We start from the raw sequence: 54,264 nt of genomic DNA on the forward strand, positions 1-54,264 counted from the left end.
ACACCAGCCGGAACACCAGCCGGAACACTGGCCGAAACACCGGCCGGAACGCGGGAGGGCCCATCAACCACCCCACGCGAACATGATCCCCACTCCGGGAGAGGCTGAGCTGACACAGCCAGGGATGACGGCTGCCCAAGATTCACGTGCACATATGGTTCCGCTCGTAGATAATCCAGAACGGGACTAGTCGGTATGCTGGGGACATGACCGCCATGACACCCGCACGCACCGAGCCGGACCTGTCGTTCCTCCTCAACCACACCGGCCACGTCCTGCGCACCCAGATGGCGGAGGCGCTCGCTGAGATCGGGCTGACGGCACGGATGCACTGCGTGCTGGTGCACGCCCTCGAACAGGAGCGGACGCAGATCCAGCTCGCCGAGATCGGCGACATGGACAAGACCACGATGGTCGTCACCGTCGACGCCCTGGAGAAGGCGGGGCTCGCCGAGCGCCGCCCGTCGAGCACGGACCGCAGAGCCCGGATCATCGCGGTCACCGAGAAGGGGGCGCAGGTCGCGAGGCAGAGCCAGGAGATCGCCGACGGCGTTCATCGGGCGGCCCTGGCCTCGCTGCCGGACGACGAGCGCGAGGTGCTGATCCGGGCCATGAATCGCCTGGTTAACGGGCATCTGGCCACTCCCGCCGAGACCCCGCAGGGGATCCGGCGGGCACGGCAGCGCGCCAAGTAGGGCCGCACGCGGTCGAGTACGGGTCTCAACGGAGGCCCCTCGGCGGCACGCGAGCGTGAACCGATCCGAGCACATTCATCCCGCCTCAGTCCGGGCTAGTAAAAGTGATATCACTTTGCTAGATTCGCGATAGACCTCGATTCGCGATGGACACAGAGGAGGAGCCATGACAGATACGGACGTCGCCGTCGACATGCCCACCCCACGGACCGGCGAGCGGCCGGCACGGGCGGCCTCAGGCTGGTCGATGCTGGTGCTGGCCCTTGTGGGCCTGCTGGCCTCAGCAGCAGCCATCGCGCTGGGAATCGTCCTGGCGGTCCAGGGCAGCGGCGGCGCGGGCGTGGCCCTGATCCTCGCCGGAACGCTGCTCCTCCTGGCGGCCGCCACCGTCCTCACCGGACTCACCGCGGTCGCGCCCGGGGAGGCCCGCGTGATCCAGTTGCTCGGGCGCTACAAGGGCACGGTCCGCGACCCCGGCCTGCGGTTCGTCGTCCCGTTCACCCAGAAGCGGCGCGTCTCGACCCGGATCCGCAATCACGAAACCGACATCACCAAGGTCAACGACGCCGACGGCAACCCGATCGAGATGGCCGCGGTGGTGGTGTGGCAGGTCGAGGACACGGCGAAGGCGGTCTTCGAAGTCGACGACTTCGTGGAGTTCGTCGCCTTCCAGACGGAGACCGCGGTGCGCCACATCGCGGGCAGCTACCCCTACGACGCGCACGACGACATGCTCTCCCTACGGCAGAACGCCGACGAGATCACCGGCCGGCTGTCGGCCGAGATCCAGGCGCGGGTGGCGTCGGCCGGAGTCAAGGTCATCGAGTCGCGCATCACCCGCCTCGCGTACGCCCCCGAGATCGCACAGGCGATGTTGCGCCGGCAGCAGGCCGGAGCGGTCGTCGCGGCCCGCCAGCGGATCGTGGACGGCGCCGTCGGCATGGTCGAGGCCGCCCTGTCCCGCCTCGACGAGCACAACGTGATCGAACTGGACGAGGAGCGCAAGGCCACGATGGTCAGCAACCTGCTGGTCGTCCTGTGCGGTGATCGCGACGTGCAGCCCGTGGTCAACACCGGCTCCCTCTACCAGTAACCGTGGCGACCGAACGCAAGAGCATCCTGCTCCGGCTGGATCCCGCGGTGCACGACGCGCTGGCCCGGTGGGCCGGCGACGAACTGCGCAGCACCAACGCACAGATCGAGTTCCTGCTCCGCCGCGCGCTGTCCGAGGCGGGACGACTCCCCGGCGGCGCGGGACGCATCCCCCGGCGCGGGCGGCCCCCCAAGACATCCGCCCAGGCGGAGACCATGTCCGCAGAAGGCACGACGGCGTCCGAGACCGGAGCGCCGCCCGACGACGACTGAGAGAAGGCAGTCCCGTGGACACTCCCGGTTCCCTGGCCGCGCAGCTCTACCTCCTCAACTACGACGCACGCAAGGAGCGGGTGGTGACGCCCATGCGGTTCCCCTACCTGCTCCGTGCGGCGGCGCTCACCGATCTGCTCCTCAGCGGGCGGATCGCCGACGACAAGGGCAAGGTGCGGGTCGTACGTGAGGACGGACTCGCCGATCCGGTCCTGGACGGCCTGCTGCGCCAGATCGCCGAGTCGCGGCCCCGGTCGTGGCAGCACTGGATCAGCAAGGATCACCATGCGACGGTCCGGGCGGTCCGCGACGAACTGGAGACCGAGCGGTGGGTCCGAGTCGAACTGAACCGGCCGTTTCTGATCTTCAGCAGGAGCTTCGTCCGGGTGCGGGACACGCGTGTGGTCAAGCGGCTCGCGGCACGGGTCTCCGCCGCTCTGACCGATCCGCTGTCCCGCGTGGACGAGCGGGACGCCGCCCTCGTCGCGCTGGCGGCCGCGGGCGAGGTCGGCACGGTGCTCCCCCGAGCGAAGCGACGTGCGTACAAGCAGCGCATCACCCAGCTCACCGACCGGGGTGGTCCGGCGACGCCGGCGCTGCGCAAGGTCATCCGGCAGCTCCACGCGACGACCGCCGCCGTCGCCGGGGGTGGCGGCTGAACACGTCAAGGGGCACGTCCATGGGGGTACGTGCGCGAGAGCGAGGGGTTTCTGGTCTTTCATCCCTTTGCCGACGGGTCACTAAATTTGTCCTGGACCCGCAAGCAGGATGACCGGCCTCGGGGGAGGTCATCATGAGCGTCAACGGCCAGAAGGTCGCGGTCATCACCGGCGCCTCGCAGGGCATCGGAGCCGGCCTGGTCACCGCCTACCGCCACCTCGGTTTCGCCGTCGTCGCGACCTCGCGCACCATCCCCCCCTCTGACGACGCCTCCGTCGTCACCGTCCCGGGCGACCTCACCGATCCCACGACCGCGCAGCGCGTCATCGACGCCGGCGTCGAGCTGTTCGGCCGCATCGACACCCTGGTCAACAACGCCGGGGTGTTCGTGAGCAGGCCCTTCACCGACTACACCGAGGCGGACTTCGCCTTGTTCACCGGCGTGAACCTCGCCGGGTTCTTCCACATCACCCGGCGCGCCATTCCGCACATGCTCACCCAGGGCGCCGGCCACGTCGTCACCATCACCACCAGCCTGGTCGACCACGCGGAATCGAAGTTGCCGTCCGCTCTGGCCTCGCTGACCAAGGGCGGCCTGCAGTCCGTCACGAAGTCTCTGGCCATCGAGTACGCCGCCCGCGGCATCCGCGTCAACGCCGTATCACCTGGCCACATCAAGACGCCCCTGACCCCCGCGGAGTCGTACGGCATGCTCGCCGCCCTGCTCCCGGTCGGCCGAATGGGAGAGGTGGGCGACATCGTCGACGCGGTGATCTATTTGGAGACCGCCCCGTTCGTCACCGGCGAGATCCTGCACGTCGACGGCGGCATGAGCGCCGGTCACTGAACCGCCGCTCCACTTCAGGGGAATTGAGAGTCATCATGCGTACATGGCTGATGACGGAACCTTGACGTGGACCAGTAAGAGCTTCGGTTTTGGATTCATGACAGGGTGCGGATGTTTCCCCGTCGCCATGATCCTCTGCATGATCTTGAGCCTGGTCACCCCGCTGGGGAGTACGTGGCTGTTCGTCGTCCTGGCACTCATGATGGTCATCGGTGCCGTGATCGGCGTCGTGGGCGAACGGACGGAGGTGCACACGGCCGAGTTCACCCGCAGACAGGTTCGCCTCGTGAGCAAGACCGTCACCCGCACCGTGGACGTCGCCGACCTGTCCTCGTTGACGGTGGAGCACTCCGGCGACGTCGATGACGGCTACGACGAGACGACATTAGGAGTGATCTGGCCGGGCGGGACCGAGAAGGTCCGCGGCGTTCATGATCCGGCACTGGCCTCGTCCCTCACCGAACTGCTCGGACCCGGAGTCGCGGTCGAGGAGAAGTGGGAGGAACTGCGCCCGTCGCTCGGCACCGCCTGATCAGGAACCGGTTCAGCGGGAGCGGTCGGTTCGCCGGCGTCAGGCGCCCTTACGCCGGTCGGCGTCGGCGATCATGTCGAGGGACAGACGCCAGAGCCGTACGGCGGCGCCGGGGTCGACGGCGTACGACGCGAACCCGCGACGCAGTCCAGGGGCGTGCGGGGCCGCTTCCTCGCAGTCCTCGAAGTACCGCCCGGTCACGCCTTCGACGAGAGGCGAGGCGGCAAGGAGGGTCGAGGTGGCCGCCCCCTGGGAGATGTCCTTGACCGACACGCCGTCACTGGATCCGGGCTCGAACGACGCGGGCGGCGTGGACATGTGCCGCGACAGTCCGGTGCCCCAGATCCGGCCGGGGTTGAGCGCGTTGACCACGATGCCGTCCTCGGCCCAGCGCCTGGCGGCTTCGACGGCGAACAGGATGTTCGCGGTCTTGGACTGGCTGTAGGCCTTCCATTCGTCGTACGGGTTCTCCTCGAAGTTGGGGTCGTCCCAGATGACGTCCCCGTTGATGTGGCCCACGGAGCTCACGACGACGACGCGAGCATGACCGGCGGCCGCGAGGGCGTCGTGCAGTCCCAGGGCGAGGGCGAAGTGACCGAGGTGGTTGGTGGCGAACTGCATCTCCCATCCCTCGGCGGTGCGCCGCTCGGGGACGGCCATGACGCCGGCGTTGGCGACCAGGATGTCGAGCGGGCCCCGCCATGAGGCGACGAAGGCGTCGATCGAGTCGCGGACCGACAGGTCGAGGTACGCGGCGCGCACGCGGGCGTCGCCCGTGGACGCCACGATGTCGGCGGCGGCCTTCTCGCCTGCGGCGACGTCGCGGACCGCCAGGGTGACATCGGCGCCGGCCTTGGCGAGCGCCCGCGCGGTCTCCACTCCGATTCCCGACGACGCTCCGGTCACGACTGCCTGCTTACCGAACAGATCGACGCCCTCGACGGTCTCCTCGGCCGTCGTTGCGGGCCCGAACGGGGTCGTGACGCGTGGTGTGTTCATGCTGACGTCCTTCTCATACGATTAATCGGAGCCGGGTCCGGTTAGCTCAACATAACCGGACCCGGCTCCGGTTGCAACGCGGGGTGGACCCGCGGAAAGGGATCAATGGACACGACGGACCCCAGACAGCCCCGCGCCGACGCCCGGGCCAACCGGGAACGGCTCCTCGACGTCGCGACCCGAGCGTTCGCACGCGAAGGCCCCGGCGCCTCGCTGAAGGCCATCGCGAAGGAGGCCGGCGTGGGGATCGGCACGCTGTACCGGCACTTCCCCACCCGCGAGGCCCTCATCGAGTCCGCGCACGCGAGTGAGCTCGCGCGCGTCTGCGATTCCGCGAATGAGTTGCACGGCACGCTCCCCGCGGACGAGGCGTTGCGCGCCTGGCTGGGACGGTGGGTGGACTACCTGACCGCCAAGCACGGCCTCGCGCAGGCGTTGCGCTCCACGACGGCGACCGACACGATCGCCTTCCCCGGCGCCAGGGCCCGCGCGCTCGCCGCCGTGAACCTGCTCCTCGATGCCGGGGTGCGGGACGGAGTGCTCCGGCAGGGCGTCGAGCCGCTCGACGTGCTGGTGGCGGCCAACGGCGCCGCCATGGCGGCCCTGGACCCCGACCAGGTCGGACGTCTCCTCGACTACCTGATGGACGCGTTCCGCGCCCGTGGATAGGCGGCGGCACATCTCCGACGTGTCCACCGAACGGTGGACAACCCGTTCCACCGGTCGTTGGTGCCGCGGAAGCCGTACCGACACGACGCTTGAGGCATGACGACAGCGGTGAGAGTGCGCGGCCTGACCAAGAGGTACGGCGACGTGCAGGCGGTCGGGGGCATCGACCTCGACATCAACGCGGGCGAGGTGTTCGCGATCCTCGGCCCCAACGGGGCGGGCAAGTCCACCACGGTGGAGATCATGGAGGGGTACCGGACCAGGGACGCCGGGGAGGTCAGCGTCCTGGGGATCGACCCGGGCAGGCCGACGCGGGAGTGGCGTTCCCGGATCGGCGTGGTGTTGCAGACGGCGGACGACGTGGCCGAGGCGACCGTGCGGGAGACCGTGCGGCAGTTCGCGGGCTACTACCCCAACGCCAAGGACCCGGACGAGGTGATCGAGCAGGTCGGCCTGACCGACAAGGCCGGCACGCGGATCCGCCGGCTCTCCGGCGGCCAGCGGCGCCGGGTGGACGTGGCGCTGGGGGTGATCGGCGGTCCCGACCTGCTCTTCTTGGACGAGCCGACCACCGGTTTCGACCCGGAGGCGCGCAGGCAGTTCTGGCGGCTGATCGAGAGCATGGCCCACCAGGGGACCACGATCGTGCTGACCACGCACTACCTGGACGAGGCTGAGGCGCTGGCCGACCGGGTGGCCGTGGTCTCCGGCGGCCGCATCGTGGCAGAGGGCGACCCCGCGACCCTGGGAGGCCGGGCGACCGCCAAGGCCAGGGTGGGCTGGGCGGAGGAGGGCGGGCACCGGTCGCATGAGACCGACACCCCGACCAGGACCGTGCTCGAACTGGCCGGCCGTTTCGACGGCGAGGTTCCCGAGCTGACCGTGACCCGCCCCTCGCTGGAGGACGTCTACCTCCAGCTCATCGAGACCCCGTCCTGACCGGCTCCCGCCCTCCCTCCCCGAGGTGATCACCCCATGACCCAGACCGTCACCCGAGCCCCCGCACCGCCTCTCGACCGGCCCCCCTCAGCGATTCGGCTGGGGCTGTCGCGGGCGGCGTTCGAGACCAGGCTGTTCTTCCGCGAGCGGGACGCCGTCATCTTCACCTTCTCGTTCCCGATCGTCCTGCTGCTGATCTTCGGTTCGATCTTCGCCGACGAGCTGGAGGGGACGGGCCTCAACGTCTCCCAGCTCTACGTCGCCGGCCTGCTCGGTTCGGCCGCGATGACGGGGTTCCAGAACCTCGGCATCGGCATCGCGATGGACCGCGACGACGGCACGCTCAAGCGACTGCTGGGCACCCCGCTGCCGCGCAGTTCGTACTTCGTCGGCAGGGCGCTCAACACGCTGTTCGTCTCCTTCTGCCAGGTGGTGATCCTGCTCGTCATCGGCGTGGCCCTGTTCGGCCTGGAGTTGCCGTCCGAGCCGTCCACCTGGGTGACCTTCGTCTGGGTGTTCGTGCTCGGCGTGCTCGGCTCGTCGCTGCTCGGCATCGCCGTCAGCAGCCTGCCGCGGTCGGGCAGGAGCGCGAGCGCGGTGATCACCATGCCGTTCGTGGTGCTGCAGTTCATCTCCGGGGTGTACATCCCCGTGACCCAGCTCCCGTCATGGCTGGTGAACATCGCCTCGGTGTTCCCGCTCAAGTGGATGTGCCAGGGATTCCGCTCGGTCTTCCTCGGTGACGCCGGCGCCACGCTCGAGCTCGCCCGGTCCTACGAGCTCGACCGGGTCGCGCTGGTGCTGGGCGCCTGGGTGGTCGGAGGGCTGCTGTTGTGCCTGACGACGTTCCGCTGGAAGAGCCGCCGCGACGGGTGACCCGGGCATTCGCCGCATGACCGGAACGGGACGAGAGGGGCGCGGGGAAGGTGACAGAGTGATCGTCGTGAGATTTCGCGACATTCCCCCACCGGCTCAGCACGCCTTCATGCGCCTGAACGGATGGGAGTTGCTCTATCTCGTCGCCTTCCTGACCGCCCTCTTCTTCGTGCTCTCCGACGACGCGCTCGGTACGGCCCAGCGGACGGCCGGAACCGTTCTGCTCGTCGCATGCCTCGCGGCGTACGTGCGCCTCGGACGGCGGGCCGTCGGCGTGGGGTACCGGTCGTGGGAGGGCAGGACCTACGTCGTCCTGCTGATCGTGCTGTTCACCCCGGTGGCCATCATGTCGCCGTACACGAGGTTCGTCCTTTTCGCCTTGTGTTCGCAGTGTTACATGATGATCCCGAAGAACCAGGCGCGGATCGCAGTGATCATCTTCAATGTGGCCCCGGGACTGAAGTTCCTCTTCGTCCCGCCCTCGCGGGACGAGCTGACGGCGTTCCTGGGGGTGACGCTCATCGTCCTCGCCTTCGCGCTGACCTTCGGCCCCTGGATCGTCGACATCATCGGCCAGAGCCGGGAGCGGGCCTCGCTCATCCGGGAACTGGAGGCCAGGCGCGCCGAGGTGGACAGGCTGTCGGCGGAGCGCGGGGCCCTGGCCGAGCGCGAACGGCTGGCGGGGGAGATCCACGACACCCTCGCCCAAGGGTTCACCAGCATCATCATGCTGCTGCAGCAGCCCGACTCCCGGCGGATCGAGCTGGCCGTACAGACCGCGCGTGAGAACCTGGCCGAGGCGCGCGCGCTGATCACCGAGCTGGGCCCGGCGCCGCTGTCGAGCGCCACCCTCGCCGAGGCGCTCGCGCGGATCACCGCACAGTTCGGTGAGGAGCTTTCCGTGTCCGTCGCCTTCGAGGTCCGGGGCGAGTCCAGGGCGACCCCCACCAAGGTCGACGTCGTCCTGCTGCGCGCGGCGCAGGAGGCACTGGCCAACGTGCGCAAGCACGCCCGGGCCGGCGCCGTCACGGTGACGCTCGAATACACACCGGAGACGGCCGTGCTGACCCTCCGCGACGACGGCGTCGGCCTGGATCCCTCCACCGCCGAGGGATACGGCCTGCGCGGCATGCGCGCCCGGGTCGAGCAGGTGGGCGGTGCCCTCACACTGACCAGTCCGCCGGAGGGGGGCACGGTCCTTTCCGCCGTCGTCCCCACGGACCGGCTCGAGCAGGGAGCGTGACGGTGCTACGACTGATGATCGTCGACGACCATCCCGTGGTCCGCGAGGGCCTGCGGGGAATGCTGGAGGCCGACCCCGGGGTCACCGTCGTGGGGGAGGCGTCGTCGGGGGACGAGGCGGTGGTGCGCGCCGCGGAGCTGCGCCCCGACGTGATCCTGATGGACCTGCGCATGCCGAACGGGGACGGGGTGAGCGCGACCGCGGGCATCCTCGCCGCCCGGCCGGAGAGCAGGGTGATCGTGCTGACCACCTACGAGACCGACCAGGACATCGTCCGGGCGGTCGAGGCCGGAGCCACCGGATACCTGCTGAAGGACACCTCCCGAGGCGACCTGCTGGCCGCGATCTTCTCCGCGGCGCGCGGCGAGACCGTGCTGTCGCCGGCCGTGGCGACCCGGCTGGTCACCCGGATGAGGGCGCCCGCGGCCGAGTCGCTGTCGCCGCGCGAGGCCGAGGTGCTCTCGCTGGTGGCCGAGGGGCTGACCAACGCGGAGATCGGAAAGACGCTGTTCATCAGCGAAGCCACGGTCAAGACCCATCTGCTGCGGGCGTTCGGCAAGCTCGGCGTGTCCGACCGCACCGCCGCCGTCACCGCGGCCCTCGACCGGGGGTTCATCAGCCGGCAGAACCGGTCTTCGTGACTCCGGGATACGAACACGGCACCGGCCGCCGGGGCCGTCCGTCCGTCACCACGTGCCGGCGTCACCCGGGAAGTCGATCCGCATGACCACCCGCCGGGTGGTGGGGCGGCCGACCTCCTTGAACCCGGCCTCCTCGAAGACCTGGCGGGCGCCCACGTGCATTTCACCCCAGGTGATGACCTTTCCCGGCGGAGCGGTCATCGGATAGGCCTCGATCGCCCTGGCCCCCCGCTCGCGGGCGAAGTCGATCGCGGCCCGGGCGAGAGGATAGGTGAGGCCGCGGCCGCGGTGTCCCTTCCTGACCACGAAGCAGGTCACCGCCCAGACTCCGTCGTCGTCCTTGTCCTCGTCCCTGCCGGTCCACGGAACGCGACTGGTGCGCAACTTGGGGTACGCCGTGCGGGGCTCGACCGCGACCCACCCGGCGGGTTCGTCGCCGACGTAGGCCACGAGCCCGCTGGTGGCCGGCGCGTCCGGGTCGCCGCAGGCGGTCTGCGCCCGGAGCATCGCGGTCCGCTCCTCCTGCGTGGAGTCGCGCCATATCCAGCCGGCGACCTTGAACCGCTGGCACTGGCATCGGCCCGCGTCCGTGGTGCCGAAGATCGCGGCGATGTCCTCCCACGACGCCTCGTTGGCGGGGACGACGGTCAGCCGCTCGGCCGGGATCGGTGACGGCTCGTCGGCTGTGATGTCCAGGTCGGTCATGGTCCGCATGTTAGGTTCCGTTCCGGATGTTCTGCTTCCGGAATGCGAGGGATGCCGTGAACTCCGACACGAGCCCCACGGCACGGGCGCTCCTGGCCCTGGAGCTGGTCCAGGGCAGCCCGGGCATCACCGCGGACCGGCTGGCCGACAAGCTCGGCGTCTCGGAGCGGGCCACCCGGAGGTACGTGGGCATCCTCCGTGAGGCCGGCATCCCGATCGAGTCCGTCCGCGGGCCCTACGGCGGTTACCGCGTGGGTCGTGGGCTACGGCTTCCTCCCCTGATGTTCAGTGCCGTCGAGGCCCTCGGCCTGGTCATGGCCGTGCTCGACGGCCACCACGACCCGCGCGATCCCACCGATCCCGTGGGCAGCGCCCTCGGCAAGCTCGTGCGGGCGCTCCCCGAGCCGGTGGCCGCCCAGGCCGAGGCCGTACGCCGGGCCACGGCGCCCGCGCCCGACCGCGCCGCGGCCCGGCCGGATCCCGAGACCACGACCACCCTCGTGCAGGCCTGCTCGAACCGGCGACGGGTCCGCCTCGGCTACCGCTCAGAGGCAGGGTCGGAGTGGTCCGGCGAGGTCGACCCGTGGGCGGTCGTGGTCCGTCACGGCCGGTGGTACCTGCTGTGCTGGTCCCACACCGCCGACGCCCGCCGGGCCTACCGGATCGATCGGGTCCGCGAGGTGGAGGTGCTCGACGAGGCCTTCAGCCCGCCCGCCGACCTCGATCCGATCGCCACGCTGGAGGAGCACCTCGCCGTCGGGTGGGAGTACGAGGCCGAGGTCGTCATCGACGCACCCGTCGACGTCCTCACGCGGTGCCTCCCCCGCGCCCTCGGACGGCTGGAGCCGCTCGATGCCGTGAGCACCCGCCTGGTCGGCAGCACCGGCAACCCGTGGTGGTACGCCCAGCAACTCGCGGCGATCCCGGCGTCCTACCGGATCGTGGGAGGTCCCGAGCTCCGAGAGACGGCACGCGTCGTCGCGCAGCGGCTGATGACGGCGAGCGAGAACGCGAGCTCCTGACCTCGTACGCGTCTACAGGCTCAGCTGGACCATACGGAGCAATATGGAGGTTGTCGGACCGTCAGCATGGAAGAACATGTGCATGATCACGAAAAGCGAAAGCGCAGGTCATGGATGACAACGCCGAATCCGTGCATGATCACGGCAGGAGCCCGGAACAGGCGGCCGTGCGAGCTCTCCTTGACGCCGACCGCGAGCGGACCCTGGCGCGGATCGAATCGCTGACCCGCGACTGGGAGGCCATCGTCCAGTCGTCCCAACTGGTGGCCACCGACGACGAGCACGACCCGGAGGGGTCGACCACCGCCTTCGAGCGCGCCCATGTCCAGTCCCTGCTCGACCAGGGAAAAAGCCACCTCGCCGCGCTGGACGCGGCTCTGGATCGGCTCCGCGAAGGAACGTACGGAGTGTGCGAGGGATGTGGACGCCCCATCGCCGCCGAACGCCTGAAGGTCCGCCCGGCGGCGACGACCTGCATCGACTGCGCCGCCACCCGGCGCTGACGACGGCGCGCCTTCGACTCCCCACCATTCATTCACCTGGAGCCCTGATGCATGACTTCCCGCCCCCGGGCAAGGACGGCGACGCCCTTCTGTTCAGCGAGGTCACCTACGCTGGTACGGCGAGACCGGATGGACATGAGAGCCCCAATCGCTACGACCTGGGCTTGTTCTTCACTCGGGGTCCTCGGCGAAGGCCGACATCTCGGCGGCCGACCAGTCCAGCCTGCCGCTGCGCAGATCGTCCACCACCGACCGAAGCCACTCCAGTTCAGCCGTCATGACGACGCGCAGATACTCGGCTTCGAGCATGGCGATACGGGGGAGGCCCTGCCCGGCCTCGGCGCTGAGCTCGGCGTCCAGCGTGGCCGACGCCTCCTCGAGCGTTCTCACGCGCCGCTCGAGGGCGTCGCCTATCTCCGGCGGCGTGAGCATCAGCAGGTGGGACAGCGCCGCGGGGAACTCGGGGAACTCCTCCTTGGGCGTCGCCAGCATGTCAACCAGCCATTCGCGGGCCACGGTGCGTCCCGTTTCGGTGATCCCGTACACCGTCCTCTCCGGATACGCCTGATCTCGCTCCGTCTCCCGCACCTTGACCAGGCCGGTCGCGGTGAGGCGGTCGATCGTCCGGTAGAGGCTCGTCCGCTGGCCCACGTTGACCACCTTGTCCTTGCCCCATTGCTTGATCAGCCGCTGGATGCCGTACGGATGCAGCGGTTTGTACTGCAACAGGGCCAGGACGGTCAGTGCGAGCGGTGAACTACGAGGAGTGGTCATGGCTCGATACTAGCGTCAGTGCCACTAGTTGACTAACCAATAGTGTCAGTGACACTATCTAGGTGTCGGCTAACAGTGACTGCGAAGGGTGCAGGCGATGACCACTCACGAACAGCTTCAGACAGCGGAACCGGCCACGAATTTCGTCACCTCCGCTGACGGCACCCGCATCGCGTATCTCTCCGTCGGGCACGGCCCGGGCATCGTGCTGCTGCACGGCTCCATGGAGACGGCCGGAGATCACCTGGCCATGGCCGCGGCGTTGGCCGACTCGTTCACCGTCCACCTGCCCGACCGTCGCGGTCGCGGGCAGAGCGGGCCGTACGGCGACGACTACAGCGTGCGGAAGGAAGTGGACGACCTCGAGGCGGTGCTGAACGAGACGGGCGCCCACTTCGTCTTCGGCGTGAGCGCGAGCGGCGTCGCCGTGCTCGAGGCGGCACGCGTTCTGCCGGCGATCCACAAGGTCGTCGTCTACGAGCCGGCGCTGCTGCTGGAGGACGTGCCCCAGTTGACCGGATGGGTCGACCGCTTCGATCGGGAGATGGCCGACGGCAGGGTGGAGGCCGCGCTGGTGACGAGCATGCTCGGACTTCGGCTCGGTCCTCCGATCATGAACGTCACGCCGCGCAGGTTCCTGACCTGGGTGACCGGCCTGCTGCTGAAGAGCGAGGCCAAGAACGCGAAGCCGGGTGAGGCGACCATGCGGACGCTCGCCCCGACTCTGCACTACGAAGGCGTGCTGCTCGCCGAGATGGCCGACGATGCGGACAGGTTCGCCGACATCCGGGCCGAGGTGCTCCTGCTCGGCGGAAGCAAGGGGCTGCCCTTCCTCAAGCCCGCGCTGTCCCGCCTGGAGAAGATCATTCCTCACGTCGAACGGGTCGAGTTCCCCGGGCTCACGCACGAAGCGCCGGGAGATGTCAGCAAGCGGAACACCGGGGGCCGTCCGGAGGTCGTGGCGGCCGAGCTGAGGCGCTTCTTCACCTCGGCGGCCAAGGGCTGAGGGGTGGGCTGAGGGGTGGCGGCCCGGCCGCGTGATCTCCCGAGTGCGCGAACGCCCCGTTTCTCCACTGAGAAACGGGGCGTCCTGCCTGGTTGAGCCGGTCAGCGCACCTTGGGGAAGGCGCCGCGCAGGCTGGATCCGTTGACGATGAAAGCGGTCGGAGCAAGGACGAGGGCACCTGCGATCTGCATCGCGACGAACCACGGCGGGAGGGCGCCGGGGATCAAGTCGATGGCGATGATCGCGATCGGCGCGACGACCGAGATTATGCGCACGCGCAGAAAGGCCGATCGTGATCCCCGTGCGGCGAGGCCGGTCAGCCAGTAGGTCACCACGGCGCTCGCGAGCATTCCGCCTGTTCGGCCCCACATGAACGAAGTCAGCTCTCTCCCGGCGACCGAGAGAACGACGTCCACGATGAGGACGGCGAAGCTGAGCGCGCCGTATACCGCGACGAGGGTCTTCACCGTGCCGAAGCCTCGTTCGGTGCGCGAGTGGGTGGCCGCGGTCGTGGCGTGGACGGTGGTTTCCATGGCTCTTGCTCCCTCGTACGTCTGATGTGATCTCGACGTTAGAAAGCGCACAGATCGCGCGGTATGGGCCTGGACGTACGAGCGGGTGGGGCTGGACCCACTTCGAAGTCTTTACGGGGGACATCGAGCTCTGCCCGGTGCACAGTGGAACCCGCCAAGACATATCGCCCAGATCAATGCATTGCGTGCGCCTGGTCCGGGTCGTGAAGTGAGAAGGAAGAGTCATGCGAAAACTGGCGTCGTGGGCGGCGAGCGCGTGGGTCGGGTTCGGGCGGGCCTGCGTTGTGACGGCCGTCAGCATGCTGGTCCCGGCCGTGTGGGCCGCCGCCGTGGCACTGTGGATCTGGTGGGGCGCGAACCCGTGGTCGTGGATCGCGCCGTTCGTCTGGGCGTGCATCGGCACGTTCGCCCTGTCCCGCCCGGTGTGCCGGATGGTCCGCTCCCTCGTCGCGAAGTGGACGGGCACCGTCATCCCCGCCGGATATCGGCAGGCCGAGCCGGTGACACAGCTGTCCACCGGGTACTGGTGGAACGGCTTCAGCTACGAGCGCACCCGCCGCGACGCCCTCATGGACCAGAGAATGCGGATCCGGTGGAAGGATCCCGCCGTCTGGCGTGATCTGCGGTTCGCGGTGATCGCACCGATCACCATGGGCGTGACCGCGGCCATCCCGCCGGCGGGCGTCGCGGCGGCGGTTCTCGCACTCACTCAGCCGGCGTTCTCCGTGCGCCTTGTCGGGCTGCTCGGCCTGGTCGTGGCCGTCGCCGGCGCGCCGTACGCCTGGAGGGTCGTCGAGCCGGTGGCCGTCCGGTTCCTGCGCGCCTCGGCCGAGATGGCGCTGGCGGACCGGGTGGACGAGCTGACGGCCCAGCGCGCGGACACGACGGTCGCGCAGGCCGCCGAGATCCGCCGGATCGAGCGGGACCTGCACGACGGCGCGCAGGCACGGCTGGTCGCGCTGGGGCTCTCGTTGGCCACGGTGGAGAAGCTGATGGAGTCCGACCCCGACCAGGCCAAGGCGCTGCTGCGGGACGCGCGAGCGGGCGCCGCCACGTCACTGACCGAGCTCCGCGACCTGGTCAGGGGAATCAACCCGCCGGTGCTGACCGAGCGAGGGCTCGTCGACGCCGTACGCGCTCTCGCCCTGGACAGCCCGCTCGAAGCCGCTGTCAGCGCCGACGTTCAGCTACGCCTGGACCCGCCGATCGAGTCCGCCGTGTACTTCGGAGTCGCCGAACTGATGACCAATGCGGTCAAGCACGCCCACGCGGCCCGGGCGCGGATCTCCATCGCCCAGGACAGGGATGGCACCGGCATCGTCGTCGACGTCGAAGACGACGGCCGGGGCGGGGCCGGCGTGCGAGACGGCGGTGGACTCGCGGGGCTACGCCGTCGCCTGGCGGTCTTCGACGGCACCGTGGAGATCACCAGTCCGGTGGGCGGCCCGACGCAGGTGAGGATGGTGATCCCGTGCGCATCGTTGTAGCCGAAGACCTCTACCTCCTGCGTGACGGGATGGTCCGCCTCATCGAGGCGTACGGGCACCAGGTGGTGGCGACGGCGACCACCGGGCCGGAGACGCTCGACGCGTTGCTGACATGGCGGCCGGATGTGTCCGTCGTCGACGTCCGCATGCCGCCGACCCAGTCGGACGAGGGCCTGCGAGCGGCGCTGGCCGCCCGCGGACAGGTGCCCGGAATGCCGATCCTGATCCTTTCTCAGCACGTCGAACAGCTGTATGCCCGTGAGCTCCTGGCCGACGGCGCCGGCGGGATCGGCTATTTCCTCAAAGAGAGCGTGTTCGACGCCGACCAGTTCATCGACGCCCTGGAACGCGTCGCCGCCGGCGGGACCGCCATGGACCCCGCCGTCATCGCCAAACTGCTGTCCAGCGGGTCCTCGAACCGCCGACTCGGACGGCTCACAGAACGCGAACACTCCGTGCTCGGCCTCATGGCCGAGGGAATGTCCAATCAGGCCATCGGCCGGCGCCTCTTCCTCAGTGAAAGCGCCGTCAGCAAGTACACGACCTCGATGTTCGGCAAGCTCGGCATCACCGACGACGACGACAGCAATCGTCGCGTCCTCGCCGTCCTCGCCTATCTGAACGAGCCCTGACGTGCTCGCACTGGTTTCCTTGAAAGTAGTTGCATAGACACTAGTGCGTGTGGCACTATTCAGTCATGACACTTCTTGAGCACGCCACCGCCGAGACCGTTCGCATCCACGCCGACCACACCGTGACCAAGCACCTGGGGAACTGGACGACCGCGCGCACCTTCCAGGTACGCGCCCGTCGCGGCTCGGCCGTCGTCGACCTGCGCTCGCCGAAGATCGCCGAAGGTGACATCGAGCTGAACGTGGACATCGACCACGCCATGGTCAAGCTGCTCCTGCCCGCCGACGCCACCGTCGACCAGTGGGGCGTCCAGTGGACCGGCACCGGCAAGGTCAAGGACGGCGAGGCGCCCACCGCACAGGGCGGCCGGCGGGTGCGGATCACCGGACGGGTGAGCGGCGGAGAGATCCGGATCCAGCGTGGCGGCATGGCGACGCTGTCCGCCATGTTCTCCCGGGCCTACCTGGAGGATCTCAAGCGGGCTCACCGCGATGGCGCCATGCCGACCGTGGACGACCCCACCCGCGACGCCTGATCACTCAGCGGCGGAACCGCAGTCCGTAGCGTCGTCCTGCGAGGACGGGGCTGAACAGGACGCTGGAAGGTTCACGCCACGGCTCCAAGCTGCTCCTGCGGCCGCCGAACGGGCGGCCCAGCAGGAGAAGTGGACGAGCACACCATGAGCATGAACACACGTCCGGTCGGCGGCCAGGGTCTGGTGACGTCGGTCGAGGGCCTCGGCACGATGGGCATGACCGCGATGTACGGCACGCCGGACGTCGCGGAGGCGGTCGCCACCGTGCACCGGGCCATCGAGCTCGGCGTGACAATGTTCGACACCGCGGACATGTACGGCCCGTTCAGCGGCGAGGAACTGCTCGGGCGGGCGGTGCCGGCCCACCGCGGCCAGGTCATCGTGGCCACCAAGGGAGGTGGCGTGACCCTCGACGAGACGGGGAAGATCGTCGGCGGTCCCAACGGCCGCCCCGACTATCTGCGTCGTTCCGTCGAAGGATCACTCCGCCGTCTGGGCACGGACCACATCGATCTGTACTACCTGCACAGGGTCGACCCGAATGTGCCGATCGAGGAGTCCTTCGGCGCCCTGGGAGAGCTGGTCGCCGAAGGAAAGGTGGGTTATCTGGGGATCAGTGAGGCGTCGGCGGAGAGCATCCGCGCAGCGCACGCCACCGCGCCGCTCTCCGCGGTGCAGACGGAGTACTCGCTGTTCACCCGCACGGTGGAATCCAACGGTGTCCTGGACGTCGCTCGAGAGCTGGGCATCGGGTTCGTGGCCTACTCGCCCCTGGGACGCGGGATCCTCACCGGTGGTCTGCGATCGGTGGAGGAGTTGCCGGAACACGACTTCCGCCGTACGGCCCCGCGGTTCTCGGGAGAGAACCTGCGGCACAACCTGCAGCTGGTCGACAGGGTCCGGACGATCGCCGACAATCGAGGTATCGCGCCTGGTCGATTGGCGCTGGCGTGGGTGCTGGCGCAGGGCGTGACCGCGATCCCCGGCACCAAGCGCCGGGTCTACCTGGAAGACAACGTCGCCGCGGCAGACCTCGTGCTGGACGCCGAGACGCTTGCGGCGCTCGACGAAGCGGTGCCCGCCGGTGCCGTGGCGGGCGAGCGCTACACGCCGATCGCGATGAGCGCAGTCCAGGAGTGAGTGCACGGTGAAGCACGGCGACGTTGGCGGATTCCTCAGGGCGCGTCGTGAAGCGCTGCGGCCGGCGGACGTCGGGCTCGTGCCCGGCGGCCGCAGGCGGACGCCCGGCCTGCGCCGCTCGGAGGTCGCGCTGCTGGCCGAGGTGTCCGTCGACTACTACGAACGGCTTGAGCAGTCCCGCAACGCCAGGCCCTCCGAGGCGCTGGTGGCGAGCCTGGCGCGGGCGTTGCGACTGTCGGTGGACGAGCGCGACTATCTCTATGAGCTGGCGGGCTATCCACCGCCCCGGACGGGCGCGACCGGCGGCTACGTCGACCCGGCGATGATGTTCCTGCTCGACGCGCTGACCACGGTGCCCGCGCACATCGTCGACGACCTGACCACGGTGCTCGCGCAGAACCGGCTCAGCCGTGCGCTCGTGGGTCCATGGGCGCACGGCGACGATCGCCTGGGAAACGTGACCTGGCGCTGGTTCACCGACCCGGCGTCGCGTGCCCTCAATGTGCCCGCGGAACACGAGGCGATCGGACGGGGCTACGTGGCGGACCTGCGCGCAGCCAGCGCTCACCGTGTTCAGGACGCCGTCAGCGGTCGGCTCATCGCCGACCTCGTCGACGCCAGCGAGGAGTTCTCCCGCTACTGGGACGACATGGAGGTCATCCCTCTACGGTCCACGCGCAAGAAGTTGATCCACCCGCATGCCGGGCAGTTGGACGTGCAGTGCGATTTCGTGCTCAGCTCCACCACCGGACACCGCTTGGTGATCTTCCGGCCGCAACCCGGCTCGGCCACCGCGGAGAATTTCGAGTTTCTGGACGTCCTGGGCCACCAGTCCTTCGAAGCCTGATCGCAGTCGCCGTTGACCGCACCGCGGAGCGAATGAAAATCAAGCCCAGGCCGGGAAACGCCCACCCCGACCTGGGCTTTCGTTCGTCGCCGTTGCGACTTCACTTTTGCCTGGTGATACGAAGCCGACGGCTGGTCACAATTCGCTCATTAGACACGTAAAACGTATTTCACCCCAAGGCCAGGTAGATCATAATTGTGGACCGGTTCACACGTAGATCTCCATCCGGAGCCGGTCTCGACCGCCAGCCTTGTGTCGGGCCAGGCACCGGAACCCCGTCTCGCGCACAACTTGGCCGAGAACGACGAGGAACAACCGCAGCGGACACGTCGGCTGCGGCGATCATGAAGGACAGTGCATGAGTGGTCTGATGGCTGAGGCTCTGCCCGGCTCTGACTCCGCGGAGGCCGCGGGTGGGCGATTGAGAGGTCGGGGACGGGGCGCTCGGGTGCGTGCCCTGGCGGTGAGTTTGGCGCTATTCGTGAGCGCTCCCGTTGTGGCGCTGACTACGGCGGTGCCTGCAGCGGCCGTCGGCGACACCTCGCGCGTGTACGCGTGGGGGGACAATTATGTTGGGCAGTTGGGCATCGGATCGGCGGCCAACTCGCCGTCTCCGGTCGCTGTGCAGCACGCTTTCGGCCAGGTGACCCAGATCGCCGCCGGCGACGACCACAGCCTGGCGGTACGCACGGATGGCACCGTGTGGGCGTGGGGCGACAACACGAACGGCGAATTGGGCGACGGGGGGTTCGCGGCGCCTAGCTCAGTGCCCGTGCAGGTGTCTGGCCTGACGGGCATCGTGCAGGTTGCGGCGGGCAACGCCCTCAGCCTGGCATTGCGCTCGGACGGCACCGTGTGGGCGTGGGGCAACAACGGCCATGGGCAGCTCGGTGACGGCACCACCACCACCCGCCGTACCCCCGTGAAGGTGGCCGGGTTGACCGGGGTTACCCAGATCGCCGCCGCCGGCTTCCACAGCCTGGCGTTGCGCTCGGACGGCACCGTGAGGGCATGGGGCTGGAACTTCGCCGGGCAACTCGGTGACGGCACCACCACCCAACGCCGTACCCCAGGCGCGGTCAGCGGCCTGACCAAAGTTACCCAGGTTGCGGCCGGCTATGGCCACAGTCTCGCACTGCGCTCGGATGGCACAGCGTGGGCCTGGGGAAACAACGAGGTCGGGGAGCTCGGTGACGGCACCACCACCACCCGCCGTACCCCCGTGAAGGTGGCCGGGTTAACCGGGGTTACCCAGATTGACGCCGGCGATTCCCACAGCCTGGCGTTGCGCTCGGACGGCACCGTGCGGGCCTGGGGCAACAACGCCTCCGGGCAACTCGGTGACGGCACCATCACCAATCGCCACACCCCGGTCACCGCGTCAGGACTGACTAATGTCGCCCAGGTCAGCGCGGGCAACTACGACAGTTTCGCACTCCGCTCCGACGGCACCGTGCGGGCCTGGGGCTACAACGACTTCAGGCAGCTCGGTGACGGCACCACCACCCAACGGCACAGGCCGGTCGCCGTGCGTGGGCTCAGTTCGGCGACGCAGATCTCGGCCGGGTTCTGGCACACGCTGGCGAAGGTGGGGCCGCCGAAGGTGACGGCCAAGGCGGCGATCAGCGGCTCTCGTATCGTCGGAGACAAGCTGACCTGCAAGGCCGCCTTCCTCGCCGCCTCCTCCGTGCGGTACAGCTGGTCACGGGACGCCGCCCCGATCTCGGGCGCGACCGCGTCCACCTACACACCGGTGACGGCCGACGCCGGCCACAAGGTCACCTGCACCGTTTTCGGCAACAACACCTATGGCACCACCAGCACCTCAACGAGCACCAACCCGTACGCGCGGTTCACCACGGGCACCCCGCCGGTCGCGCAAACCGGTAAGTACTTCATTTACCGATTCACGGCGACCGGGTACTCCGCGGCGAAGGTCACTCTGGTCTCCGGGACGCTCCCTTCGGGCATGAAGCTGGCCCCCGGCGGCACGCTGTCCGGAACCCCCACCAAGGACGGCACCTACACCTTCACCCTGCAGGCAACAGGCGGCACCGCCCCCACCGCCCGAGGCACCAAGACCATCGTCGTCCACGCCCCGGCGAAGTTCACCTCCGTCACCACACCGGTGGCGTACGCGGGCAAGTACTACATCTTCCGATTCCCGACGACCGGGTCACCAGCACCGACGGTCACCCGCGCCTCCGGGACGCTTCCCCCGGGCCTGAAACTGGCCACCGGCGGCACCCTGTCCGGAACACCCACACGCAAGGGCACCTACAAGTTCACCCTGAAGGCGACCAACGGCGTCGGCACCCCCGCCACGGCCGTAAAGAGCGTCACCGTCCGTTGATCAGCATGATCCCAGGGAATCGGCACACCACCGATTCCCCGGGACACTTCCCGATCAAGAAGCCGGGCTCGGCACGACGCGGACGAGCACGGTAATAGCCGCAGGAAACGGGATAGCCAGTGTCTGATATCCATCCATCGCCTTTTGCTGATCCGCAGCGGCTTGGAGACGAGTCGGACGCCGCCCCCGTGGATGCGGGCATGCCGCCTTCTGGCCGGATGCGGCGCTGGCCCCTGGCTGCGGTCGTCGTCATCGGTCTCACCGTTGCGGCCTGTCTGGTGATTCCCGTTTGGTTGCGAGGGCCGGCACCTTCATTCCGGCAGATCGGCCGGCCGTTCATTGGCCGCAGCGGCCTCATCGATGCCGTTGCGGTCGGACAACTGGACGGCAGGACGATCGCGGTCTCAGGCGGAGGAGTCAACGACGAGGGCCCGCTGCAGGTCTGGGATCTGACCGTGGGTAAGCCGCTCGGCCCTCCGCTCGGCGCGCACGACGCCACGGTCCTCTCGGTGGCGTTGGGGGAGCTGAACGGCAGGACGATCGCGGCCTCCAGTACGGGTGACGGCCTCGTGCGGATCTGGGATCTGGCCACAGGCGAAAGGCTCGGTGACCCGCTCATCGGTACCGGCGTGCCGGTGGCGGTCGGTCAGCTGAACGGCAAGACCATCGCGGTCTCCCCACGTGACGGAAACGTGGAGCTGTGGGATCTGGCCGCCGCCAAGCGAATCGGCAACCCTCTCATCGGCCACACCGGTCAGGTCTACTCAGTGGCGATCGGGCAACTGAGCGGCAAGACCATCGCGGTCTCGGGCGGTCACGACGGGACGGTCCGAATGTGGGATCTGGCCGCAGGCAAGGAGCTCGGCGACCCCTTGGTCGGCCACAAGGGTTACGTCTTCTCGGTGGCGATCGGGCAGTTGGACGGTAGGACCATCGCGGTCTCCGGCGGAAAAGACGGCACGGTCCGAGTGTGGGATCTGACCACAGGCGAACAGCTCGGCAGCCCGCTCACCGGCCACACCGGCGACGTCTTCTCGGTGGCGATCGGGCAGTTGGACGGCAGGACCATCGCGGTCTCCGGCGGAAAGGACAGCACGGTCCGAGTGTGGGATCTGACCACAGGCGAACAGCTCGGCGACCCAATCACCGGCCACACCGACCTGGTCCACTCGGTCGCGGTCGGGCAACTGAACGGCAGGACCATCGCGGTCTCCGGCGGTTGGGATGACACCGTCCGGGTGTGGGACCTGGGCGCGCGGTAGCGCACATCTCCCCGCCTCAGGCCCATCGCGACTCGCACGGCAAACGTCACCGCGGTCGGTAGTTCACCCGTTGCATGTTCGGAGGGGGACGGAGTGGATTGGTCCCGTCAGATGCTGCTGTTCGGCTGCGACATGGACGTGCGTGCCACCGCCGGAATCGTGGGTCGAGCCTTGGGCATGCGGCTGGAGGAACTGCGAAATGATCAGCTGGGTGTCGCCTTCGATGCCGAGGACCCGGCTGGGGGCTTCATCTTCGTCAGCGAAAATACGCGACGTTTTGATGAATCGGATGAAGAGCACCACCGCGTGGACGCATCAAGGCCGGAAGAGCCGACCAGGGTGTACGTCCACGCGACAAGCCGAGCGGACGCCATCGTCGCCGCGCTGACCGACGCCGGACTTCGTCTCCACGACCGAGCTCCGTGGCCTCCGGCCGATGAGCAGTTGGCGGACGCGGCGTGGAAGCGCCTTCTTCTTGACCTACGGGACCGGGGTTGGGAGGTCACGTTGACCGGACCCGCCGCTCCGCTCCAGCTTGAAGGCAGGCTCCCTTCTGGACAGTCGTTCTTCTATCACTGCCGGTATGACACCTGTTCGCTCGGTATCGGTGGCGAGGACCCCGTCAGCCGGCCCGATTGGGAGGGCGAACAGGTAGTCGATGGCGGTGAGTACGCGGCGAGCTACATCGAGCCCGACAACGCGGTTCGGATCCTCCTGGCCCTTCACGCCGACTGGAAACTCGACTTCGGCAACAGTCGCCGGTGATCGCGCAGCGACCTGAACTGTCACTTTCGGGATCGCAGGGATCAGGCCTTGTCCGGGCGCGGCGAAAGCAGGCTCCCGCCGTCTCGTGCGGCTTCTACGGAGGCGCCTTTCGCGGGCCGTTCTTCGTGCTGCGCCACGATCCGCCGGCGCAGCCTCCTGTCGTGACGGGTGTGACCGGACAGTTCCTCGACATGGACATCGAGGAGGCGGTGACGCTCGCCAAGAAGGCGGCCGACGGTGCGAACGTCGTCGTCCTCGGCGCGAACGTCGCCCGGCAGTGCCTCGAGGCCGGGCTTCTCGACGAGATCATCGTGCATGTCGCTCCGGTCCTCGTCGGGTGGGGCGTTCGCCTCTTCGACAACGCCGGCGGCGCTCCGATCAGACTCGACGTGATCTCCTCTCACCAGGAGGGCGAGACCACGGTGCTGCACTACGCGGTGCGCCGGACACCAGAGGACCGGCGGTAAAGGATTCCGTCGGGTCGCCGAACGGGGAGAACAGACCGGTCAGGAATCGAGAAGCGCAAGTCACAGGCTCGCACATAGCGTCATCGCCATGACTTCCATCGAATCCGTCACCATCGAGGCGGCCGACCTCGCCGCCGCCGGCCAGTTCTACACCGCCGCCTTCGGTCTGGACACACAGGTGCGCCTGCGGGCCTCGGAGACGCCGACGACCGGCTTCCGCGCGTTCACCATGTCGCTGACGGTGTCCCAGCCGGCCAACGTCAACGCCCTCATCGACGCCGCCCTCGACGCCGGCGCCTCGTCCCTGAAGCCCGTCACGAAGTCGCTCTGGGGCTACGGTGGCGTCGTACAGGCTCCGGACGGGACGATCTGGAAGGTCGCGACCTCGGCGAAGAAGGACACCGGTCCGGCCACCCGCCAGTTCGACGACATCGTGCTCCTGCTGGGAGTCGCGGACGTGGCCGTGAGCAAGAAGTTCTACGTCGACCACGGCCTCACCGTGGCGAAGAGCTTCGGCCGCAAATACGTCGAGTTCGCCACCGGGTCGAGTCCCGTCAAGCTGGCGCTCTACGGGCGCAAGGCCCTCGCCAAGGACGCCGGTGTCACCCCCGACGGCACCGGATCGCACCGACTCGTGATCGCTAGTGATGCCGCGCCCTTCACCGACCCGGACGGTTTCGCGTGGGAGACCGCATCGGAGACGGCATCGCTTTGAGCCGGGGCACGACCCGGGTGGCACGACCACGCCACCGTCTTGCGCGCCCGCCCCGGCCTCTGCCCGACCGCAGGCTCGGCATCGCAGCGGCTCCTTCGGCAGGCACTCGCGGACATCGATGAAAAGAGTTCCTCTCATGTGTCACCCCTCGTTGAGCCATGCACTCGCCACGGCGCATCACCTGCGCGATCTTGCGCTGCTGCGGCGCGTCCGTGACCGGATCGACCGGGAGTATGTGCAGCCGCTGGACGTCGAGGCGCTCGCCCGTGGCGTGAACATGTCGGCCGGGCACCTGAGCCGGCAGTTCAAGCTCGCGTACGGCGAGTCGCCGTACACCTATCTGATGACGCGGCGCATCGAGCGGGCGATGGCGCTGCTGCGCCGCGGTGACCTCAGCGTCACCGAGGTCTGCTTCGCGGTCGGCTGCTCGTCACTGGGCACGTTCAGCTCCCGCTTCACCGAACTGGTCGGCATGCCGCCCAGCGTCTACCGGGACCAGGAGGCGCACACGACGGACGGGATGCCCGCCTGCGTGGCGAAACAGGTGACCAGGCCGGTCAGGAATCGACAAGCGCGGGTCGCGGAGCCGCAACCGGCCTGACCGCTCTTGCGGGCGTGCCGCCCAGTCGTCAGATGAGGTGACCCTCGTGCGCCCAGGTATGGGATCAGCGTGCAAGCCCCGTGAGTAGTGCATGCCATGTGGCCCGCGCTTCACATAAAGAGGCGCGATGGGTCTCCAGGCTCAGAGACCGGCCTTCGTGCGTGCGAGTGAGAAATGCCTGCCCGCCTGAACTGCACAGCTCATAGATAACGTCCTGGCAGTCGCAGGTCCACGCAATCACGCGTCGCCGGGAATCACCCGGCGGCCGAATCCAGGCCAGCCGTTTGTAGTCGAGCTGTACCGGAGCGACATGCGGTGCCAGGCAGGAAGTCACGCGCGCGGTGGCCCTGACTGGATGGGCAGCAGTGCCCAGACGGTGCGCCCTCCCTCGTCGCCGTAGACGCCCCAGGATGCGGTGAGTTCGGAGACCAGGCGCAGACCCCGCCCGTTCATCTCCTCATCAGCGGCTTTCTGCACCTGCGGGCACGAGGGGCCGCCTTCGTCGAGCACTGCGAGCAGCAAGAGCTCGTCTCCTGCTTCCACCGTCACTTGGAACCGGCCGCCGGCCTCCCCACTGGATGAGTGCCGGATGGCGTTGGTGGCCAACTCGGACGCGACGAGTTCAGCGATGTCTGTGGAGACGCCCTCTCCCAGGAATCCATTTACAAAGCGGCGCACCTCACGGACCTGATTCCGTTTTCCGGGGAAGGTGCCGCGCCATCGCTGGGTACCTTCCGCGCATTTGGGGGGTCGGAGCATGTCGGCGTCCCTCACGTTCGTGCAGGTTGAAGCCCTGACATTCACCATCGATACTTAAAGTACTGGCATGGTATTCTAACTACAAGCCACTTCGAGTACTTGCGCCGCACAATAAGTACTGATCTCGTAGTGACGTTGGCGACACCAGACCCGCCGGGCCGAGGAGGAGCATATGTTCGGACTAGTTGTCCGATTTACCTGCAAAAACGAAGAAAGCGCAGCAGCTTTCGATCGGCTCGTCAGTGAAACGATCGCCAAGATCCGCACGGACGAGCCCGGCACGATCGTCTACGCCTCCCACCTCGTCGACGGCCAACCGCTCCAGCGGATCTTCTACGAGCTGTATCAGGACCGCGCCGCTTTCGACGCCCACGAACAGACCGACCACACCAAGCACTTCCTGGCGGCCCGTGGTGAACTGCTCATCTCCACCGATGTTGACTGGCTGCAACATCAGGACGGGAAAGGCACCACGCCGTGAGCACCGAATACCAGCGAGCTCTTGGACGGCGCATCGCCCAAGAGCGCAAACGGCGCGGCCTGTCCCAGGTCGAGCTTGCCCGCCTCATCAACCGCTCCGTGGCTTGGGTTTCCCAGGTGGAACGCGGAGTACGCAAAGTCGACCGTATGTCGGTGTTGGAGAAGGTCGCCGAATCACTCGAGATCCCGCTGTCGGAGCTCGCCGCAGAGGCGCCGGTCTTCGTCGCCGCAACTGAAGAGGTTCCTGGCACGGCGGGGCTGCGGCTGATCCTGTCCAGGGCGCACTCTTTGCAGGCGATGTTTCACCACGTCCCAGTCCCGCCCGTAGAGGAGATCAGGCCACAGGTGGACCAGGCGTGGCATCTGACGCACGAAAGCCGATACATCGAACTGGCCGACCTGCTGCGCGGTTTGGTCCCCACCTTAGAGAGCGCCGTGCGCTCGGCAGCAGCCGACCGGCAGCCGGAACTGTTCGAGCTGCTAGCCACCACCTATCAAGCTTGCTCGGCCGCCCTCGCCAAGCTGGGTGAGCCTGATGCGGCCTGGATCGCGGCCGATCGGGCGATCATCGCCGCCGAGCGGGCCGGTGACCCCTTGCTGATGGCTGCCGGGACGTTCCGGCTGGGTTTCGTCTTCCTGGGAGCCCATCGCTTCGACCAGGCGGAGGAGACCGCCCGCACCGCTGCCGAGGCGCTGTGGTTCATGGCGGAAGAGAACAAGCCGGAGGCCATGTCCCTGTGGGGTGGCCTGACCCTGCAACGCGCGATCGCCGCCTCCCGGCTCAACCAGGCCGACACCGCCTACCAGCACCTCGCCAAGGCTCGTGACATCGCCGCCACACTCGGCGAGGGCCGGAACGACTACAACACCGAGTTCGGTCCTGCCAACGTCGCGCTGCACGAAGTGGCTGTGGCGGTGGAGGTGGGCGATGCCGGCCACGCGTTGCGCGTCGGTACGACCGTGGACACCTCCATGCTGTCCAGCGAACGCCGAGCCCGACTGAACATCGATCTCGCACGGGCGCACGCTCAGCGCCGTCAGATCGACGAGGCCACCGCCGTACTCCTGGAAGCCGAGGCGATCACGCCCGAGCAGATCCGCAACCACCGGATCGTCAACCAGCTCGTCTCGGCCCTGCTGGCCATGCGACATCCGCCCTCTGCGGAGTTGCGTGGACTAGCCGAACGAGTGGGCGCGTAGAAAAAATACGTGATGTACCCAGCGCTTGGCGGGTCCGCGTCCAACTAGACCTCGCTCGAAGCCTCGCAGTTCGCGGGTTCCTCGCCATGGTCAACTCCGCCTCGCCCCAACTGCTGTCACATCGATGCACTGACCATTTGCCGGCCGCGAGGACCCCAGTCGGCGCTTAGCCTGCCGTGTCGTCCCGCTGCTGACGCACACCGCTCGGCGATAACCGTGTGTGTAGTGAGTTCTTCGCTCTGCTCGTGAGGTAGGTAGAGGCTGATGCCGTGTGCTCAAGTGAGGCGAAGTTGTCGAATTCGTCCGCCGCAGACGCGTCTCAAGCCGGAGCGACTACTTTCCCGTGAGGAAAGTGCATGGTAGTTTCCTCATAGGAAAGTAGTCCTGCCGACCTGGGATGGCCCATGAACCCTCACGACGTCCAGTCCTCGCTCGACGACATCCGCCGCTTCCAGGACACGACTCGCAAGGAGATCGTCCGCCAGAGGTTCGCCCGTCCCTACGTCCTGCTCGCAGCCCTCGGACTCTTCATCGGGTTGGCCTCCATCGACCTCCAGAGCCCTTGGCGCACCGCCACCCTGTTGCTCGGATTCGGCCTGTTCGCGGGCGTGGGGATCGTGCAGGAGCACCGCGCCGTCGTCCACAGAAAGCCCGCAGGCCCGGAGTGGCTGTTCTGGGGGGGAATGTCGGCTGGGCTCATGCTGCTGTTCGGCATTTTCCGGATCGCCGCCTGGGCGTGGTTCGCTCTCCCGGCGCAGGGGTTGTCGTCGCAGGGCACGCTCGCCGCCGCGGCGACGGCTGCGACGTATGTCGCGCTGACGCCCCTGGCCCGCCGGATCCTCCAGAAGATCACGCGGCGCGACGGAGCACGCGTCTGATGGACCCCTACTTCGACGAGTTCCTCCACGTCCCGGCGCGGCTGTCGATCGTCGCCCTGCTGGCGCCGGCCGACTGGGTGGACTTCGGCTTCCTGCGGGACTCGATCGGCACCACCGATTCGGCGCTGTCCAAGCAGCTTTCCGCTCTGTCCGAGGCCGGCTACGTCACGGTGCGGAAGGACCAGCAAAGCCGGGCACGGCGTACCTCCGTACAGCTCACCCCGCAAGGCCGGCACGCGTTCCAGCGGCACGCGGCGGCGCTGGAACGGATCGTCGCGGTCGCCGGCACCTCGGGCAGGTCCACAGCGCACCCCGACGACAGTGGCCCATGAATCGCTGTTCAGAACGTCAACGCAAAAAATCTTGATGTGGGCCTGTAGTGGAGGGCCTCTCCCGTTCGTCATCCGTCTGACGAACGCGAGAGGAGAACACTCATGGACATGGTCACCGGTGCGCAGGTAGCGGTCGCCCTGCCCGTCCCGCTTCCACGCGAACGGATGTGGGACCTGATCACCGCGGTCGACCGGATCGGCGAGTGGAGCCCGGAGACCACGGGCGGCCACTGGTCTGACGATGCCCGGGTCCCGGCTCCGGGTGCCAGGTTCGTCGGCCACAACCGGTTCCCCAACGGATTTGAAAGTACGGTGACCTGCGTGGTCACTGAAGCGGAACGGCCGGGCACGTTCGCCTGGACGGTTCTGGACGACGCCGGCCTGGCCGGCTCGACCTGGCGCTATGAGCTGCATGAGGGGGACGAACCGGGGAGCACCCTCGTCTGGCACTCGTTCACCCACGGCCCCGGCGCCAGCGGCGCCCGCGAGGGTGCCGAGGCCAACCCACGGACGCTCAACAGCCGTCTGGTGACCCTGTGCCGGAACATGACAACCACCATCGCCGCGATGGCCGCCGCCGAATTCACGACAGGAGCAGCCCGATGAAGTACCTCATGCTGGTGTGCACCGACCCGAACTACACGCCCGGCCAGGACGACGGCGCCCCGGACGTGGAGGACTGGGTCGAGGAGATGGACGGCAAGGGGATCCGCCTGATGGGCAACCGCACCCGACCGGCGAGCGACGCGACCACCGTTCGCGTCCGCAACCGTGAGGTGCTGCTGACCGACGGTCCGTACGCGGAGACCAAGGACCAGATAGCCGGCTTCGACATCCTCGAGTGCGCCGACCTCGACGAGGCCATCGACGTCGCGTCCAAACACCCGATGGCATGGGCCGGGATGATCGAACTGCGTCCGTTCTGGCCGGACGACGAAGACTAACGGCCAAGACGGACGACGCTGGTGACGGCTCAGGTGAAGGACCGGATCGCCGGGATCTACGCCGACGGGTGGAGCCGGATCGTGGCCACCATGATCCGGTTCACCGGCGGCGACTGGGACCTGGCCGAGGAGTGTGCGCAGGACGCGTTCACGAAGGCACTCCAAAGGTGGCCGGAATCTGGAGTCCCGGACCAGCCACTGGCGTGGCTGACCACCACGGCCCGCCATCGCGCGATCGACCGGATGCGTCGCGCGTCCAACGAGGCGGCGAAGCTACGGGAGGTGGCCGCGATGGACCTGGAGCCGCCGCCCTACCTGAGCGACGGGGAGATCCCCGACGAGCGTTTGGAGCTCATGTTCACCTGCTGCCATCCGTCGCTGAATCTCGATGCCCAGGTGGCGTTGACGCTGCGGAGCCTGGTGGGCATGAGCACCGCCGAGATCGCGCGTGCGTTCCTGGTGCCGGAACGCACCATGGGCCAACGCATCTTCCGGGCCAAGCAGAAGGTCGCTCACGCGGGCATCCCCTTTCGGGTGCCGCCCGGGCATCTGCTGCCAGACCGGCTCCCCGCCGTACTCCACGTGGTCTATCTGCTGTTCAACGAAGGTTACGGAGATCCGCAGAAGGCCCGGCTGTGCCGGGAAGCCATCCGCCTTGCGCGGGTGGTGACGAAGTTGATGCCCGACGAGCCCGAAGCCCAGGGCCTGCTCGCGCTGATGTTGCTGCACGATGCCCGGCGGCCGGCGCGCGTGGATCCGGCCGGCGATCTGGTCACCCTGGACGAGCAGGACCGCACGTTGTGGGATCAGGCGCAGATCGCTGAGGGCGCCACGATCTGCGAACGAGCACTACGCCAGGGCCGCGCCGGGCCGTTCCAACTCCAGGCGGCCATCGCGGCGTGCCACGCGACCGCACCTGTCGCGGCCCAGACGGACTGGCCGCAAATCGTCGGACTGTACGCGCACCTCGCGCGCATCGCACCGAGCCCGATCGTGGAGCTGAACCGTGCCGTGGCGATCGGCATGGTCAGCGGTCCCGAGGCGGCGCTGCGACTGGTCGAGACGATCGCCGAGTCCGGTCAGCTCAACGACTACTACCTGTTGCACGCCACACGCGCCGACCTGCTGCGACGCGCCGGCCGTGCGGAGGATGCGGCCGATCACTACCGCTCGGCGCTCGACCTCGCGCCCTCCGAAGCGGAACGTCGTTTTCTGCGCAACCGGCTTCGGCCGCACTGACGAGGCTCATCCCGCGGTCGGCGCTGGTCTGGACGGTTGCGCCGGGGCGTCGAGCACGGTGTGCAGCAACCGGTTGAGCGTGACGTCGTCGCCGGGCGCCAGCCCGACAGCCTGGGCGTCGATTCCGGCGACCACCGGCCAGGCGAGGCCGAGCAGCGCGTGCCCCGCGTCGGTGAGCTGCATCCCCGAGCGCCGTCCACGGCCCTCCGGGCCGGTTCGGTGGAGCAGCCCTCGGTCGATCATCGCGGTGACCGCGTCGCGCGCGCTCTGCGGGCGGATCTGGAGCGCCCGAGCGAGCTCGGACTGGTTCATGCCGGGCCGGGCACCCAGGTAGGCCAGCACCCCGAACTGCACCGGCGTCAGCCCATGGCCGGCCAGGCGGTCCGTGACCATCCGCTCCACCCGCCGGCCGACGCGGATCACGGTCCAGACGAGTATGTCGTCGATGTCACCCTCGCTGGGCGCTGGTCGTCGGTCGAACGCTGAGTCCGGCACGGCACTCCTCTCACCTTGCAGAAACAGGTACCTGCATCTTACAGTTACAGGTACCTGTAACTCGGCTGTCGCCTCGTCGCCACACAAGGACTGATCGCACCGGCCGCGAGGCCGTCGTCCTCGGGCGTGGCGGACCAGGCCCGAGGCCGGCGGCCACCGGTGGCGACTCGACTCACACGCGCCGGGCCCTTGCGCAGTCGCCGCCGGCACCGGGCTCCATGCCGGCGATGCCGGAAACGAAAGACGGATTGGATCTGACCAGAATTGAGAAGACTCGCGAGGACTCTCTTGGCGACAGTCGGCATCGGTTTGTGCCTCACGGCTGGAACAGCCTGTGCCGCCGAGCAGCCGGCGCCATCGGCAGAGCTGCGGATCGACAGCGGGCCGCTGCGGGGAACCGACCAAGGCGATATGCGTGCCTACCTCGGCATCCCCTATGCGGCGCCACCCGTCGGGAACCTCCGCTGGAAACCGCCCCAGCGGCCCCAGCCATGGGCGACGACGTTGGATGCGACGAAGTACGGCGACTATTGCCCGCAGAACGCGGATCTCGGTGTGTTCGGACGGCCAGGCGGAGCCGAAGACTGCCTCAACCTCAATGTCTTCGTGAGCAAGAAGGCGTCACAAAGCAGGAAGCAGCTGCCCGTGCTCGTGTGGATTCACGGCGGATCCATGTGGGTGGGGGCGAACCGCGACTACGACGCACGCAAGCTTGCCGTGGACGGCGAGACCGTCGTGGTGACCATCAACTACCGCCTGGGTCTGCTCGGCTACTTCGCCCATCCGTCACTCGATGACGAAGGACACCCGTTCGCCAACTACGGGCTGATGGATCAGCAACTCGCCCTGGACTGGGTGCAGCGCAACATCGCAGCCTTCGGCGGCGATCCCGGCGACGTCACGATTGCCGGCGAGTCGTCAGGCGGCGCCAACGTGCTCGCTCACGTCGTGTCGCCGCAGTCGGCGGGAAAGTTCCAACACGCGATCGCCATGAGCGGCGCCGTGATCGCGACGAGGTTCCCGGCCTTCGCGGCACCGAGACCACTCGACTTCGCGGAGCAGAAAGGAACTGATTTCGCGAAGGCGGCCGGTTGTGAGAACGGCGGCGCGGAGTGCCTGCGCAACCTCCCTCTAAACAAGGTCCTCGCGCTGCAGACTCCCTACCTGCACAAGCAGGTCATCATCGACGGCGACATCATTCCCATGCACCCGAGCGAATCCCTGAAATCCGGGAAGTTCAACCGGGTCACCTTGATCAATGGAAATACCCGTGACGAGGGGTCCTTCTTCGCGGCGTTCCCCGAGAACGTGAGCGGCGCGCCACTCCCCGCCGAGGATTACCCCCGCAGGCTGGCGGCATTGATCGGAAGCCCGACCCTGACGCAAAAGGTCCTGAAGGAGTATCCGCTCGACGAGTACGGCAACCCCAGCGAGGCATTCAGCGCGGCCATGACCGACATGGCCTTCGCCTGCCCCGGACGGGCGATCAACCGATGGGTCTACGACAAAACCCCTACCTACGCCTATGAATTCGCCGACCGGACGGCACCGTCCTATCTGGAACCCACGACGTTCGCGATGGGGGCGGCTCACACGTTCGAGCTCGCATACCTCTTCCCTGGATTCCACGGCGGAGCCGGTGAACCCGTCGAACTGAATCAGCTCCAGGCCAAGCTCTCCGCGAAAATGGTGGACTACTGGTCCACGGCGGGATTCACAGGCGAACGGGAAGCAGAATGGCCGCGGTACACGCCAGAACAGGACGACTACATGTCCCTGACGCTTCCTGAGCCCCGGATGACATCGAAAAGTTTTGCCGACGTCCATAACTGTGGCTTCTGGGACAAGACCGGGATCTACTGATCAGTTCATGCCCCTGGCCAGCGGGGCGCGCCAGCCGTACCGCATGGCGAGAATGCGGAACGCGAAAGCGAGCACGGCCGAGGACAGTGTGGCGACGAACCCTCGCACGTCCAGCGCGTACAGCACGGCCATGGCGGTCGAGCCGAGCATCGCGGGCACGGCGTAAAGCTGGCGGTCGTAGAGCAGGGTCGGCCTCTCGCCGGACAGGATGTCGCGGATGACGCCGCCGCCGACCGCCGTACAGACCCCGAGGAACACGGCGTGCAGCGGCGCGAGGCCGTAATAGAGGGCCTTGGCGGTCCCGACCGCGCAGAACAGGCCGAGGCCCGCCGCGTCGAAGACCAGCACCCCGGGCATGGCCCGCTCGACCTGCGGATGCCAGAAGAAGGCGATCACGGTGGCCGCGACCGGCACGAGGAGGTATCCCGCATCCCGGAAGGCGGCGGGCTGCACGCCGATGAACAGGTCACGTATGACGCCGCCGCCGACGGAGGTGAAGAACGCGAGCACCGCCATGCCGATCACGTCGAATTTCTTGCGCGCGCCCTGCAACGCTCCGGACAGGGCGAACACGAAGATTCCGGCAAGGTCTAGCACGGGTGTCACAGCAGTGCAGTCTCCCATGAACCCCGCGAGCTGGGCCGACTGCCCCTTAGCGCCCAGATGCGGATCAACCGAGCGGAAACGCAATCGGCCTGGTCATGTTCCGCATATTCGAGCCGGTCATGGTCAGTTATGGTGACCGCATGAGCCCACCGCCGGGTCGCCGAAACTGGCGGCTCGAGGGTGCCATCGGCCGATTTTCTCGCCTGATCGAGCGTGCCCGATCTGGCGCGCCTGTCGGAGGCGTGCGTGGGCGCCCGGCCGTCCTCGTCGAAGTGATTGTTCTGCTGCTCGGGTTTCTGCTCTTCACGCGCTTTCACGCCGCAGCCGGCAAGGACGTCGTATCTGCCACGGCCAACGCTCTTGCCCTGCAGTCCGTGGAACGCGCCCTCCACCTGGACATCGAGCAGATGGCGAACGAGTGGCTCACCGAACATCCGGCCCTGATCGGACCGGCGGTGTACTACTACCGCCTGTACTACGTCGTGCTCGTCGGTGTGCTGCTGTGGGTTTTCGCCCGGCACGCCGATGTCTACATCAAGGTCCGCCGGACCCTTCTCGCGATGATCGCCCTCGTTCTGCTGGTCTTCTGGACGCTGCCCATGTCGCCCCCGCGGTTCGCCCTGCCGGGCGTCGTCGACATCGTCGCTGAACACGACATCCTGGGGAGTCATGCGTCAGGGGGGACCGGGAGCGGCCAGAATCTCTACTCGGCCATGCCCAGTCTGCACGTGGGATGGTCGGCGTGGTGCGCGTACGCCGTGTGGTCCGCCCTCCGGACCTCCCACCCGCGAGCGGCGCTGTCGGCCTGGGTCTTCCCGCTCGTCATGGCGGCAAATGTGCTCGTCACAGGGAACCACTACGTGCTCGACATCGTCGGAAGCGGCGTGTTGCTCGCCGTCTCCATCGCTGCCGCATCAGTGTGGGGCCGCCTCGCCGTACGCCGGCGGGATGCGAGATCTGGCATTCGCCCCCTCGACCGCACGCTCAGCGGTCCTGGGCGCTGAGCCCTTTCACCACGGCGTCGAGGGCGCGGGCCAGCGGCTGGGCATCGCCGCGCAGGTGGGACAGCCTCTCGGCCGGGACAGCGGGATCGTCAGGTGAATGGTGCGGCCGAGTTACTCGGTACCCGCGATAGCGCTGCGGCGCTCGATGAAGACGACGTCGCGCCAGCGGTCGTGGTGGCGGCCGATGCGTTGGCGCGTGCCGACGGTGCGGAATCCGGCCTTCTCGTGGAGGCGCAGACTCGCGGTGTTCTCGGGGAAGATCCCAGATTGGATAATCCAGATGCCTGCGCTCTCGGTGGACTGAACAAGGGCATTCAGAAGCGCGCCACCGATCCCGCGACCCCCGTGATCGGGGTGAACGTAGACAGAGTGCTCGACCACTCCGGCGTAGACGCATCGGTCGGAGACGGCACTGACAGCGACCCAGCCGAGTACCTGCCCGGTGGACACCTCGACGGCGACGTGCCGGTGACGGGGAAGCTTGGCGCGGTCGAACGCCCCCCACGTGGGGACGGTGGTCTCGAAGCTGGCATCGCCGCTGTCGAGTCCGGCTTGGTAGATGTCGAGCACCTGCCTCGCGTCATCGGCGCTCATTGGGCGGATGAGAGTCCCGGGTGGTGCGGTCGGCTTGGTCGCCTGGATGATCGCCGAGTACAGGCCTTCGGTTGCGGCCTGGGTGCGCGTGATCGTGTAGGTGGTGAACCCCGCTGCGGCCAGCAGCGCGCGATATTCGGTTTCTGTAAGGGTGCCGACCGTGCAGCCGACGTGGTGTTCGGCGTCGGCGCGGTGTACGGGGTCGAGTCCGTCGTCGGCGATGACGTCGCTGATGCCGAGTCTGCCGCCGGGTTTGAGGACGCGGAAGGCTTCGGCCAGGACACGGGGTTTGTCGGCGGACAGGTTGATCACACAGTTGGAAATGATCACGTCGACGCCGGCATCGGGAAGCGGGATGTCCTCGATGTGCCCGTATAGGAACTCGACGTTGGTCACCCCGGCTTCGGCGGCGTTCGCCCTGGCGAGGGTGATCATGTCGGGTGTGGCGTCCAGGCCGTAGGCCTTGCCGGCGGGGCCGACTCTGCGCGCCGAGAGCAGGACGTCGATACCTCCACCTGACCCGAGATCGAGGACGGTTTCCCCTGGCTGGAGGTCGGCGACGGCGACGGGGTTGCCGCATCCCAGGCTGGCGCGGACGGCTCCCTCGGGGAGTTCCCCAGTGTCGCCGTAGGCGGCGGCCCCGAATCCGCCGTCGTTGAACCGCTGTGGTTCGCAGTCGACGATCTGGAGTTGGGCGTGGGCGGCGCGGGCGAGCCGGCCGTAGCGTTCGACGATGCGTGCTCGGACCTTGTCGGCGTCTTCAGGCATGTGTCCTCCGGTCAACACGCGCAGCCTGGCGAGGGGACGGGACGGCCCATGACCACGTCGGCGGCCGTGGGGAAGGCCCCGATGCACGCCTTGTTGATCTCATACAGGCTGGACGTGCCGCGACGCTCGACCAGGACGAATCCCACCTCGGCCAACACCTTCAAATGCGCGGAAACGGTCGACTGCCCGACGTCGACCGCCTCGACGATCTCCTTGACCGACATGGGCGCCTGGCGGCGGGCCAACAGGGTGACGATCTGGATGCGCGTGGCATCGGCCAGGGCCTTGAACCAGGAGGCGTACTCCATGGCTGTGGTCCGGTCGAGTGGTCCTGTTCCCTCATTCATCGTTAATCGACGATAAACGATGAATCAGCTTCGGGGAAGGGCTCGACTGATTGCCTTCACCGACCTGATCCGTTGCCAGGCCGGTGGTGGTCTTCTTCGTGGCGATGCGTAGATGTCAGTAGGCGGGGACGAGTTGGGCGAGGAGTTCCGTGACCCGCTTGTCGATCTCGTCGCGGATCGGGCGGACCTGGTCGACCGGCTTGCCGGCGGGGTCGTCGAGTGCCCAGTCCAGGTACCGCTTGCCGGGGAAGATCGGGCAGGCGTCTCCGCATCCCATGGTGATGACGACGTCGGCGGCCTGGACCGCTTCGGTGGTCAGGGGCTCGGGGAACTAGGGACACCACGGGGTTGAGGTGCGCCCCGGAGACCGGACCGATCAACACGATGATGACCGGCAGGGCGGCGGCCGTGGCCGCGCTGTTGGCGAGCAGTTGCACACCGACGTCAGGCGACAGGTGCGCGGCCATGATTTCGGACCCGACCACGACTGCGACCAGCAGGCCCGTGCCGAGAGACTCGGCGAAAGCACGCCGGAGAAGGCTGGGAGCCTCGCCCGTGCTCATGCCGGAGTGGCGGCCAGAGCGGACGCGGGGCTGAGCAGCGCGGACATCCGGGCCAGGACGCTCGGGTTGATCCAGTAGTAGGCCCAGGTGCCCCGGCGTTCGGAGTCGATGAGTCCGGCCTGCTTGAGCACCTTCAGGTGGTGGCTGATCGTCGGTGCGGTCAGGTCGAAAGCGACGGTCAGATCGCACACGCACGCCTCGCCACCCTCATGGCAGGCGATCAACGACAGCAGGCGCAGCCGTACCGGGTCGGCGATCGCCTTGAACAGCGGAGCAAGCTCCGTCGCCTCGGCCTCGTCCAGCGGTTCACAGACCAAGGGCGCGCAGCACGCCTCGGCTGATACCTGAACGCCCACGTCCACGATCGGCAACTCTTGCTTCGGCATGTCTCTAATTTGACAGAGATCTATATACGAGTGCAAGCTGACCCCAGTGCGCTACTTAGACGCTTATCAAATCAGGAGTTGCGCGGCCCATCGAATTTCTGCCCTGATGCGCAGGACCACCGGCAAGGCCGGTCGGGTTCGCGGTGCAGTGACCTTCAACGAAGCCACCGGTGAAGTCTGCGACGGCGCCTGCCGCAGTGACGCCCGGCTCGATCGGGCCCGCACGTTCGCCATCTCGGCCACCCTCGGCTACCGCCGTTGACCTGGCCCACCCACCGACCCGCAGCCCTTCAGGAGGAACGCCATGTCCCGTGTTCAGCTCGCCCTCCGTGTCGCCGACCTGGAAGGCTCCGTGGCCTTCTACTCCAAGTTGTTCGGCGTCGAGCCGGCCAAGCGCCGGCCCGGTTACGCCAACTTCGCCATCACCGAGCCTCCGCTGAAGCTCGTGCTTCTCGAAGGAGAGGGCGACGAGCCGACCCGGATGGATCACCTCGGCGTCGAGGTCGAGGACGCCGGTCAGGTCACCGCCGCGACTGAACGGCTCAAGCAGGCCGGGCTGGCGACCTTCGAAGAGAACGACACCACCTGCTGTTACGCCGTACAGGACAAGGTGTGGGTCACCGGCCCGGGCAGCGAGCCGTGGGAGGTCTACGTGGTCAAGGCAGACGCCGACAGCCTGTCCAAGGAAACCGGCTCCGTCTGCTGCGCCACATCGGACACCACCGACCAGGTGCCCACCGCCGCGTCGTCCTGCTGCTGACAGGTAGCGTCCGGCGATCGCCCGTTCCCGCGAGTGATCGCCGGACGGCACAGCCGGCGCCCCAGAGTCGTGTTTCCTCGCCGGTTCGGCGTCCAGCACCCAGCAGACCGGCGGCACCGTCGAAAGCAAGAACGAGAACTTCACCGGCGTCGTCGCCACGACCGACACGAACGAGATCCGCAAGAAGCCGGCCGACATCGACACCCTCGTACAACAGGCCGCTGGACACCACGGCTGACGACGTCAGGCATCGATCGTCCTCGAGCGCCCCGACCGCTACCCTCGCAGCGCCGTAATCAGTGTGCTACGTCGTAGCACATGATGGCACGCGGCCGTATCCTTAAGGAGTGAGTACTCCCGAACCGGACCCCTCGCACCAGATCTCCCAGCGCGACCTCCGCAACCGATCAGCCGAGATCATGGACGGCTTGGAAAGGGGCGAGCGATACGCCGTGACGCGCAACGGCCACCACATCGGCGACCTCGTCCCCATCCGCCGGCGGCGCCGAGCCGTCTCTCGGGCGGAGTTCGCCGCTGTTTCCCGAGGGATGCCTCTGCTGGACGATCGGAAGTATCGCGAAGACATGGATCGCCACGTCAACGACGATCTCTACGACCCTTATGACCGCGCATACGGCAGGGGCGAGTTCACGCAGGACGAGGAATGACCCACCGTCACGGACTGCTCGACACCAACATCCTCATCCTGCGCGCAGCCATCGATCCCGATGAACTACCCGACGAGATGATGATCAGCGCCATCACCACCGCCGAACTGTCCGTCGGCGTGCTGGCAGCCACTGGACCACAGGAACTCGCCCAGCGGATGAAGATCCTTCAGGCCGTCGAGGCCGAGTTCGATCCCCTGCCCTTCGACGACACCGCCGCGCGCGAGTACGGCCAACTCTGGACCGCTGTCATCGCCTCAGGCCGCAAACCTCGTCCCCGAACAGCAGACCTGATGATCGCCTGCGTGGCCATCGCCAACCGGCTGCCTCTGTATACCTGCAACCCGAAGGACTTCAAGGGCCTCGACCACCTGCTCTCAGTGGTCCCTGTGACCCGCCCGCGATGAGGCATCACGTGCCAAATGCCGCCTCCGGCCAACGTCGGCAACTCGCCGGCCTCTCCTGACCTGCTGGTGTACAGGGAGTGCCTTTGTGGGCTGCTTCGTCTGGCACGCCTGTGGCACGTGCTGGTGGCAGACCCTACGTCGTGCTCGTAGTCGTCGCGCATGCAGGCGGGTGAGGCTCCCGCGTCAGGCCGGGGCGAGGACGCAGAACTCGTTACCTTCCGCGTCGGCCAGAACGGTCCACGGGACGTCGCCCTGGCCTACGTCGGCGGGCGTCGCGCCGAGGGCCTTCAGCCGGGCCACCTCCGCCGCTTGATCGTCACCGGGGTACGGCAGCAGGTCAAGATGGATGCGGTCTGGCGTGGTCTTCACGTCGGGCGTGCGGAGGAACTCCAGATACGGCCCGACACCCTTGGCGGAGCGCAGCCGCGCATGATCGTCGCTCACCTCGTGCAGGGTCCAGTCCATCGCCTCACCCCAGAACCTGGCCATGGCCCGCGGGTCAGTGCAGTCGACGACCACCGCGGCGATCGGTCCGGTGTCCCGGTAGATCTCCCGAGGCTCCAGCACGCAGAACTCGTTTCCCTCCGGGTCGGCCAGGACCGTCCATGGCACGTCACCCTGGCCCACGTCGGCAGGCGTCGCACCGAGCTCCTTCAGGCGCGCGACCAACTCCGCCTGGTGGGCCGCAGAGGTGGTGGCGAGATCGAGGTGCACACGGTTCTTCGTTGTTGTCTTGAGTTCAGGGACGGGAACGACGTCGATGCCGACGGCGACCGGGTGCGGCCAAACGAAGCCGCCGAGGGGTCCAACGTAGGTGGTCACGCCCGGTCGGAAAACACTCCAGCCGAGCGCCTCCGCCCAGAACCGGCCGACCGCCAAGCCATCAAGAGCCTTGAAGTTCACCTGAACAAGTCGAAGGGCCACGCCGCCGATTCTGACATCCTCGGTCCCGCACGTTTCCCTTTGTCCTGATCTCTCGTCTGCTGTCGACCCACCCGTGACGCCGCCCTCGTCATGTTTCCGCTCATTCGAGCCGGGGCCAGGGCCCACCCCTTAGGACTCCTCCTCGAAGAGGAAGCCATCGGGTTCCTCTACAAGGCCGGAGCAGCGGTATTCATCGACGAGTACGGATACGACGATGAAGATGGGACCGACGATCCGTCTTCGGAGAGCTGACGGCACAAAGCCCCGCCCTACGCGTGATCATTACTGGCCTATGCGTCCGTCGATCCGCTCGCGCAACAGGTCGGCGTGACCCATGTGACGGCCGTACTCCCAGATCGTTCCGACCAGCACGTCGCGCAGCGACATCTGCCCTCCGCCGCTGCCATGCTGATTCAAGAGATCGTCGCCGGTGACGTCGAGACTGGGCGCCTCGGCAACGAACCGCGTGGCGAAGTCCACCTCCGCACGCCATGCGTCCCATGCCTCCGCGACCACCCCGGGGTCGGGGACCGCGCCATCGAAATCGCCGTCACGGTCGGTGTCGGAGGTGAACAGCCGGGGCACGTCCTGTCCCGCCATCAGCACCCGGAACGTCGCACGCTCCACCTCGGCCAGGTGTCGCACGAGCCCCAGGAGCGACATCGTCGACGGCTCGACGGAACGCCGCGCCATCGCCTCCGCGTCAAGACCTGCGCATTTCATCTCCAGCGTGAGACGTGCACAGCGCAGGGCTTCGACCAGCGTCGTGCGCTCGTCGCCCAACGTGGGTCCGTTCTCACGCGGGTCGTCGTCAGACGGCTTGCCGTCCGCGGTGAACATATCGGCTCGTCGGGTCGTCGCCATGGCCGCAATCATTGGCGACGCGCATGACGGCCGGCAACTGATTAACGAACCTGCACTCATGGTCAACGGGTTCGGGTATTTCGCTGCTGTATGAGATCGAAAAGGCCACTAACCCCTGTTGACCGCCCTTAATGGCCCGCTAATGGGCCGACAATCACATCCGGACCTGCATGGATAGGAGAGGCCAACCGTTTCCGTCCCCAGAAGTTCGGTAGAGCCAGGATGCGTACGACCGCGAACCTGGATGAGCACATGGCCGCCGCGGGCTATGTCACCTCGAACCCGGCAAGCGAGATCTTCTCCAGTGCGGGCTCATCGAAGGTGACGCCGAACAGCTCACGCATCGCGTCGTCCCCGAGGCTCGTCGCCTCGTACGGGTCTGGCTCGCCATCGCCGTCCAGGTACGGAGCCTCGAAGGGGAGCGGATCGCCGACGAGTTCGGACACTCCGTCGCTGCCGGAGGCGCTGAACGAGCGCCGCAAGGTGCCGTCACCGTCCCAGATCGCGTACGCGAACCAGTCGCCGCCGCTGTGCGTTGCGACCAGGTAGGTCGTCCGGCCCGCGGCCTCGTCCAGGAAGCGCTGGTCAAGCTCGGACGGCTCGGTGAGGAATGCCTCCTCGGTGCACACAATGGTGAGGCCCGGCAGGCACGTCGCATATACCTGGCCGTCCTCGGGTGAGGACTGGAGGAGCAAGGTGCCGTCGCCGATCTCACTGATCCGCCGCCCGGGATGCAGTCGCCGGACGAGCGTGCGGGTCGCCTCCCTGTCAAGGGTCGGCGCGGCACGCAGAATGGGACGCGGGTCGCCCTCGACATACAGCAGCATCCAGGCTTTGGCACCCATTGGGGCTCCTCTCCCGTGCAACGTCCAGCCGCCGACAAACTAGCCTCACCCTGCGATGCAGCCGTCGACGGGTCCCTAGCCGTGGTCAACTCCGCCTCGGCCCAAGCTGACCCAACTGCCGTCACATCGATGCACTGACCAGTTACCGGCCACAAGGACACAAGTCGGCGCGTCTGCTCCCAATGCGCAATGCCGTGCAGGCATAAAACCAGGCCTGTCATCCTCGATCGACTTGGGAGGTCCGCATGCTTGCGCGTTGGAAGAGAAATATGGCGCAGAATCGTTGTCCGGAGCTGCCCAGCGGGCGCCATGAGCGCGGACGGCGATTCCGAAGCCGGCCATTGGTGACCGCGGCCGCCATCGCGATCGGGCTGGCGCCACTGGCAGCAGTAACCGGGCCCGCTCTGGCCGAACAGAAGCCCGTCCCGGGAGAATTCGCCTACGTCAACAACAACGGCAACAGCACCGTGTCGCGGCTCAACACCACGACCAACACCATCGTCGCCACCATCCCCCTCCCTCCCAAGGCCAATACGATCGGGTCGGAGGTCACGCCGAACGGTGCCTTCTACTACGTGGCCAACGCCGGCCTCGACAACGTCATGAAGATCGACACCGTGACCAACAGAATCGTCGCCGTCATCCAACTCCCCGACAAGGCCGCTCCCAACGGAGTGGGGATCACGCCGGACAGCCGCTTCATCTACGTCACCAACAAGGGCGGCAACTCCGTCACGAAGATCGACGTGGCCACCAACGCCATCCTCGCCACCATCCCCGTCGGGACCGCTCCCGAGTCAGTGGCGGTCACGCCGAACGGCGCCTTCGCCTACGTCTCCAACAGCGGCAGCGACAACGTCACGAAGATCAGAGTCTCCGATAACGCCATCCTCGCCACCATCCCCGTCGGGAGCGCTCCTCGGGGGGTGAAGATCACGCCGAACGGCGCCTTCGTCTACATCGCCAACAACGGCAAGGGCATGGTCGGCAACGGCACCGTTTCGAAGATCAGCACCGCGGACGACACGGTCATCACCATCCCCCTCGGGACGACCGGTCCGACCTGGTTGTCGATCACGCTGGACAGCGCCTTCACCTACGTCACCAACAACGGCAGCAACAACGTCACGAAGATCAGAGTCTCCGACAACACCGTCGACGCCACCATCCCCGTCGGGATGGGTCCCAGGGGGATGTGGATCAACACCAGCGGCACCCAGATCTACGTGGCCAATCACGACAGCGACTCGGTGTCGGTGATCAATGTCGCCAACAACGGCATCGACGCGACCATCAAGTTCCCCGACGGGGCCGGTCCCGAGGGAGTGGCGTTCGGGCGCCACCCCGTGCCCGTGAAGGTGAAGGCGACCACGACTCAGAGCTCAAGCTCCGGCGACATCGTGAGGAGTAAGAACGAGAACTTCACCGGCGTCGTCGCCACAGGGGGCAATGGGGACAAGGTCCGCAAGAAGCTGGCCGGCATCGACTCCTTCGTGCAGCAGGTGAAGCAACGCCATCTCAATAACCCTGCCCTCATCAAGCATCTGATGGGCGCCGGGCAACACGGCTGACGCCGTCAGGCACGCACCATCACCAAGCGCCCCCTGACCTCTTCGAGGGAAGGGGGCGCCCTTTTCGCATCTGCCGTGTGTGGACGACCGGTGGCCGATCCCGATCGAACTCGGCTCTTTCGGTCTCCTGAGCGCACGGGTGGAGGCCGAGAAGTGCTAATGGCACGAAAGCCCCGTTTCTTGATCAGAAACGGGCGTTTTACCAGGTGGAGCCTAGGAGATTCGAACTCCTGACATCCTGCTTGCAAATCGGCCGGATCATCTGAGGAAACGGCCGCGACCTGGGCGAGGGGCAGTCCGCGAGCGACCATGACTACCCCCTGTTGACCGCCCTTAATGGCCCGCTAATGGCCCGACGATCACGCTCACAAGCTGAGGCGGGGTGCCGTAGCGCCGGCCCCGGCCACCTGGTCCGCCCGGCAGGGCAGGGGTGCGCTCTCGCACCCTCCTCTACAGCCCACCCGCGACGTTGCGGCCCCAGAGCCACGATGCCCTGGCCAGCCGCTCCCGCGGCTCAGGGGTGGAGCTTCTTTCCTTCAGCCAGCATCGCCACGTACTTCTCGATCCGGCGCGCCCTGGTCTCGGTCTTCTTGACATCCTGGATCCGATAGAGGATCGCGTAGCGATTTTGCCGGTCCAGCTTTTCGAAGAACTCTGCCGCAGCCGGATTGGCCGCCAGCGCCGCCACCAGGTCGTCCGGCACCGAGGCCGTCCGTGCACCGTCGTAGGCGGCCTCCCAGCGTCCGCTCGCCTTGGCACGCTCAACCTCGGCTAGCCCCGCTGGCCGCATCCGGCCCTGCTCGATCAGGGCTACTGTTTTATCCCGGTTGACCTTGGACCACTTGCTGTTCGGCCTGCGCGGGGTGAACCGCTGCAGCCAGTACAGGTCGTCGTACTTGCCCTTCTGCCCGTCGATCCAGCCATAACAGAGCGCCACATCGAGGGCCTGGGCGTAGTCCAAGGCCACGATGCCGGGGCCCTTCTTCCGCAGCTTGAGCCAGACACCTGCGGAGATCGCGTGGTGCTCGCTAAGCCAGGTCTCGAATGCCTCGGCAGATTCAAACGAGACGATCTCCAAATCCTCGGCCATCCGTCGCCGTCACCCCTCCCCGTCTGCAGCCTGCTGAGAGTACCTGAGGTCGGCGGAGAGACTTTGGGCTGGAGCTTGCCATGGGGCGAGAGATCATGGCCCGCTGGCCCGCGAGCGAATCGGGCTGGCTTCTCGCCTGCCCGCATAGCCCGATCTGGGGCCATTATGCGCTGGGTCGACGTCGTGAAGGACATGGGCATGCCGGGCCTGCACTTCCCGAAGCTCTGCGAACACCTCGCGGCGACGAATTCACCGTCACTGCGCCACAAAACCGACGATTAGTCGTAATTTGCCTACACGTCACGTAAACCGCATATCGGTTCTAGGCGTGATAGATCATGGGTGGACGGCCGGTCCAGTGACGACGAGGACGAACCGCAGCGAACACCCATAGCTGCGTCGATCATGAGGGGTACATCGCATGGCTGGTCTGATGGCTGGGGCTTCGCCCGGCTCTGTTCCCGCGGAGACGGTGGGCGGGCGATGGAGAAGGCACAGGGCCCGTGGTCGGGGGCGTGCTTTAGCGGCCGGTCTTGTGCTGGCCGTGAGCGCTCCCGCAGTGTCGGTCCTCGGGCCGGCAGGCCCGGCGGCGGCCTCCAGCGGCACCTCGACCGCGTACGCGTGGGGTTATAACTTCTGGGGGCAGGTGGGCGCAGGGTCTTCGGAGGAGGACACGTCCTCCCCGGTGGCTGTGTCCGGACTGAGCCAGGTGGCGCAGGTCAGCGCCGGTGACTACCACAGCCTCGCGGTGCGCACGGATGGCACCGTGTGGGCCTGGGGCGACAACACCAACGGGCAGTTGGGCAACGGGACGACGTCGTACAGTTCGGTACCCGTGCCTGCGCAGGTGCCTGGATTGACCGGCGTCGTGCAGGTCGCTGCGGGCAACCAGCACAGCCTTGCGTTGCGCTCGGATGGCACCGTGTGGGCCTGGGGCTCCAACGGCTTCGGACAGCTCGGTGACGGCAGCAAAACCTGGAGTCGTAGTACCCCGGTGAAGGTGGCCGGGTTGACCGGGGTGACCCAGATCTCCGCCGGTTACTACCACAGTCTCGCGTTGCGCTCAGATGGCACCGTGTGGGCCTGGGGCGATAACCATTCGGGGCAGCTCGGTGACGGGACCGAAACCGAGCGCGCCACCCCGGTGAAGGTGGCCGGGTTGACCGGGGTGACCCAGGTTGCCGCCGGCGTTGGCCACAGCCTTGCGGTGCGCACGAACGGCACTGTGGTGGGGTGGGGCTCCGACAGCGTCGGGCAACTCGGCGATGGCAGCGCCGGCGTCAACCTGGAGCGGCACACCCCGGTGGCGGTCAAGGGCCTGACCAAGGTGATCAAGGTCGACGCCGGCGATGCCCACAGTCTCGCGGTTCGCTCGGACGGCACGGTGGCGGCCTGGGGCTATAACTACTACAGGCAGCTCGGTGACGGCACCACCACCAACCGCACCACCCCGATCACTGTGCCAGGGCTGACCAACGTCGCCCAGGTCAGCGCGGGCAGTTACGACAGTGCCGCGCTCCGCTCGAACGGCACCGTGGCGGCGTGGGGATTCAACTACCTCGGCCACGCGCAGCTCGAAGACGGCACCCCCGTCACCCAGCCGGATGACAGGCAGTGGAGATCCCCGGTCTACGTGCCCGGGCTGATCTCGGTCACCCAGATCTCGACCGGGAGCTCCCACACACTGGTGAAGGTCGGCCCGCCGGCGCTGACAGGCAAGGCGTCGATCACCGGCACCGGCGCCGTCGGCACCAAGCTGACCTGCAAGGCGTCCTTCCTCGCCGCCACCTCGGTCAAATACAGCTGGATGCGGGACACGACCACGATTTCCGGCGCGACCACCGCCACCTACACGCCGGTGACCGGCGACGCCGCACACAAGGTGACCTGCAAGGCCACTGGCACCAACAGCCGGGGCAGCACCGACACCTCGGCGAGCATCAGCGGCTACGTCCCGGCGAAGTTCGCCAGTGGCACTCCGCCGGTCGCGCAGACCGCTAAGTACTTCATCTACAGGTTCGCGGCCACCGGGACCCCCACACCGAAGGTCACCCGCGCCTCCGGCACCCTCCCGCCCGGTCTGAAGCTGGCCCCCGGCGGCACCCTGTCCGGAACCCCCACCAAGGGCGGCACGTACACCTTCACCCTGCAGGCGACCGGCGGCATCGGCACCCCCACCAAGGCCACCAAGACCGTCGTCGTCCGCGCCCCCGCGAAGTTCACCACGGCCACCACACCGGTGGCGCACGCGGGCAAGTACTACATCTACAAATTCCCGACAACCGGATACCCCGTGCCGAAGGTCACCCGCGCCTCCGGCACACTCCCGCCCGGCCTGAAACTCGCCACCGGCGGCACCCTGTCCGGAAAGCCCACCCGCAAGGGCACCTACAAGTTCACCCTCAAGGCGACCAACGGCGTCGGCACCCCAGCCACAGCCACCAAGACCGTCGTCGTTCGCTGATCACATGATCCCGGGGAATCGGCACACCACCGACTCCCCGGGACACCCAAACAGAAGATCACAACGGAACAGACGCACAGCGGGCCCGAAAGCCGAATAACGATCAAAGCCCAGGTCGGGAAAGTAACCCTGACCTGGGCTTTCGTATGGGTGGAGCCTAGGAGATTCGAACTCCTGACATCCTGCTTGCAAATCGGTCTGCTCTTCAGGGGAAACGGCCGCGACCTGGGCGACAAGCAGTCCACGAGTGACTGTGAGTGCCCCCTGTTGACCGCCCTTAATGGCACGCTAATGGCACGGCGATCACGCTCACGACCTGCAGCAGCCGGCCATGCACGGCCCGTCCCCTGGTCTGCGCCCGTCCTCCTCGTAGCTGCCGATCCCCAGGACGGGACCGCCGTGTCAAGGGTCAGCGAAGCTGATCGCGGAGCGACGCCGCAGGCGCCCCCGGGCTCGTGTTGACCGCCTGGACGCTGGGGCTGGGCGCGCTGGCGGTCGCCGCCTACCGGCGCGCTAGCGTTACGGCCTGATGAACCGACTTTTCCGGGGCGACGTCGAAGGCCCCGAGCTGCTGCAACGGGCCTTCTGGATGTCGTTCGGACTGCTGTTCCTGACCCCGGTCGGGGTGGCGGTGGCCCATTACGAGGGAACGCGGCGCTGGCTGGGCTTGGCGGCCATGGTGGTGTTCGCGCTGGCGTACTACGCGGCGGCGTTCGTGCGGTGGAGATGGGACGACCCGTTCACGGTGCCGTCGGTGACGGTGCTGGGGACGTTCGCGCTGCTGGCGGCGGGGCTGCCACCGCTGTTCGGGCTCGACTGGCTGGGTCTGCCGATCTACCTGGCATTCGTGCTGGCGATGTCGCTGCCGCTGCGGTGGGCCCCGTTCGGGGTGCTGGGGTCGATGGCCGTGATAGCCGGGGACGGGGTGCTGGTCGGCGCCCCGGCCCCGATGATCGGCGGGTTCGCGCTGGTGCTACTGGCGTTCGGGATGATGATGGTCGCGCTCCGGCACTCGCGGACGCTGGTGGTGCAGCTGCGCGAGGCGCGCGGCGAGGTCGCCCGGCTCGCCGCCGCCGACGAGCGGCTGCGCATCGCCCGCGACCTGCACGACCTGCTCGGCCACAGCATGTCGCTGATCGTGCTGAAGAGCGAGCTGGCGCGGCGGCTGGCCGACCGGGACCTGGTCCGCGCCGTCACCGAGATCGGCGACATCGAGTCGGTGGCGCGGTCCTCGCTGGCGGACGTGCGCGAGGCGATCTCCGGCTACCGGCGGCGTGACCTGGGCGAGGAACTGGACGGCGCGCGGGCGGTCCTGTCGGCGGCCGGGGTAGACACGACGGTGCGGATGGCGGGCGCGCCCCTGCCGGAGGCGGCCGACGGCGTGTTCGGCTGGGCGGTGCGCGAGTCGGTCACCAACCTTGTCCGCCACGCACGCGCTTCCCGCTGCGTCATCGAGGTGGGACGCGACGGCGACGAGGCGGTGCTGGAGGTCCGCGACAACGGCCGGGCCAAGGGGAAGCACGTTCCGGGCAACGGCCTGAACGGCCTGTCCGAGCGCGTCGCGGCCGAGGGCGGCACGATGGAGTCCGGCCCGCTGCCGGGCGGCGGCTTCCGGGTCGCGGTCCGCGTTCCCGTAGGGTCTGCCTCATGATCAGGGTCATGCTGGCGGAAGACCAGAACATAGTGCGGGGCGCGCTGGCGGCATTGCTCGGGCTGGAGGAGGACCTGGAGGTCGTCGCGGAGGCGGCGGGCGGCGACGAGGCGGTCGTCGCCGCCGAACGGGTGCGGCCCGACGTGGCGTTGCTGGACATCGAGATGCCCGGCAAGGACGGGCTGACCGCCACCGCCGAAATCCGGGCGGCGGTGCCCGGGTGCCGGGTGATGATCCTGACGACGTTCGGGCGGCCGGGCTACCTGCGGCGGGCCATGGAGGCGGGCGCGTCGGCGTTCCTGATCAAGGACGGACCGGCGCAGGAACTGGCGGCGACGATCCGGCGGGTCGTAGCCGGGGAGCGCGTCATCGACCCGGGGCTGGCGGCGGCCGCATTGAGCGCCGGACCCAACCCGCTGTCGCCGCGCGAACGGGACGTACTGGCGGCCGGGGCGGACGGGTCCACGATCGCCGACATCGCGGCCAGGCTCCACCTGTCGGAGGGGACCGTCCGCAACTACCTGTCGTCGGCGATCAACAAGGTCGGCGTACGCAACCGCATCGAGGCCGCCAAGGCGGCCGAGCGGAACGGATGGTTGTATACGCCATGCAACACGCTCGCGGCCAGCGCAGGGGCGTGAACGCGGGAACTGCTGGCGCGGATGGGTCACTCCAGCACGCGCGCCGCACTGATCTATCAACACTCGACGGACGCGCGACAGCGGGCCTCTGCGCAGAAGCTGAACGACGTAGCCCGAGGCGTCCTCGGCGAGATCATCGGGCACACAACGGGCACGAAACCCCGAACAGCCCTACAGAAATCAAAAGCCCAGGCCGTTGACCTGGGCTTTCGTATGGGTGGAGCCTAGGAGATTCGAACTCCTGACATCCTGCTTGCAAAGCAGGCGCTCTGCCAGCTGAGCTAAGGCCCCGAAAACAGTGCACTGACCTGGAACAACGCCACCCATGCCGCGAGTGTTCCGGATGCACACCGTAGCAACAGCCCGGCCCTCGCGCCACTCGGCCGCGTCTGCCGCCGCGGAATGCGGTGGTTCCCCTGCGTGCCGCCGGTCAGGCGTCAGGCGGAGGTGACGATCTCGTTCGCGCCGACCTCGCTGCTGAGGACCAGCGAGGGGAAATCGGCGATCGAGTCGATGATGTGGGTCGCGCCGGCGCTGACCAGGCGGGCCCGGCTGTGGCCACCGGTCATCACTCCCGCGACGATCGAGGCGCCGGCCCGGCGCCCGCAGAGCATGTCGCTCTCAGAGTCTCCGGCCACGGCCACCTCCCTGACGTCCTCGATCCCGGCTCGCAGGCCCGCCGTCAACACCAGGTCGGGATAGGGCCGTCCTCGCCCGGCGTCCTGCGGGCACAGCGCGAGATCGAGCTTGTCCGCCCACACGAGCGTGCTCAGCACCCGGCTGAGCGTGGACCGGCTGAAACCGGTGATGAGGGCGATCTTCACGCCCGCGGCGCGCAGCTTCTCCAGTGCCTCGACGGTTCCGGGCAGGGGAACCAGCCCGCTCCGGTCGATGGCCCCTTCATACGCGCGCTCGAACGTCAGGTTCGCGGCCCGGGCCTGGGCTTCGTTGTCCGGGAAGATCCCGTGGAAGACATCGATCTTCGGGCAGCCCCGGGACCGGTGCACATGCACCATGGCACGCGCGTATGCACTGGTCCCGGGAACGATGCCCTGTGTGGCGATCGCCTCGGCGAACGTCCGTTCCACCATGGCGATGTCACCGATCGTGGTTCCCGCAAGATCGAGGCAGGCCAGTTTCACGGGTGCCATTCCCGGACCCTTCCCACGATCAAGACCCATCTCGGGTTATCAGTTCTCGCTACCTGTCGCCTCGGTCCACAGGTCGAGCTCGGCGCGGTTAGTCTGCACCTTGCGCCAGACCAGCAGCCCCCCGAGAGCGACCAGCGCGAGAACGAGCAGCTTCTTCACGGTGTGACCCCACTTCTCAACGGTCTCACCTGCCGGGTGAGACAACGCCCGGTTCTACGGTTCTCTGCAGCCTAGCAAGGGTTCGGCGCGTGACCCTGATTGCTTGAGAATCGGTTGCACCAGATCGATAATTAACGACCCGCCCGCCGGGCATGCCGTACGGCGTGCGCGACCGGTAGGTGAATCATGACTGCCCAGGTCACACCTTCATTAACCCTCGCGGCGCCCCGCCGCCGAGCGGTTGTGAGGGCCTGGTTTCGGATGACACGCCACCGCTCCGCCGTGAGCATAAGGCCGTCCGGGCCGGCGAAAAGGCTCCGGCGGCTTCAGGGAAGCTTCGTGCAAAGCCGCAAGGTCGTGCCGTGTGGCCCCGTCCTCACCTCCCGTCTGGCCAGTCGGTTCATCAGCCACAGTCCACGCCCGCCGAAGTCGAACCGGGTCGACGGATAGTCGCGGTCAAGGGCTTGGGCGGGGATGCCGGGCCCCCCGTCGGACACTTCACAGATCAGCAGACCCGAATCGACCCACATGGCGATCCCGCGCGGCGGCAGGCCGTGCCGTACCGCGTTGGTCAGGGCTTCATGGACGGCCAGCACGAAGTCCTCCAGCGCGGCGCCTCCGAGCCCGGCGTCGCGCGCGGACTCCGTGACGAGATGCCGCACCCTGGTGATCGAACCCAGTTCGAACTCCAAGGTGAGCAGGCTGCTCACCAACGTCATCATCGCCTTCCGCTTTCACACAGTGGCAACTCTCCCCTTACCACCGATGCACGACTGACACATCTCATTCGCCGGCCGGGTGCTCTCCCCGGCGTGACAAAGCCGTGGCCGACGAGGCCACGGGGGACGGCGGGACGCGGCGGGCTCAGAGGTCCACTGAGATCTCGTGAAGGATGCGGCGGGAGTCCGTCGCCGGCCCGGCGGTGATGCAGAGGCGTTCCATGACCGCGAGATAGTGGTCGACGTCGTCGCGTTTGTCTAGATAGACCGCGCTGGTGAGCTGTTCGAGGTAGACGACGTCGGGGAGGTCGCGGTCGGCGAAGCGCACGATGCTGAAAGGTCCCCCCGCGGCCGCGTGACCGCCGGCGCTGAACGGAACCACCTGCAGGGTGACCTCGGGCCTGGCCACCAGGTCCAGGAGGCGGGCGATCTGCCCCCGCATGACGGCCGGGCCGCCGGGCGAGCGCCGCAGGACCGACTCGTCGACGACCGCCCAGACGTGCGGCGGGTTCGGGCCGGTGAGCACCCGCTGGCGGGCCATCCGGAACTCGACGCGTCGCTCGACGTCCTCCGGACGGGCGTCGGGGTGTCCGAGCCGGATCACCGATCGCGCGTAGTCCTCGGTCTGCAGCAGTCCGGGTACGAACTGGACCTCGTAGTTCCTGATCCCGGTGGCCGCCTGCTCGAGGCCGACGTACATCTCGAACCACGAGGGGACGATGTCGCCGTAGTTGTGCCACCAGCCGGGGACGCCGGCCTCGGACACGAGGGTCAGCATGGCGGCCCGTTCGGCCTCGTCGGCCACGCCGTACAGGGTGAGCAGGTCCGCGACGTCGCGCCCTCGGACGCTCACGCGGCCCAGCTCCATTCGGCTGATCTTGGAATGTGAGGCGCGGATGGCGTGCCCGGCCTCTTCGAGCGTGATGTTCCTGCTCTCACGCAGGCGGCGCAGCTGGGTGCCCAGGAGGATCCGCAGGACCGTGGACGTTCGAGGTGGTGCGGTGGGGGTGCGCGGGTGTGGCTGTGCGCCCTCCGTCGGGGCCGTAGTCATTCCAGGTCCTTTTGGGCCGCTCCAATGATTTACGCCTCGTTAACGATACCGGCGCGGCCCTTTTTGGCAAGCCGTAATGCTAGTCCTCGATGAAATCGTCGAAATCGCCATTTTCAACGGAGTGCGCGAAGGCAACAAAGTCGTCGCGCGTGTAAACGAGAACGGGCCCCGCCGCGTCTCGTGAATTCCTGACGGCCAGCCTCCCGTCGGGGAGTTCGGCGATCTCCACGCAGTTGCCGTCGGGGTTGCTGTGACTGCTCTTGCGCCAGACGAGGCCGGGCAGGCTCGACGCGTTCATTCCGTTGCGGATCTCCGTCATCGGGGACCTCACCTCCGGTTCACCGGTCAGGATACGGCTCGATGCCCCGGCAACGGCCTGCACGTGCATCCGCACTTGCACAAGGACCTCAAAAGGGAGCATTATTACTAACCGCTTCATCTCATCACATACCTCACAGGGACCGCACAGAGCTCTCGATGACTGGCTTTCGGACGGACGGCGCCTCCCTCGTGGAAGCGGACGGCGACGCCTGGGAACGGTGGTCCGACCTCGCCGACCAGGCGTTTCCGATCGGCCGTGCATGGCCGTGGGAAGCCGTGGAGCGGGACGGCGGGCAGCGTGAGCTGGAGGTCGCGGCGCACGAATGCCACCGCGACATCACCGCCGCCCGTGCGGCGCGGCACTTCACGACGGGCATGTTGCGGACCTGGGCCATGCCGGACATCGTCGACGACGCCTCATTGGCGGTCAGCGAACTCGTGGCCAACGCCGTCGGCCACGGTCTGCGCCGGCCGACCTCCGAGCCCCACCCCGTACGGCTGTACCTCTTCCGGTCGCGTCATTCGGTGGTGTGCATGGTCACCGATCCGAGCAACGACCCGCCGATCCTGCGCGCCCCCGACCACGTCGCGGAGAACGGCCGGGGTCTCCAGCTGATCGCCTCCGTGAGCCACCGATGGGGGTGGACGCCGCTGCGCCCTCTGGGCAAGGCGGTCTGGGCGGGTTTCATCGACAGGACCATTCGCCGGCCGTCCTGCCGCTGACGGAAAACGCCGGGAAAACATTTCCGGGGTCTCGGAAACAGAATTCGAATTTCCATTCCCGAGGACGCCTGCCCATTCGGCGGAAATCTCTTCCGCGCCCGAAGCCCCCGCTGGAAAGCCGTTGACGCGACGGCTCGACCGCCGGCTCGGGCGAATGTCACCGAAGGCCCGCACTCCCCGGCCGGGATTCACGACTGAACCCGACGACATCCGGGTGATGTCCGGGTGGTTGCGATCCTGGCAGGTCGAGGTGCCGACCGGGGGCGTCGACATGGGTCACGACATGCCGGGGATGATCTCCAAGACGCAGATCCTTGCACTCGAGGGCAGGTCAGGCGCCGACTTCGACCGGTTGTGGCTCTCGGTCCTGGCCAAGCACCTGGACGCCGGCGTCGCGATGGCCGAGAAGGTCGCCGGCTCAGGCGCACACCAGGGGACCAAGGATCTGGCCGAGAAGATCGTCACAACGCGGCGAGCCCAGATCGAGCAGATCGTCGACCGCCTTCCCTAGGTCAGCCGAGGGTTCGGTCGAGATTGAAGGCCGCACTGATCAGCGCGAGATGCGTGAACGCCTGGGGGAAGTTGCCGAGTTGCTCCCCCGTGTGCCCGATCTGCTCCGCGTACAGCCCCAGGTGGTTGGCGTAGGTCAGCATCTTCTCGAACGCCAGCCTGGCCTCGTCGAGCTGCCCCGCACGCGTCAGGGCCTCGACGTACCAGAACGAGCAGATGGAGAAGGTCCCCTCGTCGCCCCGCAGGCCGTCCGGGCTGGCCTCGGGGTCATAGCGGTAGACCAGCGAGTCGGAGACCAGTTGCCTGCCCAGCGCGTCCAGTGTGGACAGCCACTTGGGATCGGTCGGTGAGACGAACATGGTCAACGGCATCATGAGGACGGCCGCGTCGAGCACGTCCTCGTCGTAGTGCTGGACGAACGCCTTCATGGTGGGGCACCAGCCGCGTCGCATGATCTGCCGGTAAACGGCGTC

General features: G+C 67.6%; 65 protein-coding genes, 1 tRNA gene and 1 pseudogene (1 of these 67 only partly in view). 44 read left to right on the forward strand and 23 right to left on the reverse strand.

Annotation, left to right across the window (positions count from 1 at the left end; translation table 11 throughout):
- The first annotated feature begins 206 nt into the window (after positions 1–206).
- The 6 genes from Pka01_RS20355 to Pka01_RS20380 all read left to right on the forward strand — a co-directional run bounded on the left by Pka01_RS20355 (position 207) and on the right by Pka01_RS20380 (position 4,099).
- Entirely contained in the window at positions 207–695 is a 489-nt protein-coding gene (locus Pka01_RS20355; RefSeq protein ID WP_203884410.1) for a MarR family winged helix-turn-helix transcriptional regulator, read from the forward strand.
- Positions 696–861: 166 nt separating this feature from the next.
- Entirely contained in the window at positions 862–1,788 is a 927-nt protein-coding gene (locus tag Pka01_RS20360; protein WP_203884411.1) for an SPFH domain-containing protein, read from the forward strand.
- 2 nt (positions 1,789–1,790) lie between these two features.
- The gene (locus tag Pka01_RS20365) at positions 1,791–2,060 is read left to right on the forward strand and encodes a type II toxin-antitoxin system antitoxin (protein WP_239115153.1); all 270 of its coding nucleotides are present in this window, start codon (positions 1,791–1,793) and stop codon (positions 2,058–2,060) included.
- Positions 2,061–2,074: 14 nt separating this feature from the next.
- Entirely contained in the window at positions 2,075–2,719 is a 645-nt protein-coding gene (locus Pka01_RS20370; RefSeq protein ID WP_203884412.1) for a GOLPH3/VPS74 family protein, read from the forward strand.
- Positions 2,720–2,853: 134 nt separating this feature from the next.
- Positions 2,854–3,567, forward strand: a complete 714-nt coding sequence (locus Pka01_RS20375; protein WP_203884413.1) for an SDR family NAD(P)-dependent oxidoreductase — start codon at positions 2,854–2,856, stop codon at positions 3,565–3,567.
- A 139-nt stretch (positions 3,568–3,706) separates the two neighbouring features.
- Positions 3,707–4,099, forward strand: coding sequence for a hypothetical protein (locus tag Pka01_RS20380; RefSeq protein ID WP_203884414.1), 393 nt, complete (start codon positions 3,707–3,709; stop codon positions 4,097–4,099).
- 39 nt (positions 4,100–4,138) lie between these two features.
- Here the strand turns inward: Pka01_RS20380 and Pka01_RS20385 are convergent, their stop codons facing one another.
- A complete protein-coding gene (locus Pka01_RS20385; protein ID WP_203884415.1) occupies positions 4,139–5,098 on the reverse strand; it encodes an SDR family NAD(P)-dependent oxidoreductase in 960 nt (319 codons plus the stop codon).
- Positions 5,099–5,203: 105 nt separating this feature from the next.
- Between Pka01_RS20385 and Pka01_RS20390 the strand changes: the two genes are divergently transcribed.
- From Pka01_RS20390 to Pka01_RS20410, 5 genes are all read left to right on the forward strand, one after another.
- A complete protein-coding gene (locus Pka01_RS20390; RefSeq protein WP_203884416.1) occupies positions 5,204–5,767 on the forward strand; it encodes a TetR/AcrR family transcriptional regulator in 564 nt (187 codons plus the stop codon).
- Positions 5,768–5,863: 96 nt separating this feature from the next.
- A complete protein-coding gene (locus Pka01_RS20395; RefSeq protein ID WP_203884417.1) occupies positions 5,864–6,706 on the forward strand; it encodes an ABC transporter ATP-binding protein in 843 nt (280 codons plus the stop codon).
- A 36-nt stretch (positions 6,707–6,742) separates the two neighbouring features.
- Positions 6,743–7,582: an ABC transporter permease gene (locus Pka01_RS20400; RefSeq protein ID WP_203884418.1), complete on the forward strand. Its 840-nt coding sequence runs from the start codon at positions 6,743–6,745 to the stop codon at positions 7,580–7,582.
- A 67-nt stretch (positions 7,583–7,649) separates the two neighbouring features.
- The gene (locus tag Pka01_RS20405) at positions 7,650–8,825 is read left to right on the forward strand and encodes a sensor histidine kinase (RefSeq protein WP_203884419.1); all 1,176 of its coding nucleotides are present in this window, start codon (positions 7,650–7,652) and stop codon (positions 8,823–8,825) included.
- Positions 8,826–8,827: 2 nt separating this feature from the next.
- The gene (locus Pka01_RS20410) at positions 8,828–9,466 is read left to right on the forward strand and encodes a response regulator (RefSeq protein ID WP_203884601.1); all 639 of its coding nucleotides are present in this window, start codon (positions 8,828–8,830) and stop codon (positions 9,464–9,466) included.
- Positions 9,467–9,511: 45 nt separating this feature from the next.
- On the opposite strand, the gene Pka01_RS20415 is transcribed toward Pka01_RS20410, so the two are convergent.
- Entirely contained in the window at positions 9,512–10,171 is a 660-nt protein-coding gene (locus Pka01_RS20415) for a GNAT family N-acetyltransferase (RefSeq protein ID WP_203884420.1), read from the reverse strand.
- Between the two features lie 56 nt (positions 10,172–10,227).
- Between Pka01_RS20415 and Pka01_RS20420 the strand changes: the two genes are divergently transcribed.
- Together Pka01_RS20420 and Pka01_RS20425 are read left to right on the forward strand one after the other, a co-directional pair.
- On the forward strand, positions 10,228–11,193 hold the full coding sequence (locus Pka01_RS20420; RefSeq protein ID WP_239115154.1) for a helix-turn-helix transcriptional regulator: 966 nt from the start codon (positions 10,228–10,230) through the stop codon (positions 11,191–11,193).
- Positions 11,194–11,303: 110 nt separating this feature from the next.
- Positions 11,304–11,696 (forward strand): TraR/DksA family transcriptional regulator, encoded by a 393-nt coding sequence (locus Pka01_RS20425; RefSeq protein ID WP_203884422.1) that lies wholly within the window; start codon positions 11,304–11,306, stop codon positions 11,694–11,696.
- Positions 11,697–11,867: 171 nt separating this feature from the next.
- On the opposite strand, the gene Pka01_RS20430 is transcribed toward Pka01_RS20425, so the two are convergent.
- A complete protein-coding gene (locus tag Pka01_RS20430; RefSeq protein ID WP_203884423.1) occupies positions 11,868–12,470 on the reverse strand; it encodes a PadR family transcriptional regulator in 603 nt (200 codons plus the stop codon).
- Between the two features lie 97 nt (positions 12,471–12,567).
- Between Pka01_RS20430 and Pka01_RS20435 the strand changes: the two genes are divergently transcribed.
- Entirely contained in the window at positions 12,568–13,476 is a 909-nt protein-coding gene (locus tag Pka01_RS20435) for an alpha/beta fold hydrolase (RefSeq protein WP_203884424.1), read from the forward strand.
- Positions 13,477–13,577: 101 nt separating this feature from the next.
- On the opposite strand, the gene Pka01_RS20440 is transcribed toward Pka01_RS20435, so the two are convergent.
- Positions 13,578–14,009 (reverse strand): hypothetical protein, encoded by a 432-nt coding sequence (locus Pka01_RS20440; protein WP_203884425.1) that lies wholly within the window; start codon positions 14,007–14,009, stop codon positions 13,578–13,580.
- A gap of 224 nt (positions 14,010–14,233) precedes the next feature.
- Here Pka01_RS20440 and Pka01_RS20445 point away from each other — a divergent pair, with 224 nt between their 5' ends.
- The 11 genes from Pka01_RS20445 to Pka01_RS20495 all read left to right on the forward strand — a co-directional run bounded on the left by Pka01_RS20445 (position 14,234) and on the right by Pka01_RS20495 (position 24,814).
- A complete protein-coding gene (locus tag Pka01_RS20445; protein ID WP_203884426.1) occupies positions 14,234–15,496 on the forward strand; it encodes a sensor histidine kinase in 1,263 nt (420 codons plus the stop codon).
- Positions 15,481–16,128, forward strand: coding sequence for a response regulator transcription factor (locus Pka01_RS20450; RefSeq protein WP_203884427.1), 648 nt, complete (start codon positions 15,481–15,483; stop codon positions 16,126–16,128). Before Pka01_RS20445 ends, Pka01_RS20450 begins: the two co-directional genes overlap by 16 nt.
- A 65-nt stretch (positions 16,129–16,193) precedes the next feature.
- Positions 16,194–16,664 carry a hypothetical protein gene (locus Pka01_RS20455; protein WP_203884428.1) on the forward strand — a complete coding sequence of 157 codons (471 nt, stop codon included), beginning with the start codon at positions 16,194–16,196 and terminating at the stop codon, positions 16,662–16,664.
- Positions 16,665–16,814: 150 nt separating this feature from the next.
- Complete coding sequence (locus tag Pka01_RS20460) at positions 16,815–17,804, forward strand: aldo/keto reductase (protein WP_203884429.1); 990 nt, start codon at positions 16,815–16,817, stop codon at positions 17,802–17,804.
- Between the two features lie 7 nt (positions 17,805–17,811).
- Positions 17,812–18,651 (forward strand): helix-turn-helix transcriptional regulator, encoded by an 840-nt coding sequence (locus tag Pka01_RS20465; RefSeq protein ID WP_203884430.1) that lies wholly within the window; start codon positions 17,812–17,814, stop codon positions 18,649–18,651.
- Positions 18,652–19,132: 481 nt separating this feature from the next.
- A complete protein-coding gene (locus tag Pka01_RS20470) occupies positions 19,133–21,004 on the forward strand; it encodes an RCC1 domain-containing protein (RefSeq protein WP_203884431.1) in 1,872 nt (623 codons plus the stop codon).
- A gap of 200 nt (positions 21,005–21,204) precedes the next feature.
- A complete protein-coding gene (locus Pka01_RS20475) occupies positions 21,205–22,266 on the forward strand; it encodes a WD40 repeat domain-containing protein (protein ID WP_203884432.1) in 1,062 nt (353 codons plus the stop codon).
- A gap of 111 nt (positions 22,267–22,377) precedes the next feature.
- A complete protein-coding gene (locus Pka01_RS20480; protein WP_203884433.1) occupies positions 22,378–23,031 on the forward strand; it encodes a hypothetical protein in 654 nt (217 codons plus the stop codon).
- Between the two features lie 161 nt (positions 23,032–23,192).
- Positions 23,193–23,498: a dihydrofolate reductase family protein gene (locus tag Pka01_RS20485; protein ID WP_203884434.1), complete on the forward strand. Its 306-nt coding sequence runs from the start codon at positions 23,193–23,195 to the stop codon at positions 23,496–23,498.
- A gap of 88 nt (positions 23,499–23,586) precedes the next feature.
- Positions 23,587–24,213 carry a VOC family protein gene (locus tag Pka01_RS20490; RefSeq protein WP_203884435.1) on the forward strand — a complete coding sequence of 209 codons (627 nt, stop codon included), beginning with the start codon at positions 23,587–23,589 and terminating at the stop codon, positions 24,211–24,213.
- 136 nt (positions 24,214–24,349) lie between these two features.
- The gene (locus tag Pka01_RS20495) at positions 24,350–24,814 is read left to right on the forward strand and encodes a helix-turn-helix transcriptional regulator (RefSeq protein ID WP_203884436.1); all 465 of its coding nucleotides are present in this window, start codon (positions 24,350–24,352) and stop codon (positions 24,812–24,814) included.
- Between the two features lie 330 nt (positions 24,815–25,144).
- On the opposite strand, the gene Pka01_RS20500 is transcribed toward Pka01_RS20495, so the two are convergent.
- Positions 25,145–25,588, reverse strand: coding sequence for an ATP-binding protein (locus Pka01_RS20500; protein ID WP_203884437.1), 444 nt, complete (start codon positions 25,586–25,588; stop codon positions 25,145–25,147).
- 157 nt (positions 25,589–25,745) lie between these two features.
- Here Pka01_RS20500 and Pka01_RS20505 point away from each other — a divergent pair, with 157 nt between their 5' ends.
- The 7 genes from Pka01_RS20505 to Pka01_RS20535 all read left to right on the forward strand — a co-directional run bounded on the left by Pka01_RS20505 (position 25,746) and on the right by Pka01_RS20535 (position 30,646).
- Entirely contained in the window at positions 25,746–26,054 is a 309-nt protein-coding gene (locus Pka01_RS20505) for a putative quinol monooxygenase (RefSeq protein WP_203884438.1), read from the forward strand.
- Positions 26,051–27,253 carry a helix-turn-helix domain-containing protein gene (locus Pka01_RS20510; RefSeq protein ID WP_203884439.1) on the forward strand — a complete coding sequence of 401 codons (1,203 nt, stop codon included), beginning with the start codon at positions 26,051–26,053 and terminating at the stop codon, positions 27,251–27,253. The genes Pka01_RS20505 and Pka01_RS20510 overlap by 4 nt, the downstream gene beginning before the upstream one ends.
- A 404-nt stretch (positions 27,254–27,657) precedes the next feature.
- The gene (locus tag Pka01_RS20515; protein WP_203884440.1) at positions 27,658–28,131 is read left to right on the forward strand and encodes a hypothetical protein; all 474 of its coding nucleotides are present in this window, start codon (positions 27,658–27,660) and stop codon (positions 28,129–28,131) included.
- Entirely contained in the window at positions 28,131–28,463 is a 333-nt protein-coding gene (locus Pka01_RS20520) for a winged helix-turn-helix domain-containing protein (protein WP_203884441.1), read from the forward strand. The genes Pka01_RS20515 and Pka01_RS20520 overlap by 1 nt, the downstream gene beginning before the upstream one ends.
- Before the next feature lie 102 nt (positions 28,464–28,565).
- Positions 28,566–29,069, forward strand: a complete 504-nt coding sequence (locus Pka01_RS20525; RefSeq protein ID WP_203884442.1) for an SRPBCC family protein — start codon at positions 28,566–28,568, stop codon at positions 29,067–29,069.
- Positions 29,066–29,407 carry a YciI family protein gene (locus Pka01_RS20530; RefSeq protein ID WP_203884443.1) on the forward strand — a complete coding sequence of 114 codons (342 nt, stop codon included), beginning with the start codon at positions 29,066–29,068 and terminating at the stop codon, positions 29,405–29,407. Before Pka01_RS20525 ends, Pka01_RS20530 begins: the two co-directional genes overlap by 4 nt.
- Positions 29,408–29,428: 21 nt before the next feature.
- The gene (locus Pka01_RS20535; RefSeq protein ID WP_239115156.1) at positions 29,429–30,646 is read left to right on the forward strand and encodes an RNA polymerase sigma factor; all 1,218 of its coding nucleotides are present in this window, start codon (positions 29,429–29,431) and stop codon (positions 30,644–30,646) included.
- A 6-nt stretch (positions 30,647–30,652) separates the two neighbouring features.
- On the opposite strand, the gene Pka01_RS20540 is transcribed toward Pka01_RS20535, so the two are convergent.
- The gene (locus Pka01_RS20540) at positions 30,653–31,141 is read right to left on the reverse strand and encodes a MarR family winged helix-turn-helix transcriptional regulator (protein ID WP_203884444.1); all 489 of its coding nucleotides are present in this window, start codon (positions 31,139–31,141) and stop codon (positions 30,653–30,655) included.
- Positions 31,142–31,429: 288 nt separating this feature from the next.
- Between Pka01_RS20540 and Pka01_RS20545 the strand changes: the two genes are divergently transcribed.
- Positions 31,430–33,004 (forward strand): carboxylesterase/lipase family protein, encoded by a 1,575-nt coding sequence (locus Pka01_RS20545; protein WP_203884445.1) that lies wholly within the window; start codon positions 31,430–31,432, stop codon positions 33,002–33,004.
- Here the strand turns inward: Pka01_RS20545 and Pka01_RS20550 are convergent, their stop codons facing one another.
- Positions 33,005–33,610, reverse strand: a complete 606-nt coding sequence (locus Pka01_RS20550) for a trimeric intracellular cation channel family protein (RefSeq protein ID WP_239115157.1) — start codon at positions 33,608–33,610, stop codon at positions 33,005–33,007.
- 242 nt (positions 33,611–33,852) lie between these two features.
- Between Pka01_RS20550 and Pka01_RS20555 the strand changes: the two genes are divergently transcribed.
- Positions 33,853–34,614, forward strand: coding sequence for a phosphatase PAP2 family protein (locus Pka01_RS20555; protein ID WP_203884447.1), 762 nt, complete (start codon positions 33,853–33,855; stop codon positions 34,612–34,614).
- A 111-nt stretch (positions 34,615–34,725) separates the two neighbouring features.
- Here Pka01_RS20555 and arsM read toward each other — a convergent pair whose 3' ends face one another.
- The 5 genes and pseudogenes from arsM to Pka01_RS20575 form a co-directional block, all read right to left on the reverse strand.
- Entirely contained in the window at positions 34,726–35,976 is a 1,251-nt protein-coding gene (gene arsM, locus Pka01_RS20560) for an arsenite methyltransferase (protein WP_203884448.1), read from the reverse strand.
- 11 nt (positions 35,977–35,987) lie between these two features.
- The gene (locus Pka01_RS20565) at positions 35,988–36,323 is read right to left on the reverse strand and encodes an ArsR/SmtB family transcription factor (RefSeq protein WP_203884449.1); all 336 of its coding nucleotides are present in this window, start codon (positions 36,321–36,323) and stop codon (positions 35,988–35,990) included.
- Between the two features lie 115 nt (positions 36,324–36,438).
- Positions 36,439–36,600, reverse strand: coding sequence for a low molecular weight phosphatase family protein (locus Pka01_RS20570; protein WP_425571066.1), 162 nt, complete (start codon positions 36,598–36,600; stop codon positions 36,439–36,441).
- Between the two features lie 67 nt (positions 36,601–36,667).
- Positions 36,668–36,886, reverse strand: a pseudogene (locus tag Pka01_RS41625) (aquaporin); the annotation flags it as partial.
- Positions 36,883–37,272, reverse strand: a complete 390-nt coding sequence (locus Pka01_RS20575; protein ID WP_203884450.1) for an ArsR/SmtB family transcription factor — start codon at positions 37,270–37,272, stop codon at positions 36,883–36,885. The pseudogene Pka01_RS41625 and the gene Pka01_RS20575, both read right to left, overlap by 4 nt.
- 106 nt (positions 37,273–37,378) lie before the next feature.
- Between Pka01_RS20575 and Pka01_RS20580 the strand changes: the two genes are divergently transcribed.
- The 4 genes from Pka01_RS20580 (at position 37,379) to Pka01_RS20595 (ending at position 39,107) form a co-directional block, all read left to right on the forward strand.
- Entirely contained in the window at positions 37,379–37,534 is a 156-nt protein-coding gene (locus tag Pka01_RS20580; protein WP_203884451.1) for a hypothetical protein, read from the forward strand.
- 42 nt (positions 37,535–37,576) lie between these two features.
- Entirely contained in the window at positions 37,577–38,032 is a 456-nt protein-coding gene (locus Pka01_RS20585) for an ArsI/CadI family heavy metal resistance metalloenzyme (RefSeq protein ID WP_203884452.1), read from the forward strand.
- A gap of 347 nt (positions 38,033–38,379) precedes the next feature.
- Positions 38,380–38,700 carry a type II toxin-antitoxin system Phd/YefM family antitoxin gene (locus Pka01_RS20590; protein WP_203884453.1) on the forward strand — a complete coding sequence of 107 codons (321 nt, stop codon included), beginning with the start codon at positions 38,380–38,382 and terminating at the stop codon, positions 38,698–38,700.
- Positions 38,697–39,107: a type II toxin-antitoxin system VapC family toxin gene (locus tag Pka01_RS20595; protein WP_203884454.1), complete on the forward strand. Its 411-nt coding sequence runs from the start codon at positions 38,697–38,699 to the stop codon at positions 39,105–39,107. Before Pka01_RS20590 ends, Pka01_RS20595 begins: the two co-directional genes overlap by 4 nt.
- Before the next feature lie 183 nt (positions 39,108–39,290).
- Here the strand turns inward: Pka01_RS20595 and Pka01_RS20600 are convergent, their stop codons facing one another.
- The 3 genes from Pka01_RS20600 to Pka01_RS20610 form a co-directional block, all read right to left on the reverse strand.
- Positions 39,291–40,031, reverse strand: a complete 741-nt coding sequence (locus Pka01_RS20600) for a VOC family protein (protein WP_203884455.1) — start codon at positions 40,029–40,031, stop codon at positions 39,291–39,293.
- Between the two features lie 282 nt (positions 40,032–40,313).
- A complete protein-coding gene (locus Pka01_RS20605; protein ID WP_203884456.1) occupies positions 40,314–40,871 on the reverse strand; it encodes a DinB family protein in 558 nt (185 codons plus the stop codon).
- 290 nt (positions 40,872–41,161) lie between these two features.
- Positions 41,162–41,740 carry a DUF6928 family protein gene (locus Pka01_RS20610; protein ID WP_203884457.1) on the reverse strand — a complete coding sequence of 193 codons (579 nt, stop codon included), beginning with the start codon at positions 41,738–41,740 and terminating at the stop codon, positions 41,162–41,164.
- Between the two features lie 344 nt (positions 41,741–42,084).
- Between Pka01_RS20610 and Pka01_RS20615 the strand changes: the two genes are divergently transcribed.
- Complete coding sequence (locus Pka01_RS20615) at positions 42,085–43,311, forward strand: beta-propeller fold lactonase family protein (protein WP_203884458.1); 1,227 nt, start codon at positions 42,085–42,087, stop codon at positions 43,309–43,311.
- Between the two features lie 514 nt (positions 43,312–43,825).
- On the opposite strand, the gene Pka01_RS20620 is transcribed toward Pka01_RS20615, so the two are convergent.
- The gene (locus tag Pka01_RS20620) at positions 43,826–44,401 is read right to left on the reverse strand and encodes a YdeI/OmpD-associated family protein (RefSeq protein ID WP_203884459.1); all 576 of its coding nucleotides are present in this window, start codon (positions 44,399–44,401) and stop codon (positions 43,826–43,828) included.
- Positions 44,402–44,945: 544 nt separating this feature from the next.
- Between Pka01_RS20620 and Pka01_RS20625 the strand changes: the two genes are divergently transcribed.
- The 3 genes from Pka01_RS20625 to Pka01_RS20635 all read left to right on the forward strand — a co-directional run bounded on the left by Pka01_RS20625 (position 44,946) and on the right by Pka01_RS20635 (position 49,157).
- A complete protein-coding gene (locus Pka01_RS20625) occupies positions 44,946–46,865 on the forward strand; it encodes an RCC1 domain-containing protein (protein WP_203884460.1) in 1,920 nt (639 codons plus the stop codon).
- Positions 46,866–47,394: 529 nt separating this feature from the next.
- Positions 47,395–48,516, forward strand: coding sequence for a sensor histidine kinase (locus tag Pka01_RS20630; protein ID WP_203884461.1), 1,122 nt, complete (start codon positions 47,395–47,397; stop codon positions 48,514–48,516).
- On the forward strand, positions 48,513–49,157 hold the full coding sequence (locus Pka01_RS20635) for a response regulator transcription factor (RefSeq protein ID WP_203884462.1): 645 nt from the start codon (positions 48,513–48,515) through the stop codon (positions 49,155–49,157). Before Pka01_RS20630 ends, Pka01_RS20635 begins: the two co-directional genes overlap by 4 nt.
- 218 nt (positions 49,158–49,375) lie before the next feature.
- Here Pka01_RS20635 and Pka01_RS20640 read toward each other — a convergent pair.
- The 6 genes from Pka01_RS20640 to Pka01_RS20665 form a co-directional block, all read right to left on the reverse strand.
- Positions 49,376–49,448 (reverse strand) — tRNA-Ala (locus Pka01_RS20640).
- Between the two features lie 146 nt (positions 49,449–49,594).
- Positions 49,595–50,308, reverse strand: coding sequence for an HAD family hydrolase (locus Pka01_RS20645; protein WP_239115158.1), 714 nt, complete (start codon positions 50,306–50,308; stop codon positions 49,595–49,597).
- A gap of 39 nt (positions 50,309–50,347) precedes the next feature.
- On the reverse strand, positions 50,348–50,512 hold the full coding sequence (locus tag Pka01_RS20650; RefSeq protein ID WP_203884620.1) for a DLW-39 family protein: 165 nt from the start codon (positions 50,510–50,512) through the stop codon (positions 50,348–50,350).
- Between the two features lie 281 nt (positions 50,513–50,793).
- On the reverse strand, positions 50,794–51,177 hold the full coding sequence (locus Pka01_RS20655) for an ATP-binding protein (protein ID WP_203884464.1): 384 nt from the start codon (positions 51,175–51,177) through the stop codon (positions 50,794–50,796).
- 154 nt (positions 51,178–51,331) lie between these two features.
- Positions 51,332–52,237, reverse strand: coding sequence for a Sco1979 family transcriptional regulator (locus Pka01_RS20660; protein ID WP_203884465.1), 906 nt, complete (start codon positions 52,235–52,237; stop codon positions 51,332–51,334).
- A 79-nt stretch (positions 52,238–52,316) separates the two neighbouring features.
- Entirely contained in the window at positions 52,317–52,556 is a 240-nt protein-coding gene (locus tag Pka01_RS20665) for a DUF397 domain-containing protein (RefSeq protein WP_203884466.1), read from the reverse strand.
- Positions 52,557–52,714: 158 nt separating this feature from the next.
- Here Pka01_RS20665 and Pka01_RS20670 point away from each other — a divergent pair, with 158 nt between their 5' ends.
- Positions 52,715–53,281, forward strand: a complete 567-nt coding sequence (locus tag Pka01_RS20670) for an ATP-binding protein (RefSeq protein WP_203884467.1) — start codon at positions 52,715–52,717, stop codon at positions 53,279–53,281.
- 154 nt (positions 53,282–53,435) lie between these two features.
- Positions 53,436–53,792, forward strand: a complete 357-nt coding sequence (locus Pka01_RS20675) for a DUF305 domain-containing protein (RefSeq protein WP_203884468.1) — start codon at positions 53,436–53,438, stop codon at positions 53,790–53,792.
- Position 53,793: 1 nt separating this feature from the next.
- Here Pka01_RS20675 and Pka01_RS20680 read toward each other — a convergent pair whose 3' ends face one another.
- Positions 53,794–54,264, reverse strand: the 3' portion of a protein-coding gene (locus tag Pka01_RS20680; RefSeq protein ID WP_203884469.1) for a glycoside hydrolase family 15 protein. 1,353 nt of this gene lie beyond the right edge of the window; 471 of the gene's 1,824 nt are visible here — the last part of the coding sequence; the start codon falls outside the window, past its right edge; the stop codon is at positions 53,794–53,796.

It is taken from the genome of Planotetraspora kaengkrachanensis, assembly GCF_016862895.1.
Lineage (GTDB): Bacteria > Actinomycetota > Actinomycetes > Streptosporangiales > Streptosporangiaceae > Planotetraspora > Planotetraspora kaengkrachanensis.

Coding starts and splice junctions, on each gene's coding strand:
- Pka01_RS20635 (WP_203884462.1), top strand. CDS start 48,513: ATGATCAGGGTCATGCTGGCGGAAGACCAGAACATAGTGCGGGGCGCG.
- Pka01_RS20645 (WP_239115158.1), bottom strand. CDS start 50,308: ATGGCACCCGTGAAACTGGCCTGCCTCGATCTTGCGGGAACCACGATC.
- Pka01_RS20585 (WP_203884452.1), top strand. CDS start 37,577: ATGTCCCGTGTTCAGCTCGCCCTCCGTGTCGCCGACCTGGAAGGCTCC.
- Pka01_RS20355 (WP_203884410.1), top strand. CDS start 207: ATGACCGCCATGACACCCGCACGCACCGAGCCGGACCTGTCGTTCCTC.
- Pka01_RS20445 (WP_203884426.1), top strand. CDS start 14,234: ATGCGAAAACTGGCGTCGTGGGCGGCGAGCGCGTGGGTCGGGTTCGGG.
- Pka01_RS20660 (WP_203884465.1), bottom strand. CDS start 52,237: ATGACTACGGCCCCGACGGAGGGCGCACAGCCACACCCGCGCACCCCC.
- Pka01_RS20595 (WP_203884454.1), top strand. CDS start 38,697: ATGACCCACCGTCACGGACTGCTCGACACCAACATCCTCATCCTGCGC.
- Pka01_RS20620 (WP_203884459.1), bottom strand. CDS start 44,401: ATGGCCGAGGATTTGGAGATCGTCTCGTTTGAATCTGCCGAGGCATTC.
- arsM (WP_203884448.1), bottom strand. CDS start 35,976: ATGCCTGAAGACGCCGACAAGGTCCGAGCACGCATCGTCGAACGCTAC.
- Pka01_RS20415 (WP_203884420.1), bottom strand. CDS start 10,171: ATGACCGACCTGGACATCACAGCCGACGAGCCGTCACCGATCCCGGCC.
- Pka01_RS20630 (WP_203884461.1), top strand. CDS start 47,395: ATGAACCGACTTTTCCGGGGCGACGTCGAAGGCCCCGAGCTGCTGCAA.
- Pka01_RS20360 (WP_203884411.1), top strand. CDS start 862: ATGACAGATACGGACGTCGCCGTCGACATGCCCACCCCACGGACCGGC.
- Pka01_RS20395 (WP_203884417.1), top strand. CDS start 5,864: ATGACGACAGCGGTGAGAGTGCGCGGCCTGACCAAGAGGTACGGCGAC.
- Pka01_RS20480 (WP_203884433.1), top strand. CDS start 22,378: ATGCTGCTGTTCGGCTGCGACATGGACGTGCGTGCCACCGCCGGAATC.
- Pka01_RS20665 (WP_203884466.1), bottom strand. CDS start 52,556: ATGACGGAGATCCGCAACGGAATGAACGCGTCGAGCCTGCCCGGCCTC.
- Pka01_RS20495 (WP_203884436.1), top strand. CDS start 24,350: ATGTGTCACCCCTCGTTGAGCCATGCACTCGCCACGGCGCATCACCTG.
- Pka01_RS20505 (WP_203884438.1), top strand. CDS start 25,746: ATGTTCGGACTAGTTGTCCGATTTACCTGCAAAAACGAAGAAAGCGCA.
- Pka01_RS20430 (WP_203884423.1), bottom strand. CDS start 12,470: ATGACCACTCCTCGTAGTTCACCGCTCGCACTGACCGTCCTGGCCCTG.
- Pka01_RS20580 (WP_203884451.1), top strand. CDS start 37,379: ATGCGCAGGACCACCGGCAAGGCCGGTCGGGTTCGCGGTGCAGTGACC.
- Pka01_RS20610 (WP_203884457.1), bottom strand. CDS start 41,740: ATGGGTGCCAAAGCCTGGATGCTGCTGTATGTCGAGGGCGACCCGCGT.
- Pka01_RS20515 (WP_203884440.1), top strand. CDS start 27,658: ATGAACCCTCACGACGTCCAGTCCTCGCTCGACGACATCCGCCGCTTC.
- Pka01_RS20670 (WP_203884467.1), top strand. CDS start 52,715: ATGACTGGCTTTCGGACGGACGGCGCCTCCCTCGTGGAAGCGGACGGC.
- Pka01_RS20565 (WP_203884449.1), bottom strand. CDS start 36,323: ATGAATGAGGGAACAGGACCACTCGACCGGACCACAGCCATGGAGTAC.
- Pka01_RS20380 (WP_203884414.1), top strand. CDS start 3,707: ATGATCTTGAGCCTGGTCACCCCGCTGGGGAGTACGTGGCTGTTCGTC.
- Pka01_RS20490 (WP_203884435.1), top strand. CDS start 23,587: ATGACTTCCATCGAATCCGTCACCATCGAGGCGGCCGACCTCGCCGCC.
- Pka01_RS20400 (WP_203884418.1), top strand. CDS start 6,743: ATGACCCAGACCGTCACCCGAGCCCCCGCACCGCCTCTCGACCGGCCC.
- Pka01_RS20440 (WP_203884425.1), bottom strand. CDS start 14,009: ATGGAAACCACCGTCCACGCCACGACCGCGGCCACCCACTCGCGCACC.
- Pka01_RS20575 (WP_203884450.1), bottom strand. CDS start 37,272: ATGCCGAAGCAAGAGTTGCCGATCGTGGACGTGGGCGTTCAGGTATCA.
- Pka01_RS20570 (WP_425571066.1), bottom strand. CDS start 36,600: ATGGGATGCGGAGACGCCTGCCCGATCTTCCCCGGCAAGCGGTACCTG.
- Pka01_RS20675 (WP_203884468.1), top strand. CDS start 53,436: ATGTCACCGAAGGCCCGCACTCCCCGGCCGGGATTCACGACTGAACCC.
- Pka01_RS20455 (WP_203884428.1), top strand. CDS start 16,194: ATGACACTTCTTGAGCACGCCACCGCCGAGACCGTTCGCATCCACGCC.
- Pka01_RS20605 (WP_203884456.1), bottom strand. CDS start 40,871: ATGTTCACCGCGGACGGCAAGCCGTCTGACGACGACCCGCGTGAGAAC.
- Pka01_RS20375 (WP_203884413.1), top strand. CDS start 2,854: ATGAGCGTCAACGGCCAGAAGGTCGCGGTCATCACCGGCGCCTCGCAG.
- Pka01_RS20475 (WP_203884432.1), top strand. CDS start 21,205: ATGCCGCCTTCTGGCCGGATGCGGCGCTGGCCCCTGGCTGCGGTCGTC.
- Pka01_RS20385 (WP_203884415.1), bottom strand. CDS start 5,098: ATGAACACACCACGCGTCACGACCCCGTTCGGGCCCGCAACGACGGCC.
- Pka01_RS20390 (WP_203884416.1), top strand. CDS start 5,204: ATGGACACGACGGACCCCAGACAGCCCCGCGCCGACGCCCGGGCCAAC.
- Pka01_RS20520 (WP_203884441.1), top strand. CDS start 28,131: ATGGACCCCTACTTCGACGAGTTCCTCCACGTCCCGGCGCGGCTGTCG.
- Pka01_RS20530 (WP_203884443.1), top strand. CDS start 29,066: ATGAAGTACCTCATGCTGGTGTGCACCGACCCGAACTACACGCCCGGC.
- Pka01_RS20435 (WP_203884424.1), top strand. CDS start 12,568: ATGACCACTCACGAACAGCTTCAGACAGCGGAACCGGCCACGAATTTC.
- Pka01_RS20460 (WP_203884429.1), top strand. CDS start 16,815: ATGAACACACGTCCGGTCGGCGGCCAGGGTCTGGTGACGTCGGTCGAG.
- Pka01_RS20425 (WP_203884422.1), top strand. CDS start 11,304: ATGGATGACAACGCCGAATCCGTGCATGATCACGGCAGGAGCCCGGAA.
- Pka01_RS20525 (WP_203884442.1), top strand. CDS start 28,566: ATGGACATGGTCACCGGTGCGCAGGTAGCGGTCGCCCTGCCCGTCCCG.